The sequence below is a fragment of the Pseudomonas flavocrustae genome (assembly GCF_029872515.1).
Classification (GTDB): domain Bacteria; phylum Pseudomonadota; class Gammaproteobacteria; order Pseudomonadales; family Pseudomonadaceae; genus Chryseomonas; species Chryseomonas aestiva.
Genome location: NZ_JAPDIQ010000014.1, coordinates 56,096 through 111,979 on the forward strand (window position 1 = coordinate 56,096; position 55,884 = coordinate 111,979).

The 55,884-nt window shown below is 66.3% G+C and carries 54 protein-coding genes, 1 other RNA gene, 1 pseudogene and 1 riboswitch (2 of these 57 only partly in view); of the genes and pseudogenes, 24 read left to right on the forward strand and 32 right to left on the reverse strand.

Annotation, left to right across the window (positions count from 1 at the left end; translation table 11 throughout):
* The 13 genes from murC to rsmI form a co-directional block, all read right to left on the reverse strand.
* On the reverse strand, positions 1–68 hold the 5' portion of the coding sequence (murC, locus tag OMP44_RS22820) for a UDP-N-acetylmuramate--L-alanine ligase (RefSeq protein WP_252977276.1). It extends 1,348 nt beyond the left edge of the window; only the first 68 of its 1,416 coding nucleotides appear in the window; its start codon is at positions 66–68; its stop codon lies beyond the left edge, outside the window.
* Between the two features lie 34 nt (positions 69–102).
* Entirely contained in the window at positions 103–1,173 is a 1,071-nt protein-coding gene (gene murG, locus OMP44_RS22825; RefSeq protein WP_280311412.1) for an undecaprenyldiphospho-muramoylpentapeptide beta-N-acetylglucosaminyltransferase, read from the reverse strand.
* Positions 1,163–2,362 carry a putative lipid II flippase FtsW gene (gene ftsW / locus OMP44_RS22830; protein WP_133862632.1) on the reverse strand — a complete coding sequence of 400 codons (1,200 nt, stop codon included), beginning with the start codon at positions 2,360–2,362 and terminating at the stop codon, positions 1,163–1,165. The genes murG and ftsW overlap by 11 nt, the downstream gene beginning before the upstream one ends.
* Entirely contained in the window at positions 2,362–3,705 is a 1,344-nt protein-coding gene (gene murD, locus OMP44_RS22835; RefSeq protein ID WP_280311413.1) for a UDP-N-acetylmuramoyl-L-alanine--D-glutamate ligase, read from the reverse strand. Before murD ends, ftsW begins: the two co-directional genes overlap by 1 nt.
* Positions 3,706–3,710: 5 nt before the next feature.
* Positions 3,711–4,793, reverse strand: a complete 1,083-nt coding sequence (gene mraY / locus OMP44_RS22840) for a phospho-N-acetylmuramoyl-pentapeptide-transferase (RefSeq protein WP_007162057.1) — start codon at positions 4,791–4,793, stop codon at positions 3,711–3,713.
* Complete coding sequence (locus OMP44_RS22845) at positions 4,793–6,160, reverse strand: UDP-N-acetylmuramoyl-tripeptide--D-alanyl-D-alanine ligase (protein WP_280311414.1); 1,368 nt, start codon at positions 6,158–6,160, stop codon at positions 4,793–4,795. The genes mraY and OMP44_RS22845 overlap by 1 nt, the downstream gene beginning before the upstream one ends.
* Positions 6,153–7,622 carry a UDP-N-acetylmuramoyl-L-alanyl-D-glutamate--2,6-diaminopimelate ligase gene (locus OMP44_RS22850; RefSeq protein WP_280311415.1) on the reverse strand — a complete coding sequence of 490 codons (1,470 nt, stop codon included), beginning with the start codon at positions 7,620–7,622 and terminating at the stop codon, positions 6,153–6,155. The genes OMP44_RS22845 and OMP44_RS22850 overlap by 8 nt, the downstream gene beginning before the upstream one ends.
* Positions 7,619–9,304: a peptidoglycan D,D-transpeptidase FtsI family protein gene (locus OMP44_RS22855; RefSeq protein ID WP_405046486.1), complete on the reverse strand. Its 1,686-nt coding sequence runs from the start codon at positions 9,302–9,304 to the stop codon at positions 7,619–7,621. Before OMP44_RS22855 ends, OMP44_RS22850 begins: the two co-directional genes overlap by 4 nt.
* 59 nt (positions 9,305–9,363) lie before the next feature.
* On the reverse strand, positions 9,364–9,657 hold the full coding sequence (gene ftsL / locus OMP44_RS22860; RefSeq protein WP_017640714.1) for a cell division protein FtsL: 294 nt from the start codon (positions 9,655–9,657) through the stop codon (positions 9,364–9,366).
* The gene (gene rsmH, locus OMP44_RS22865) at positions 9,654–10,595 is read right to left on the reverse strand and encodes a 16S rRNA (cytosine(1402)-N(4))-methyltransferase RsmH (RefSeq protein WP_280311417.1); all 942 of its coding nucleotides are present in this window, start codon (positions 10,593–10,595) and stop codon (positions 9,654–9,656) included. Before rsmH ends, ftsL begins: the two co-directional genes overlap by 4 nt.
* A 2-nt stretch (positions 10,596–10,597) precedes the next feature.
* Entirely contained in the window at positions 10,598–11,053 is a 456-nt protein-coding gene (gene mraZ, locus OMP44_RS22870) for a division/cell wall cluster transcriptional repressor MraZ (protein ID WP_007162063.1), read from the reverse strand.
* A gap of 288 nt (positions 11,054–11,341) precedes the next feature.
* An RNA gene (gene rnpB / locus OMP44_RS22875) (RNase P RNA component class A) lies at positions 11,342–11,697 on the reverse strand.
* A 66-nt stretch (positions 11,698–11,763) separates the two neighbouring features.
* Positions 11,764–12,615 carry a 16S rRNA (cytidine(1402)-2'-O)-methyltransferase gene (rsmI, locus tag OMP44_RS22880; protein ID WP_280311418.1) on the reverse strand — a complete coding sequence of 284 codons (852 nt, stop codon included), beginning with the start codon at positions 12,613–12,615 and terminating at the stop codon, positions 11,764–11,766.
* A gap of 123 nt (positions 12,616–12,738) precedes the next feature.
* Between rsmI and OMP44_RS22885 the strand changes: the two genes are divergently transcribed.
* The 4 genes from OMP44_RS22885 to OMP44_RS22900 are packed head-to-tail and all read left to right on the forward strand — an operon-like array spanning position 12,739 to position 16,092.
* Positions 12,739–14,526 carry a penicillin-binding protein activator gene (locus OMP44_RS22885; protein WP_263258848.1) on the forward strand — a complete coding sequence of 596 codons (1,788 nt, stop codon included), beginning with the start codon at positions 12,739–12,741 and terminating at the stop codon, positions 14,524–14,526.
* Entirely contained in the window at positions 14,523–14,882 is a 360-nt protein-coding gene (locus OMP44_RS22890; protein WP_280311419.1) for a YraN family protein, read from the forward strand. Before OMP44_RS22885 ends, OMP44_RS22890 begins: the two co-directional genes overlap by 4 nt.
* 47 nt (positions 14,883–14,929) lie before the next feature.
* The gene (locus tag OMP44_RS22895; protein WP_007162067.1) at positions 14,930–15,523 is read left to right on the forward strand and encodes a phosphoheptose isomerase; all 594 of its coding nucleotides are present in this window, start codon (positions 14,930–14,932) and stop codon (positions 15,521–15,523) included.
* Positions 15,520–16,092, forward strand: coding sequence for a BON domain-containing protein (locus tag OMP44_RS22900; protein ID WP_133862560.1), 573 nt, complete (start codon positions 15,520–15,522; stop codon positions 16,090–16,092). The genes OMP44_RS22895 and OMP44_RS22900 overlap by 4 nt, the downstream gene beginning before the upstream one ends.
* Positions 16,093–16,154: 62 nt before the next feature.
* Here the strand turns inward: OMP44_RS22900 and OMP44_RS22905 are convergent, their stop codons facing one another.
* Positions 16,155–16,391 carry a DUF2171 domain-containing protein gene (locus tag OMP44_RS22905; protein WP_133862561.1) on the reverse strand — a complete coding sequence of 79 codons (237 nt, stop codon included), beginning with the start codon at positions 16,389–16,391 and terminating at the stop codon, positions 16,155–16,157.
* Between the two features lie 148 nt (positions 16,392–16,539).
* On the opposite strand from OMP44_RS22905, the gene OMP44_RS22910 reads away from it, so the two are divergent.
* Positions 16,540–17,193, forward strand: a complete 654-nt coding sequence (locus OMP44_RS22910) for a sulfite oxidase-like oxidoreductase (RefSeq protein ID WP_280311420.1) — start codon at positions 16,540–16,542, stop codon at positions 17,191–17,193.
* Positions 17,194–17,200: 7 nt separating this feature from the next.
* On the opposite strand, the gene OMP44_RS22915 is transcribed toward OMP44_RS22910, so the two are convergent.
* On the reverse strand, positions 17,201–17,605 hold the full coding sequence (locus OMP44_RS22915; protein ID WP_133862563.1) for a hypothetical protein: 405 nt from the start codon (positions 17,603–17,605) through the stop codon (positions 17,201–17,203).
* Positions 17,602–18,822: an N-acetylmuramoyl-L-alanine amidase gene (locus OMP44_RS22920; RefSeq protein ID WP_133862564.1), complete on the reverse strand. Its 1,221-nt coding sequence runs from the start codon at positions 18,820–18,822 to the stop codon at positions 17,602–17,604. The genes OMP44_RS22915 and OMP44_RS22920 overlap by 4 nt, the downstream gene beginning before the upstream one ends.
* Positions 18,823–19,101: 279 nt before the next feature.
* Here OMP44_RS22920 and osmE point away from each other — a divergent pair, with 279 nt between their 5' ends.
* The 11 genes and pseudogenes from osmE (at position 19,102) to OMP44_RS22970 (ending at position 30,953) form a co-directional block, all read left to right on the forward strand.
* A complete protein-coding gene (osmE, locus tag OMP44_RS22925) occupies positions 19,102–19,440 on the forward strand; it encodes an osmotically-inducible lipoprotein OsmE (RefSeq protein WP_133862565.1) in 339 nt (112 codons plus the stop codon).
* Positions 19,441–19,632: 192 nt separating this feature from the next.
* Complete coding sequence (locus tag OMP44_RS22930) at positions 19,633–20,154, forward strand: hypothetical protein (protein WP_132832850.1); 522 nt, start codon at positions 19,633–19,635, stop codon at positions 20,152–20,154.
* 404 nt (positions 20,155–20,558) lie between these two features.
* On the forward strand, positions 20,559–22,394 hold the full coding sequence (ilvD, locus tag OMP44_RS22935; protein WP_133862566.1) for a dihydroxy-acid dehydratase: 1,836 nt from the start codon (positions 20,559–20,561) through the stop codon (positions 22,392–22,394).
* Positions 22,395–22,867: 473 nt separating this feature from the next.
* The gene (locus OMP44_RS22940; RefSeq protein ID WP_133862567.1) at positions 22,868–24,061 is read left to right on the forward strand and encodes a maltoporin; all 1,194 of its coding nucleotides are present in this window, start codon (positions 22,868–22,870) and stop codon (positions 24,059–24,061) included.
* Positions 24,062–24,124: 63 nt separating this feature from the next.
* The gene (locus tag OMP44_RS22945; RefSeq protein WP_007162077.1) at positions 24,125–25,153 is read left to right on the forward strand and encodes a sugar ABC transporter substrate-binding protein; all 1,029 of its coding nucleotides are present in this window, start codon (positions 24,125–24,127) and stop codon (positions 25,151–25,153) included.
* Between the two features lie 106 nt (positions 25,154–25,259).
* The gene (locus tag OMP44_RS22950) at positions 25,260–26,342 is read left to right on the forward strand and encodes an ABC transporter permease (RefSeq protein WP_133862568.1); all 1,083 of its coding nucleotides are present in this window, start codon (positions 25,260–25,262) and stop codon (positions 26,340–26,342) included.
* Positions 26,342–27,109, forward strand: coding sequence for an ATP-binding cassette domain-containing protein (locus OMP44_RS22955; protein WP_042137188.1), 768 nt, complete (start codon positions 26,342–26,344; stop codon positions 27,107–27,109). Before OMP44_RS22950 ends, OMP44_RS22955 begins: the two co-directional genes overlap by 1 nt.
* 963 nt (positions 27,110–28,072) lie before the next feature.
* Positions 28,073–28,303, forward strand: a pseudogene (locus OMP44_RS25220) (HAMP domain-containing protein); the annotation flags it as partial.
* 132 nt (positions 28,304–28,435) lie between these two features.
* A complete protein-coding gene (locus OMP44_RS25190; protein WP_405046303.1) occupies positions 28,436–29,161 on the forward strand; it encodes a methyl-accepting chemotaxis protein in 726 nt (241 codons plus the stop codon).
* Positions 29,162–29,272: 111 nt separating this feature from the next.
* On the forward strand, positions 29,273–30,631 hold the full coding sequence (locus OMP44_RS22965) for a nucleobase:cation symporter-2 family protein (RefSeq protein ID WP_280311421.1): 1,359 nt from the start codon (positions 29,273–29,275) through the stop codon (positions 30,629–30,631).
* Between the two features lie 121 nt (positions 30,632–30,752).
* Positions 30,753–30,953, forward strand: a complete 201-nt coding sequence (locus OMP44_RS22970) for a hypothetical protein (protein ID WP_007162082.1) — start codon at positions 30,753–30,755, stop codon at positions 30,951–30,953.
* On the opposite strand, the gene OMP44_RS22975 is transcribed toward OMP44_RS22970, so the two are convergent.
* Positions 30,950–31,444: a 2-thiouracil desulfurase family protein gene (locus OMP44_RS22975; protein ID WP_133862570.1), complete on the reverse strand. Its 495-nt coding sequence runs from the start codon at positions 31,442–31,444 to the stop codon at positions 30,950–30,952. The two genes, OMP44_RS22970 and OMP44_RS22975, sit on opposite strands and share 4 nt — an antisense overlap.
* Positions 31,445–31,475: 31 nt before the next feature.
* The gene (locus OMP44_RS22980) at positions 31,476–32,108 is read right to left on the reverse strand and encodes a 2OG-Fe(II) oxygenase (protein ID WP_280311422.1); all 633 of its coding nucleotides are present in this window, start codon (positions 32,106–32,108) and stop codon (positions 31,476–31,478) included.
* Positions 32,109–32,286: 178 nt separating this feature from the next.
* On the opposite strand from OMP44_RS22980, the gene OMP44_RS22985 reads away from it, so the two are divergent.
* On the forward strand, positions 32,287–33,024 hold the full coding sequence (locus OMP44_RS22985; protein WP_133862572.1) for a DUF2059 domain-containing protein: 738 nt from the start codon (positions 32,287–32,289) through the stop codon (positions 33,022–33,024).
* 6 nt (positions 33,025–33,030) lie between these two features.
* Here OMP44_RS22985 and bipL read toward each other — a convergent pair whose 3' ends face one another.
* Positions 33,031–33,969 (reverse strand): phospholipase BipL, encoded by a 939-nt coding sequence (gene bipL / locus OMP44_RS22990; protein ID WP_280311423.1) that lies wholly within the window; start codon positions 33,967–33,969, stop codon positions 33,031–33,033.
* A 182-nt stretch (positions 33,970–34,151) separates the two neighbouring features.
* Here bipL and OMP44_RS22995 point away from each other — a divergent pair, with 182 nt between their 5' ends.
* From OMP44_RS22995 to OMP44_RS23010, 4 genes are read left to right on the forward strand one after another with little or no spacing between them, the layout of a single operon-like run.
* Entirely contained in the window at positions 34,152–34,622 is a 471-nt protein-coding gene (locus OMP44_RS22995; RefSeq protein ID WP_133862574.1) for a MarR family transcriptional regulator, read from the forward strand.
* A gap of 3 nt (positions 34,623–34,625) precedes the next feature.
* A complete protein-coding gene (locus tag OMP44_RS23000; protein ID WP_280311424.1) occupies positions 34,626–36,080 on the forward strand; it encodes an efflux transporter outer membrane subunit in 1,455 nt (484 codons plus the stop codon).
* A gap of 16 nt (positions 36,081–36,096) precedes the next feature.
* Positions 36,097–37,308, forward strand: a complete 1,212-nt coding sequence (locus OMP44_RS23005) for an HlyD/EmrA/EmrK family protein (protein ID WP_133862576.1) — start codon at positions 36,097–36,099, stop codon at positions 37,306–37,308.
* Positions 37,309–37,362: 54 nt separating this feature from the next.
* The gene (locus OMP44_RS23010; RefSeq protein WP_133862577.1) at positions 37,363–38,889 is read left to right on the forward strand and encodes a DHA2 family efflux MFS transporter permease subunit; all 1,527 of its coding nucleotides are present in this window, start codon (positions 37,363–37,365) and stop codon (positions 38,887–38,889) included.
* An 8-nt stretch (positions 38,890–38,897) separates the two neighbouring features.
* On the opposite strand, the gene OMP44_RS23015 is transcribed toward OMP44_RS23010, so the two are convergent.
* The 3 genes from OMP44_RS23015 to OMP44_RS23025 are packed head-to-tail and all read right to left on the reverse strand — an operon-like array spanning position 38,898 to position 40,932.
* Positions 38,898–39,272, reverse strand: a complete 375-nt coding sequence (locus tag OMP44_RS23015) for a c-type cytochrome (protein WP_280311425.1) — start codon at positions 39,270–39,272, stop codon at positions 38,898–38,900.
* Positions 39,269–40,081 (reverse strand): bifunctional DNA-formamidopyrimidine glycosylase/DNA-(apurinic or apyrimidinic site) lyase, encoded by an 813-nt coding sequence (mutM, locus tag OMP44_RS23020; protein ID WP_093256224.1) that lies wholly within the window; start codon positions 40,079–40,081, stop codon positions 39,269–39,271. Before mutM ends, OMP44_RS23015 begins: the two co-directional genes overlap by 4 nt.
* Positions 40,082–40,107: 26 nt before the next feature.
* On the reverse strand, positions 40,108–40,932 hold the full coding sequence (locus OMP44_RS23025; RefSeq protein WP_405046487.1) for an HDOD domain-containing protein: 825 nt from the start codon (positions 40,930–40,932) through the stop codon (positions 40,108–40,110).
* A gap of 220 nt (positions 40,933–41,152) precedes the next feature.
* Between OMP44_RS23025 and OMP44_RS23030 the strand changes: the two genes are divergently transcribed.
* Positions 41,153–41,692, forward strand: coding sequence for a type 1 glutamine amidotransferase domain-containing protein (locus tag OMP44_RS23030; protein ID WP_187980192.1), 540 nt, complete (start codon positions 41,153–41,155; stop codon positions 41,690–41,692).
* A 307-nt stretch (positions 41,693–41,999) separates the two neighbouring features.
* Here OMP44_RS23030 and OMP44_RS23035 read toward each other — a convergent pair whose 3' ends face one another.
* The 8 genes from OMP44_RS23035 to OMP44_RS23070 form a co-directional block, all read right to left on the reverse strand.
* A complete protein-coding gene (locus OMP44_RS23035; protein ID WP_280311426.1) occupies positions 42,000–42,590 on the reverse strand; it encodes an LON peptidase substrate-binding domain-containing protein in 591 nt (196 codons plus the stop codon).
* A gap of 88 nt (positions 42,591–42,678) precedes the next feature.
* Complete coding sequence (locus OMP44_RS23040) at positions 42,679–43,377, reverse strand: PqiC family protein (protein ID WP_280311427.1); 699 nt, start codon at positions 43,375–43,377, stop codon at positions 42,679–42,681.
* Positions 43,378–43,471: 94 nt separating this feature from the next.
* Positions 43,472–45,724: a DNA topoisomerase IV subunit A gene (gene parC / locus OMP44_RS23045; protein WP_280311428.1), complete on the reverse strand. Its 2,253-nt coding sequence runs from the start codon at positions 45,722–45,724 to the stop codon at positions 43,472–43,474.
* A gap of 140 nt (positions 45,725–45,864) precedes the next feature.
* Entirely contained in the window at positions 45,865–47,763 is a 1,899-nt protein-coding gene (parE, locus tag OMP44_RS23050; RefSeq protein WP_273861823.1) for a DNA topoisomerase IV subunit B, read from the reverse strand.
* Positions 47,764–47,770: 7 nt separating this feature from the next.
* Entirely contained in the window at positions 47,771–48,379 is a 609-nt protein-coding gene (locus OMP44_RS23055; RefSeq protein ID WP_280311429.1) for a YqiA/YcfP family alpha/beta fold hydrolase, read from the reverse strand.
* 93 nt (positions 48,380–48,472) lie between these two features.
* Positions 48,473–49,279: a 3',5'-cyclic-AMP phosphodiesterase gene (cpdA, locus tag OMP44_RS23060; protein WP_133862586.1), complete on the reverse strand. Its 807-nt coding sequence runs from the start codon at positions 49,277–49,279 to the stop codon at positions 48,473–48,475.
* Positions 49,280–49,419: 140 nt separating this feature from the next.
* Positions 49,420–49,875 carry a DUF1249 domain-containing protein gene (locus OMP44_RS23065; protein WP_132832828.1) on the reverse strand — a complete coding sequence of 152 codons (456 nt, stop codon included), beginning with the start codon at positions 49,873–49,875 and terminating at the stop codon, positions 49,420–49,422.
* Positions 49,866–50,486, reverse strand: coding sequence for an NUDIX domain-containing protein (locus OMP44_RS23070; protein ID WP_133862587.1), 621 nt, complete (start codon positions 50,484–50,486; stop codon positions 49,866–49,868). The genes OMP44_RS23065 and OMP44_RS23070 overlap by 10 nt, the downstream gene beginning before the upstream one ends.
* A gap of 186 nt (positions 50,487–50,672) precedes the next feature.
* Here OMP44_RS23070 and OMP44_RS23075 point away from each other — a divergent pair, with 186 nt between their 5' ends.
* A complete protein-coding gene (locus OMP44_RS23075) occupies positions 50,673–51,422 on the forward strand; it encodes an RsiV family protein (protein WP_133862588.1) in 750 nt (249 codons plus the stop codon).
* Between the two features lie 206 nt (positions 51,423–51,628).
* On the opposite strand, the gene cytX is transcribed toward OMP44_RS23075, so the two are convergent.
* Both cytX and thiC read right to left on the reverse strand, forming a co-directional pair.
* The gene (cytX, locus tag OMP44_RS23080; RefSeq protein ID WP_187980201.1) at positions 51,629–52,891 is read right to left on the reverse strand and encodes a putative hydroxymethylpyrimidine transporter CytX; all 1,263 of its coding nucleotides are present in this window, start codon (positions 52,889–52,891) and stop codon (positions 51,629–51,631) included.
* A gap of 97 nt (positions 52,892–52,988) precedes the next feature.
* Entirely contained in the window at positions 52,989–54,866 is a 1,878-nt protein-coding gene (thiC, locus tag OMP44_RS23085) for a phosphomethylpyrimidine synthase ThiC (RefSeq protein WP_280311430.1), read from the reverse strand.
* Between the two features lie 102 nt (positions 54,867–54,968).
* Positions 54,969–55,095, reverse strand: a riboswitch (TPP riboswitch).
* A 109-nt stretch (positions 55,096–55,204) separates the two neighbouring features.
* Here thiC and OMP44_RS23090 point away from each other — a divergent pair.
* Positions 55,205–55,884 carry the beginning of a TolC family outer membrane protein gene (locus tag OMP44_RS23090; protein ID WP_187980202.1) on the forward strand. 817 nt of this gene lie beyond the right edge of the window, so the window shows 680 of its 1,497 coding nt (coding positions 1–680); the start codon lies at positions 55,205–55,207; the stop codon falls past the right edge of the window.

The following is a 55,884-nucleotide window of genomic DNA, read 5'->3' on the forward strand; positions in this document are numbered from 1 at the left end:
ACCTCGGCGATGCCGCACATGCCGACGCCGCCGATACCGACGAAATGGATGCGCCGGATGCTGCGCATGCGCCGAACTTCGGCCTGGATGGCACTCTGCGACTTAACCACGGGCAACCTCCAGACAGGCGTCGACGACTGCCCGGGTGGCATCGGGTTTGGCCAGGGCACGGCTGCGAGCGGCCATGCCGGCAAGACGTTCGGGATGCATCAGGACCTCGGTAAGCTGCGCGGCGAGATCCGCCGGGCGGGTGGAATGTTGCGGCAGCACCACACCGGCACCGGCGCGCTCCAGAAAGCGCGCATTGCTGGTCTGGTGGTCGTCGATGGCGTGCGGCAGGGGGATCAGCAGCGCCGGCAGACCGGTGGCGGTCAGCTCGGCGACGGTCAGGGCACCGGCCCGGCAGATCACCAGATCGGCCCAGGCATAGGCGGCAGCGATGTCGGCGATGAAGGGCTGGACATCGACCTCCACGGCGACGTTGGCATAGCGCTCGGCGGTCACCTCGGCATGCTGGCGGCCGGCCTGGTGGCGCACATTGGGTCGCAGGCCCGCGGGCAGCTGGGCCAGGGCGTCGGGCAGCAGCTTGTTGAGCGGCTCGGCGCCCAGGCTGCCGCCCAGTACCAGCAGATTGGCGGCACGCTCTTCCAGCGGCGCGCGGGTCACCGGGGCGAAGAGTTCGGCGCGCACCGGATTGCCGGTGGACAGACGCTTGGCGGACGCCGGGAAGGTGTCGGCGAAGCCTTCGCAGACCCGCACGGCCATGGGCACCAGCAGGCGGTTGGCGGTGCCGGCATGGGCATTCTGTTCGTGGATCACCAGCGGAATGTTGCACAGCCTGGCGGCCAGGCCACCGGGACCGGTAACGAAGCCGCCCAAGCCCAGCACGCAGACCGGCTTGAGCCGGCGCATGAGACCCATGGCCTGCATGAGCGCCCCGCTGAGTTGCAGCGGCGCCTTCACCAGGGAGCGCACGCCCTTGCCTCTCAGGCCGGTGACCGGGATGTGGTGCAGGGTGATGCCGGCCTTGGGCACCACATCGTTCTCGATGCCGCGCGGGGTACCCAGCCAGTGCACGGTATAGCCGCGGGCTTCGAATTCACGAGCGCAGGCCAGGGCCGGAAAGACGTGCCCGCCGGTACCGCCGGCCATGATGAGGACGTTAGCGGACATCGGCGAAATCCTCTTCGGTGAATTCCACATCCTCGGTATCCACTAGGGTGCGTCTCTCCCACTCGATGCGCAGCAGCAGGCCCATGCTCACGCAGCAGATCACCAGGGAGCTGCCGCCGTAGCTGAGGAACGGAAGGGTCAGGCCCTTGGTCGGCAGCAGGCCGACGTTCACGCCGATGTTGATCAGGAACTGGCCGATCCAGAGCATCGACAGGCCGTAGGCCACATAGGCCGAAAAGAACTGCTTGGACTGCTCGGCCCAGTGACCGATGAACAGCCCGCGCACGCAGACGAAGAGGAACAGGCCGACGGTGGCCATGGCCCCGATCAGGCCGAGTTCTTCGGCCAGCACGGCGAAGAGGAAGTCGGTATGGGCCTCGGGCAGATAGAACTGCTTCTGGATGCTGTTGCCCAGGCCGAGACCGGTCCAGCCGCCGCGACCGAAGGCGATCAGCGCCTGGGTCAGTTGATAGCCGGAGCCGAACTGGTCGGCCCAGGGATCGGTGAAGGTGATCAGCCGCTGCATCCGGTAGGACTGGGTCTGCACCAGCACGAACACCGCCAGCACGGCCAGGGCGACCATCATCAGGAAGCGGAACAGGCCGACGCCGCCAAGGAACAGCATGGCACCGGCGGCGCCCATCATCACTACGGTGGCACCGAAGTCGGGTTCGCGCAGCAGCAGCATGGCCATCGGCAGGAGCACGATGAAGGGCTTGAAGAAGCCGGCCCAGGTGTGGCGCACCTCATGCTGACGACGAACCAGGTAACCGGCCAGATAGAGCACCACGAAGACCTTGGCAATCTCCGAGGGCTGCACGTTGAAGATGCCGAAGCCGATCCAGCGCAGGGAACCGTTCACCTCGCGGCCGATGCCGGGCACCAGCACCGCCACCAGCAGGAGGAAGGCGATGATCAGCAACGGAAAGCCGAAGCGCTGCCAGGTGGCCATGGGAATCAGCATCACCACGCCGCAGGAGACGAAGCCGATCGCCAGGTAGACCAGGTGGCGGTACATGAAGTACAGCGGATTGCCCGACTGGGCGGCGGCCACCTCGGAGGAAGCCGAAGTCACCATCACCAGGCCGAGGCCGAGCAGCAGCAGGCAACCCGCCAGCAGCGGGAAGTCCAGGTCGATGCCGTGGCGGCTGGCCAGCGGCGAGGGATAGGGGCGCAGTAGGCTGAGGATCATGCCAGAGCTCCCACGGCCTGGGCGAACAGCCGCCCGCGTTCTTCGAAGTTGCGGAACATGTCGAGACTGGCGCAGGCCGGCGACAGCAGCACGGCGTCGCCTGGCTGGGCCAGCCGGCGGCTCTCGGCCACGGCTTCTTCCAGGGTGGTGACACGCGCCTGTTGCACGGTGGCCGGCAGGATCTCGGCGATCCGTGCCGCATCGCGCCCCAGCAGCACCACGGCGCGACAGTGACGCGCGATGGGCTCGCGCAGGGCACTGAAATCGGCGCCCTTGCCGTCGCCACCGGCGATCAGCACCAACTGGCCGGCGATGTCATCACCGAGGCCTTCGACCGCAGCCAGGGCAGCGCCGACGTTTGTCGCCTTGGAATCATTGTAGTAGTTGACGCCCGCGACCTCGCCGACCCACTGGCAGCGATGCTCCAGACCCGGGAAGGCGCGTAGGGCCTCCAGCATGGGTGCCAGCGGCAGACCGGCGGCCTGGCCCAGGGCCAGCGCGGCCAGGGCATTGCTGTGGTTGTGGGTACCGCGGATCTTGAGTTCCTCGACATCCAGCAGGTTGTCGAAGGCCAGCGCTAGATAGCGACGGCCTTCCTCCTCGCGAATGCCGAAGGCACGGAAATCGGACCGTCCCAGGCCGAAGGTCAGGCGCGGCACGTCATCGCCGATCAGCGGCCGCGACAGGGCATCGTCGCGATTGACCACCACCTGGCGGGCGCCACGGAAGATGCGGTGCTTGGCCTGGTGATAGGCCGGCATGCCGGTGTAGCGATCCATGTGGTCTTCGCTGAGGTTGAGCACCGTGGCCACCTCGGCATTGAGTCGCTCACAGGTCTCCAGTTGGAAGCTCGATAGCTCCAGCACATAGAGTTCGACGTCATCGGCCAGCAGGTCCAGCGCCGGGGTACCGAGGTTGCCCCCCACGGCCACCCGCTTGCCGGCGCGCAGCGCCATGTCACCCACCAGGGTGGTGACGGTGCTCTTGGCGTTGGAACCGGTGATGGCGACGATGGGTGCCCGGGCCTGGCGCGCGAACAGCTCGATATCGCCGGACAGCCGCACGCCGCGGGCGGCGGCTTCCTGCAGCGCCGGCGTTTCCAGGGCCAGGCCGGGACTCACATAGAGCTCGGCCGCGCGGGCGAGGAAGTCGACATCCAGCTCGCCGCAGCGCACCTCGACCTGGGGATACTGGGTTCTCAGGGCCTCCAGTTCCGGCGGCTGTTCCCGCGTGTCGGCCACGGCGAAGGGCACGCCCCGGTGCGCGAGAAAGCGCACCAGCGACATGCCACTCTTGCCGAGGCCGACGACGATACGGAACTGGTCGGAAGCGATGAGCACTGCGATTACCTCAGTTTCAGGGTGGCGAGACCGAACAGCACCAGGATCACGGTGATGATCCAGAAGCGCACGATGACCCGCGGTTCGGGCCAGCCCTTCAATTCGAAATGGTGGTGGATCGGCGCCATGCGGAAGACGCGCTTGCCGGTCAGCTTGAAGGAGGCGACCTGGATGACCACCGAGAGGGTCTCCATGACGAAGACGCCACCCATGATGAACAGCACCACTTCCTGGCGGACGATCACGGCGATGGTGCCCAGGGCGGCGCCCAGCGCCAGGGCGCCGACGTCACCCATGAAGACCATGGCCGGATAGGTGTTGAACCAGAGAAAGCCCAGGCCCGCCCCGATCAGGGCGCCGCAGAAGACGATCAGTTCGCCGGAGCCTTCCACATAGGGAATCAGCAGGTAGTCGGCGAATTTCACGTTGCCCGACAGGTAGCAGAAGATGCCGAGGGCGCCGCCGACCATCACGGTGGGCATGATCGCCAGGCCGTCGAGGCCATCGGTGAGGTTGACCGCGTTGCTGGAGCCGACGATGACGAAGTAGGTCAGCACAACGAAGAAAATCCCCAGCGGGATCTCGATGTTCTTCAGCAGGGGCAGGATCAGCGTGGTTTCGATCGGCGCCTTGGCCGTGACATAGAGGAAGATCGCCGCCCCCAGGCCGAATACCGATTGCCAGAAGTACTTCCAGCGACTGGGCAGACCGCGGGAATTCTTCTCGATCACCTTGCGATAGTCGTCGACCCAGCCGATGGCGCCGAACAGGAAGGTCACTGCCAGCACGGTCCAGACGTAACGGTTGTGCAGATCGGCCCACAGCAGGGTGCTGATGCCGATGGTGGTCAGGATCAGGGCGCCGCCCATGGTGGGGGTGCCGGATTTGGACAGGTGCGACTGGGGGCCATCGTTGCGCACGGCCTGGCCGATCTGGCGGATCTGCAGGGTGCGGATCATCCAGGGGCCGAGCCACAACGACAGCAACAGGGCGGTCAGAACGCCCAGAATGCCGCGCAGGCTGAGGTATTGGAAGACGGCGAAGCCCTTGTAGAACTGTTGCAGGAACTCCGCCAACAGCAGCAGCATCAGTGTTTCTCCTCGGTGTTGATAGCGCAGAGCGCGGCGACGACCTTGTCCATCGCGGCGCTGCGGGATCCCTTGATCAGCAGGGTGGTTCCGGCCCGGTCCTCGTCCGCCAGGGCCTCGATCAGTTGTTCGCGATCGGTGAAATGCCGGGCCTCGGCGCCATAGGCGCGGGCAGCATGGGCCATCGAGGGACCGACGCTGTAGAAGGCATCCACCTTGCCGCGGGCGTGCTCGCCCACCTCGCGATGGCCCTGCTCGGTCCACTCGCCCAGCTCGGCGATGTCGCCCAGGACCGCCACCCGGCGGCCCGGCAGGGCAGCCAGCAGGTCGATCCCGGCCTTCACCGACGCGGGGTTGGCGTTGTAGCTGTCGTCGATGACCTGGGCGCCGCGCTGGCTGGCGCGGGTCAGGGTGCGGCCCTGGACCGGTGCCGCGGCGGCGAGACCACGGGCGACGGTGGCCAGCTCCAGCCCCAGGCTGAGCGCTGCGGCCGCAGCGGCCAGGGCATTGCCGACGTTGTGGGAACCCAGCAGCTGCAGGGTGACCGGCGCCTGGCCTTGGGCAGTGTGCAAGAGGAAGCTCGGGCGACCCTGGGCATCCAGGGTCACCTCGCTGGCGCGCACGTCGGCGCGGGCATCCAGGCCGAAGGCGACGACGATGCGACCGGCCGCGCGGCGCTGCCAGGTCTCGAAAGCCACGTCGTCGCGGTTGAGCACCACGGTGCCCGCCTCGCCCACGCCTTCGATGATCTCGCCCTTGGCCTCGACGATACGATCGACACCGCCGAATTCGCCCACATGGGCCTGGCCGGCGTTGGTAATGATAACGACATCCGGGCGTGTCAGGCTCACGGTATAGGCGATGTCACCGACGTGGGAAGCGCCCAGCTCGATGACGCCATAGGCGTGCTCGGCGGCCAGTTGCAGCAGGGTCAGGGGCGCGCCGAGGTCGTTGTTCAGATTGCCCTGGGTGGCCAGGGTGCCGCCCTGCTGACGCAGGATGGCGGCGAGCAGCTCCTTGACCGTGGTCTTGCCACTGGAGCCGGTCACGGCGGCGAGCCTTCCCTGGAACAGATCCCGATTGAAGGCACCGAGGCGACCCAGCGCCAGGCGGGTATCGGCGACCACCAGCTGGGGCAGCTGGACCTCGGGCACGGCCCGCTCCACCAGGGCTGCCGCGGCACCCTGGGCGGCCACGTCGGCCAGATAGGCATGACCATCGAAACGCGGCCCGTTCAGGGCGACGAAGAGCTGCCCGGCCACGGCCTTGCGACTGTCGGTGCCGACGCCGTCGAACAGGGCATCGGCACCCAGCAGATTGCCGGTCAGGGCCTCGGCCACTTCGGTGAGGGTGAAGGTTCTAAGCATGCTGTCGCTCCCAGGCGGTCAGGGCCCGCTCGGCCTGGTCGAGATCGGAAAAGGGATGACGGACACCGGCGATTTCCTGGTAGGGCTCATGGCCCTTGCCGGCCAGCACCACGATGTCCTGGGCGGTCGCCGCGGCCACGGCCTGGGCGATGGCCGCTTCACGCCGGCCGGCGAAGCTCACCTGCTCGGGATGCGCGAAGCCGGCGCGGATGTCGGCAACGATGGCGGCCGGATCCTCGGTACGGGGGTTGTCGTCGGTCACCACCACCTGATCGGCCAGGCGCTCGGCCACCGCGGCCATCTCCGGCCGCTTGCCGCGATCGCGATCGCCACCACAGCCGAACACGCAGACCAGGCGACCCAGGGCACCGACATGGGGCCGCAGGGCGGTGAGCACCTTGTCCAGGGCATCGGGGGTGTGGGCGTAGTCCACCACCACCAGCGGTCGCCCAGCGCCGCCCAGGCGCTGCATGCGTCCGGCCGGGCCCTGCAGCTGCGGGAGGATGGCGAGGATGTCGGCCAGCGCATGACCGAGCCCCAGCAGGGTACCGATGGCGGCCAGCAGGTTGCTCAGGTTGAAGCGCCCGATCAGCTGGCTGCGCAGCTCACCGGTACCCTGGGCGGTGACCAGCTTGGCCCGCACGCCGTGGTCGTCGAACTGGATGGCCTGGCAATGGAGGCTGGCGGCCGGATCGCTCAGGCTGTAGGTCAGGGTCGCGGCCGGACTGGGGCGAGCCGCCAGCTCGCGGCCAAAGGCATCGTCCAGATTGAGGACGCGGGTACCGAGCCCCGGCCAGGCGAACAGCTGGGCCTTGGCTTCGCCATAGGCGGCCATGGTCCCGTGGTAATCGAGGTGATCGCGAGACAGGTTGGTGAAGACCGCGACCTTGAAGGCCAGCGCCGCCACCCGACCCTGGGCCAGGCCATGGGAAGAGACTTCCATGGCGACAGTAGTGGCGCCGTCCTCGGCCAGTTCGGCCAGGGTTGCCTGCAGCTTGAGGGCATCCGGGGTGGTGTGACGGCCTTCGGCGAGGGCGCCATGGAAGCCGCTACCCAGGGTGCCGACGATTCCGCAACGCTGACCGAGCAGGTCGCAGGCCTGGGCGATCAACTGGCTGACACTGGTCTTGCCATTGGTACCGGTGATGCCGACCAGCGCCAGGCGCCGGCTCGGCTCGCCGTGGAAACGACCAGCGATGGCGGACAGCCGCGCGGCCAGGCCCTCGACGGCGACCAGGGGGATGTCCAGGGCCGGCAGTGCGGGAGCGTCCTTCGCTTCATAGGCGATGGCCGCGGCGCCGCGCTCGGCAGCGCTGGCGCTATGGGCACGGCCGTCGCTGTGCAGACCGGGAATGGCCAGGAACAGCGAGCCCGGGCGGACCTCGCGACTGTCCAGTGCCAGACCGCCGATGTCGACGGCAGTGGCAGCTTCAGGCAGGAGGTCGGTCAGCAGGCGGCTCATCGATCACGCTCCCCGACCAGCAGCGGCTTGCCGGCCTGGGCCTGCTGCACCGGCAGCGGCTGGAGGTTATCCGGCTGGATGTTCATCAGGCGCAGGGCGCCGGACATCACGCGGCTGAACACCGGTGCCGAGACCACGCCACCGTAGTAGCCGCCCTTGCTCGGACGATCGATCACCACCACCGCGGCCAGGCGCGGATTGCTGGTGGGGCCGAAGCCGGCGAACAGCGAGCGATAGGAATTCTCGGCATAGCCACGGGTGCCGGTGCTGGTCTTGCGCGCGGTACCGCTCTTGCCAGCGACGTGGTAGCCCGGTACCTGAGCGCGGAAGGCCCCGCCCGGAGCTTCCACGACCTGCTGCAGCATGCCCTGCAGGGTCTTGGCAACGCGTTCTTCCACCGCCTGATCGCTGGCCGGGGCCTTGTCCAGGCGCACCATGGACAGCGGCACCGAGCGGCCGTCGTTGGCCAGCACCGAATAGGCATGGGCCAGTTGCACGGCGGTTACCGCCAGGCCATAGCCATAGGACAGGGTCGCGGTCTCGGCCGGACGCCAGGTGCGATGGTTGGGCAGATTGCCGACCCGCTCGCCGGGAAAGCCCAGACCGGTATCCTGGCCGAGGCCTACGGCGCGCATGGCGTTGTAGATGTTCTCGCCACCGACGTCGAAGGCGATCTTGCTCATGCCGACGTTGCTGGACTTGATGAGGATGCCGGTCAGGTCCAGGGCGCCGTCGCTGTGGGAGACGTCCTTGATGGTGTAGCGACCGATCTGCAGCGAACCGGGATAGACGTTGACCTTGTCGGAGGGCTTCCAGCGACCGCTGGCGAGCGCCGCGGTCATGGAGATCGGCTTCATCACCGAGCCGGGCTCCATGACGTCGATCATCGCCCGGTTGCGCATGGCGGCCGGTTCGAGACTGCGGCGATTGTTGGGGTTGTAGGTGGGCATGTTGACCATCGCCAGGACCTCGCCGGTCTTGACGTCGACGATGGTCAGGCTGCCGGCCTCGGCTTCGAACTGGGTCAGGGCATTGCGCAGTTCGCGCGCGGCGAGATACTGCAGCCGCAGGTCGATGGACAGCGCCAGGGTATTGCCCGGCTTGGCGTTCTTGGCGACCTGGACATCGCGGATCAGCCGACCGCGGCGATCCTTGACCACCTGGCGACGACCCGGCACGCCGGACAGCCACTCGTTGAAGGCCAGTTCGATGCCTTCGCGGCCGTGATCGTCGATATCGGTGAAGCCGACCACATGGGCCGCCACCTCACCCGCCGGATAGAAACGCCGAAATTCCTCGATGTCGTAGACACCGGGAATCTTGTGCGCCTTGACCTGGCTCATCACCGCCTCGCCCTGCTCGGGCGTCAGGCCACGGGCCAGGTAGAGGAATTCCTTGCTGGCGTTCTGCTCGATGCGCTTGGCCAATTCCGCACGTGGCTGGCCGACGGCATCGGCCAGGGTCGCCCAGCGATCCTCGGCGCCCAGCAGTTCCTTGGGATTGATCCACAGGGTGGTGACCGGCGTGCTCACGGCCAGGGGCTCGCCGTTGCGATCGGTGATCAGGCCACGGTGTGCGGGAATGGGGATGGTGCGCACGCTGCGCGCATCGCCCTGCCCCTTCAGAAAGGCCCTGTCGATCACGTGCAGATCGACGATGCGCCAGATGATGGTGCCGACCATGACCAGCAACAGCCCGATAATGAGGCTGAAGCGCCATGGCAGTCGCGCGATCAGGCCTTTCACGGATTGACCATCCGGATTTCGGTCGGATCGGGAATACGCATCTGCAATTGGCCGCTGGCCAGGGCCTCGACCCGACTGTGGGCGGTCCAGGTGCTCTGCTCCAGCAGCAGCCGACCGTATTCGGCCTGAGCCTTGTCGCGGATGGCCATCTCGCCATAGAGGGTGTTGAGCAGCTGGCGATTCCAGTGGGCGCTATAGGCCACGGCTACAGCCGACAACAGTACGCCGGCGAACAGCACCAGCATGACGCTGCTGCCCAGGGGCAGTTTCTTGACGAAGAGCCGGCTCATTTCAGCTTCTCGGCAATGCGCATCACGGCACTGCGGGCGCGGGGATTGGCGGCCAGTTCGGCTTCGCTGGCGTAGACCGGCTTGCCCAGCAGGCGCAGCGAGGGTTCGAAGACCGTGGCGCGGATCGGCAGGTCGCGCGGCAGCTGGTCGGCCTCGCCCTTGGCCAGTCGGCGCATGAATTGTTTGACGATGCGATCTTCCAGCGAGTGAAAGCTGATCACCACCAGCCGGCCACCCACGGCCAGTTGCTCGTAGGCCGCCTGCAGGCCCTGCTCCAGATCGCTCAGTTCGCGATTGATGTAGATGCGCAGCCCCTGGAAGGCGCGGGTAGCAGGATGCTTGCCCTTTTCCCAGGCCGGATTGGCCTCGGTGAGCACCTTGGCCAGGTCACCGGTGCGCTCGAAGGGCTGGACTTCACGGCGCTGCACCACGGCGCGCGCCATGCGCTTGGCGAAACGCTCTTCGCCGAATTCCTTAAATACCTGGGCGATATCGGCCTCGGGCGCCGTGGCGATCCAGGCGGCAGCGCTCTGCCCCCGACTCGGATCCATGCGCATGTCCAGGGGACCGTCCTGCATGAAGCTGAAACCGCGCTCGGGATCGTCGAGCTGGGGCGAGGACACGCCCAGATCCAGCAGCACGCCATCGACCTGGCCGGACCAGCCACGGCTGACGAGTTCATCGCCCAGCTCGGCGAAACTGCGCTGGACGATTTCGAAGCGGGGATCTTCCGCGGCCAGGGCCTGGCCGGCGGCGATCGCCTGGGGATCCTTGTCGAAGCCCAGCAGCCGCCCTTCTCCACCCAGCAGGCGCAGCACGGCCCGGCTGTGTCCGCCGCGACCGAAGGTGCCGTCCAGATAACGGCCGGCAGGCTGGATGGCCAATGCCTGTACGGCCTCGTCCAGGAGAACGGAGACGTGGTGGAAGACTGGGTTCATGGTCACAGGATCAAATCGCGCATTTCATCCGGCATACCGCCGGGTTCCTTAATCGCCAGGAGATCCGCGTCGCACACGGCACTCCAGGCGTCCTCATCCCATAACTGGAACTTGTTGAGCTGACCGACCAGCATCACGCGCCGGTCCAGCTTGGCGTATTCACGCAGGCGCGGCGGAACCAGGAAACGGCCACTGCCGTCGAGTTCCAGATCCACCGCATTGCCGATCAGCAAGCGCTGCAGGCGGCGAGTCTCCTCACGCAGCGAGGGCAACTGCCGCAGCTTGCTTTCGATGATTTCCCATTCCGGGAGTGGATAGACGCAAAGGCAGGGGTCGACGGCATCGATCGTCACGATGAGCTGGCCGGCACAACGCTCCAGCAGCTCGTCACGATACCGGCTTGGCATCGCGGCGCGCCCCTTGGCGTCGAGACTGATGGCGTTCGCTCCCCGGAACAATTTCGCGTCCTCTAATAGGCTGTCCTTGCCATTAAATCCCACTTCGCCCCACTTCGTACCACCGGCCGCCACTATATTGAGGAGGGCCGCTTTCAGTCAAGGTAAGCGAGGGGGTAGCCAGGCCGCGTGGGACGGGGATTTCGAGCAAATTGCACGAGTTCACGGCCAGGACGAACGACATCGATTTCCGACAAACGGAAATGAAGTCAATTGATTGGCTCAATTGATTAAAGTGATGTCTTAAGAAGAGGTCTCAGACCCCGGGCGCAGAGGCCCAGGAGGGAGGGGTGCGAGAGCCGACCTGTAAGCCGGGTTCTGTCGAGGACAGTCATTCCTCTGGGACAACCATCGCTGATTGCCTCTAGCGACCTACCCGAATCCAGCGCGGGCCACGCCTATGGATTCCTATTTGGTCTTGCTCCAGGTGGGGTTTACCTAGCCACGAACTGTTGCCAGCCGTGCGGTGCGCTCTTACCGCACCTTTTCACCCTTACCGGCGCTTGCGCGCTTAGGCGGTTATTTTCTGTGGCACTTTCCGTAGGCTCACGCCTCCCAGGCGTTACCTGGCACCTCGCCCTATGGAGCCCGGACTTTCCTCCCTCGCAACCCTTGCGGATCACGACAGCGACTGCCCGGTCGGCTCTCGCGGCGCAAGGGTATAGAGACTGGGGGCGGATAACAAGGAAAGATGCCCACTAATTCACCCTGATTCAGCCCGGCTCGCCCTTGCGCTCCAGGGCCAGCTGATAGAGCCGGTTCTTGCGCGCGCCGGTGATCTGGGCGGCCAGGGCAGCGGCGCGCTTGATCGGCAGCTCGGCCAGCAGCAGATCGAGGATGCGCAGGGTCTCGGCATCGACCTCCGCGTCCTCCGGCGCCGCCCAGCCACCCACCAGCAGTACGCACTCGCCGCGCTGCTGATCCAGATCCGCGCGAATCCAGGCCAACAGCTCGCCGGCGGGCAGGCCGCGCAGGGTCTCGAAGGTCTTGGTCAATTCGCGCCCGAGGACGATGTGTCGCTCAGGCCCGAAGGTGCTCACCATGTCGGCCACGCAATCCTCGATCCGATGGGGCGCCTCGTAGAAGATGAGTGTGCGCGGGTCTTCGCGCAGCGCCGCCAGGCGTCCCTGCCGGCCTACCGCCTTGGCCGGCAGGAAGCCTTCGAAGCTGAAGCGATCCGAGGGCAGACCGGCCGCCGACAGCGCCGCGACCAGGGCGCAGGCGCCGGGAATCGGCGAGACCCGGAGACCTTGGGCGCGCGCCGCCCGCACTAGGTGAAAGCCCGGATCGGAAATCAGCGGCGTGCCCGCATCAGAGATCAGGGCGACGTCTTCCCCCGCCAGCAGCCGGCTGATGAAGCGGCCACCGGCATCGCGTTCGTTGTGATCGTGACAGGCCGCGAGCGGCGTCTCGATGCCGAAATGACGCAGCAGACGCGCCGAATGACGGGTGTCTTCGGCGGCGATCAGGGCCACTTCGCGCAGGACCTTGAGCGCGCGGGCGGTGATGTCGTCCAGGTTGCCGATGGGCGTGGCAACCACATAAAGAGTACCCGGCGAAATCATGATGAAACCTGACGGACTGGAAATAGCCCAACAGTGTACGCCGCTCTCGCCCTCGGCGTTCGCAGCGCTTGGGTGCTGTGAGACAATCGCCCCCTTTCCAGACTTTTGCTCAGGAACCACAGCATGAAGTTCCGCCTGCGTCCGCTGCTCTGCGCCACCGCCTTCGCCCTGCTCGCCGCCTGCAGCAGCTCGCCCGTCAACAACGCCCTCGGCGACCTGCCCCAGTCCAGCCAGGCGAGCATCGAGCAGCTGCTGAATCAGGCTGGCTCCAGTCAGTCCGAGCAGGCCAATCTGCTGCGCCTGACCGCCGCCGACAAGGCCTATGCCCAGCAGAATTCCCGCGAAGCGCGGCAGATCCTCGGCTCCATCAATATCGAAGGCCTCAAGCCGGCACAGCAGATGTTTGCCCAGACGCTGCTGGCCCAGCTCGACCTGCTCGACAAGCAGCCGGCCCAGGCGCTCAAGCGTTTCGACCACCCGAGCTTCGCCCAACTGGGCGAACTGCCGGCCCAGCAGCAGATCCGCAGCGGCCTGACCAAGGCCGCGGCCCAGGCCGCCAACGGCCAGCCGCTCGCCGCCGCCCAGGAACGCATCTTCCTCGGCCCGCTGCTGGACGGCGACGCCGCCCATGACAACCGCGAGCAGATCTGGCAGCTGGTGACCAGCCTGCCGGACGCGCAGTTGCGCCAGAGCGTGAAGGACGCCGACCTCAATGGCTGGCTGGCGCTCGCCGCCATTACCCGCGGCAACCTGGCGCTGGATCAGCAGCTTGCCGCCATCGAGGAATGGCAGAAGCAGAACCCCGGCCATCCCGCCGCGCGCAATCTGCCCGATGATCTGGAGCGCCTGAAGACCCTGGCGCGGGAACCGCTCAACCGCGTCGCCCTGCTGCTGCCCCTGCAGGGCCAGCTCGCCGGCGTCTCGCGCGCGCTGCAGGACGGTTTCATGGCCGCCCGCTACGAGGCCCTGGCCGCCGGCCAGAGTGCCCCTGCCGTGACCGTCTACGACAGTACCCAGATGGGTTCGCTGGACGCCTTCTACCGCCAGGCCCAGGCCGCCGGCATCCAGCTGGTAGTCGGCCCGCTGGAGAAGAACTTCGTCAAGCAGCTGGGCGATCGCCCGCAACTGCCGATCAATACCCTGGCGCTGAACTATGGCGACAGCCAGGGCGCCCAGCCGCCGCAACTCTTCCAGTTCGGCCTGGCCGCCGAGGACGAAGCCCGCGAAGCCGCGCGCCGGGCCTGGGCCGACGGCAAGCGCAGTGCCGGCGCCATGGTGCCCCAGGGTGACTGGGGTGCCCGCGTGCTGGCCGCCTTCCAGAACGAGTGGCAGCAGTTGGGCGGTCGCCTGGTGGCCGCCGAGCGCATCGGCCAACCGGTCGAGATCGCCAATCGCATCACCAGCCTGTTGCAGATGCGCCAGGGCATGGACTTCATCTTCCTCGCCTCGACCCCGGCCCAGGCCCGCCAGATCAAGCCGATCCTGGTTTACCAGAACGCCCGTGATCTGCCGGTATACGCCACCTCCAACCTCAACAGTGGCGTCAACGAACCCGGCGTGAACCAGGATCTCAACGGCATCCTGTTCTGCGAAACCCCCTGGCTGCTTGACCCGAGCAATCCGCTGCGCGCCAAGATCACCGCCCAGTGGCCGCAGGCCGGCACCAGCATCGGTCGGCTCTATGCCATGGGCGCCGATGCCTACCTGCTGGCGCTGCACCTGCAGCAGCTCAAGGCCCTGCCCAACTCCGAGCTGCCCGGCCTGTCCGGCAACCTGAGCGTGGCGCCCGACCAGCGCGTGGTGCGTCACCTGCCCTGGGCGGAATTCCGCAACGGCGTGGCCCAGCCGCTGCCGGCCAACAATGCACCATTGCCCACCACCAGCGTGCCGGCTTCGCTCAGCACCCCGTGAAGCAGGCGCCGCATCTCCAGCGCGGCAGGCAAGCCGAGGATCGCGCCCTGCAGTTCCTGCAGACGCGCGGCCTGCGGCTGATCGCCCGCAACTGGCGCTGGCAGGGTGGCGAGCTCGATCTGGTCATGCTCGACGGCGATACAGTAGTATTCGTCGAGGTACGCGCCCGCAGGCACACCGCCTGGGGCGGCGCCGCGGAAAGCATAGATGCCCGCAAGCGGCAGCGACTGGTCAACAGCGCCGCCCTCTTTCTGCAATCCGAAGCGCGCTGGGCCAAGCGGCCCTGTCGTTTCGACGTGATCGCGATCGGCCCCGGGGCCGACGCGTCCCCTCAGGCACTCGAATGGATCAAATAGGCCTTCGACGCCTGAGGCCCTCCACAGCACAGGTCAAAGATATCGCGATGGACACCCACGCCCGCATCCAGAAACTCTTCCGGGACAGCATCGAAACCAAGCGTCAGGCCATGGAAGTCCTGATTCCGCATATCGATCTGGCCAGCCAGGTCATGGTTGCGGCCCTGCTCAACGAAGGCAAGATTCTCACCTGCGGCAATGGCGGCTCCGCCGGCGACGCCCAGCACTTCTCTTCGGAGCTGCTGAATCGCTTCGAGCGCGAGCGGCCCAGCCTGCCGGCCCTGGCCTTGACCACCGACACCTCGACGCTGACCTCCATCGCCAACGACTACAGCTACAACGAGGTGTTCTCCAAGCAGATCCGCGCTTTGGGTCAGCCGGGCGACATCCTCCTGGCCATCTCCACCAGCGGCAATTCGGCCAACGTGATCCAGGCGATCCAGGCTGCTCACGACCGCGAGATGACCGTGGTCGCCCTTACCGGCCGAGACGGCGGCGGCATGGCCTCCCTGCTGCTGCCCGAAGACGTCGAGATTCGCGTGCCTGCCAAGGTCACCGCCCGCATCCAGGAAGTGCACCTGCTGGTGATCCACTGCCTGTGCGACCAGATCGATCAGCAACTGTTTGGAAGCGAAGAATGAAGAAGGCTCCCCTGCTCGCCATCCTGGCGCTGTCCTTTGCGGTCGCCGGCTGTAGCAACGTGGTCACCGCCAGCCGCGACAAGCCCATCGACGACAACCGCGGCACCCGTACCCTGGGCAGCACCGTGGATGACGCCCTGATCGAGACCAAGGCCTCGGTCAATATCTCCAAGGCCAACCCCGATCTGGCCAGTTCGCACATCGTGGTGGTGAGCTACAACGGCGTGGTGCTGATCGCCGGCCAGACGCCGCGCGCCGATCTCAAGGCCCAGGCCGAACAGGCCGTGCGCAGCGTGCAGCGGGTCAAGACGGTGCACAACGAACTGCAGGTGACCGGCAACTCCTCGCTGCTGGCACGCAGCAACGACTCCTGGCTGACCACCCGCATCAAGACCCAGATGTTCGCCGATGAAGACATCCCCGGTTCGCGCATCAAGGTGGTCACGGAGAACGGCATTGTCTATCTGCTGGGCCTGGTGACCCAGCAGGAAGGCGCCCATGCCGTGCAACTGATCCAGAGCGTCTCGGGCGTGCAGCGCATCGTCAAGCTGTTCGAATACATCAACTGATCCCTATTCGCCGCCCAATAAAAAGCCCCGCATCAGCGGGGCTTTTTATTGGGCGGCGTGCCTCAGGCAGCCTGCCACTCGCTTTCGGCCTCGTCACGGGTCTTGGACAGGCGTACCTGACTGCCATCCACCGACTGGACCCAGCTCAGCGGAATGTAGTGATGCTTGCCATCGGCATCCTGATCGCGCTTGGTCAGCTTGATGCGATCGGCGCCTTCCATATGGTCGACGGTGCCCACGTGCTGGCCGTCCGAACCGACAACTTCCGCATGCTCTTTGATCTGGGTTGCATCTACCATGGTGGTTCTCCGGCAGGTTAGAAAAAAGGAGGCGCCTCTCTGAGTGCCTGCAGGATAGGAGGCGCAAGACGTCGTCTGGGTTCGGCCCATGCCGACGAAAGGCCATCATGACGGTCAGAAGCCCGCGACCTGTGAAGAGGATCCATCGATGAGCGAAGAGCCGAGCAAGCTGACCCGTTCCAAGGAGCGCTGGGCCCAGGAGGGACGCTTCCTCACCGGCCAGGGTGCGCGTGCGGAAAGCGAGCGTCTGCCACCTGGCCAGCACCGCGTCAGCAACTGGCCGGTCCTGGATCTGGGCATCCGCCCGGAGGTCAGCCGGGAGCGTTGGCAACTGGCGGTGACCGGCGCGGTCCGCAAGACGCTGCGCTGGAACTGGGAGACCTTCGCCGCGCGGGCGACTACCGAGACGGTCAGCGACATGCATTGCGTCACCACCTGGTCACGCTATGACAATCGCTGGATCGGTCTGCCGATAGCAGAATTGCTCGACGAGGTGCAGCCGCGGGACGAGGCGACCCATGTGCTCCTGCACAGCCATGACGGTTACATCACCAATCTGCCGCTGGCCGATTTCGCCGCGCCGGGCGCCATGCTGGTGCACAGCTGGGAAGGCCAGCCGCTGACGGCCGAGCACGGGGGGCCGGTACGGGCCCTGATCCCGCATCTCTATCTGTGGAAAAGCGCCAAGTGGCTCAGGCGCATCGACTTCCGGGTCGGCGACACGCCTGGCTTCTGGGAAATGCGCGGCTATCATGACCGCGGCGATCCCTGGCAGGAGCAGCGCTATTCCGAGGACGCCTGAAGGCGCCTCAGTGCGCCGCCGGGGCCAGTTGCAGCTCTACCGGATCGCCGGGATTGAGGCTGCGGATACGGAATTCGTCGCGGCTGAGGCTGAGGATTTCCGTGGGATAGGTGATGCCTTCCTCGATCATGTTCAGGCCCTTCTCGGTGCGCGTCCAGCGGCCCAGGGAGGGCTGGCTGCTCGGCGACGCCATCACCAGGGTGCCGTCGCTGAGGAAGACGTAGAGCATCCCCGGCTCGATGCTGTTGCTGGTCTTGATCTGCCAGACCTTGTTGACGAAGCCTTCCTGGGCACTGCCCTGCTTGTCGCGCCCGCCCTGACCGTAGCCGATCAGTCCGGCCACGATACAGAGCGCACCTATCACCAGCACCACCACGCGCCAGTAACGACGCGCTTTGTCTTGCAAACTCATGTCACTCCTTGGGTGTTCTTGAGGCTCGCCAGGTAGGTGCCCAGCGGGGGGCGCTCCTGGAAATAGCCATGCAGGCCGGCAAAGATCGAATCGGCCAGCTGCTTCTGGTGGCGACTGTCGAGCAGGCGCCGGCAGTCTCGATCATTGGAAATGAAGCCCGTCTCGACCAGGATCGAGGGGATATCCGGCGATTTGAGCACAGCGAAGCCCGCCTGCTCCACTCGTTTCTGGTGCAGGTTGGTGATGCTCGACAATTGCCCCAGCACCTTGTGGCCCAGGTCCAGGCTCGACGAGATGGTGGCGTTCATCGACATGTCCAGCAGCACACCGGCGAGCATGGGATCGCGCCCCTTGAGAATCTCGTTGGCGCCGATCAGGTCGACGTTGTTCTCGCTGTCGGCCAGGAAGCGCGCTGTGGTGGAAGTCGCGCCACCCTCGGACAGGGCATAGACCGAGGCGCCGTAGGCGGTACGCCGCGGCGCGGCATCGGCATGCACCGAGACGAACATGTCGGCGTTGTAGCTGCGGGCGACCTCGACGCGCTTGCGCAGCGGCACGAAGAAGTCGTCGTTGCGCACCAGCTTGGCCTTGAAGCCCTTCTGCAGGTTGATGCGGCGTGCCAGATTCTGCGCCACGATCAGGGCGATGTCCTTTTCCCGATCGCCCCGGGCGCTCAGCGCACCCGGGTCCTTGCCGCCGTGACCGGCATCGACCACCACCATGATGTCGCGACCCGTGGCCAGGCCCTTGCCGCGCTTGACCTCCAGTGGCGGCTCGGCGTCGGCCGGCTTGCGGGCAGCCACCACCGGCGCTCCGGCGCGCTTGAGATCGAGCACCAGACGATTGGCCGCGCCTTCGCCCGGACCAAGGATGAAGCTTTCCACCTCTACCGGATGGGCCAGCTCCAGCACCACCCGGGTGTCCTGGGCGCCATAGTGAGCGCTGCGCACGGCGCGCACCGGCGATCCCTGCAGGGCGAGGTGATTGAGCACCGCGGGGGCCTGGGTATCGGCGAGATCGAGAATGATGCGATCCGGCGCGACCAGGGTGAAGGTCTTGTAGCGCACCGGTCCGGTGAGATCGAAGACCAGGCGGAGCTTCTCGGCATCCTGCCAGGCCCGGGCACCCTTTAGTTGCTGCCGGGCGGCAAACGCCGGCAACCCGACGGGCAAGGTCATGCCAGCCAGGATCAGATTGAGCAGACGACGGCGATTCATGAGGTCCTCGCGAGAAACGAGAAACGGCTGGGAAGTTACAACATAACGCTAAAGATCGCTTGCCGCCTGGTCTCTGTCAACTGCCATTCGGACAAAATAATCCTTAGAAAACGGGGGCATAGCGTTCGTTTGCAGAATCAGCTTTAGATACAGTCACTTGCCGAGGCCAGCAGCCGGTCCGTCAAAGTGACAAACCGCGAGAAGTGCGACAGAGAGCGAATTTATCGGCGCCGCCATCGTCGAAGTGTCAGGCACTTCCGCCTTTGAAGGGATCACACCATGAACAAGAAGATTGCTGTCGCGACCGCGCTGCTGGCTGGCACCGTGCTGGCGGGCTGCTCCTCGGTGAAGAACACCGCCGACTACACCGTGGGCCGCGTCGAATTTCGCGAGCAACCGCTGGTGAAGCAGGTGGACAAGGGCATGAGCAAGGCTGACGTGCTGCGCCTCGGTGGCACCCCGTCGAGCACCTATACCCGCAAATTCCGTCCCGGCACCTGCAACAACTATGTGCTCAACAAGGATGGCAAGGAGCAGGTCTATTCGATCGGCTTCGATAGCATGAACCGCGTCGACAGCAAGGACTTCGAGACCTGCGAAAGCGCCGATCGCGCCTGAGCCGGGAGCTGACCGGCCGGCCAGGCCGGGTGTCCTGAAGGACGCTGGCGGCGTCTGATGGACAGGATGGGCGAGCGGCAGCACCATGGGCCCTCGCCATTCCCGATCGCTGTGCCAACCTCCTGCACTGTGGATCGACGCAGGCGCGGCCAGCGCCGCCAGGTTCTACCCATCGTTCCAAGGAATTCAGGCATGTCCAGACGTCACCTCATACTCACAGCTGCGGTGCTTTCCCTGACTGGCTGCGGTGGCTATGACTACAGTTGCGATGCGGCCAAGACCGCCGAGCTGGTCCGTCAGCAATACGCCCAGACCATCAACGAGATCTATGCGGACGACATCGCCGCCGGCCAGCCTGCGCTGGAAGCCGGCCAGGTGTCGCTGGTCGACATCAAGACCCAGGAAGAACCCTCGGACAGCGGCGAAGCAGGCTTCTATACCTGCAACGCGACCGTCGAGGCCACCTGGCCCAAGGCCGCCCTCGAGCGCCTGGCTCCAGCTGCCGCCCAGCTGGCCAGTGTCGGCGCCATCCTCGAGAACGGTCACCTGCGCCATGCGCTGAGCTACGAGTCCTCGCTGGAAGGCAGCGACAAGCAGCGCGTCGACATCACCCTGCCCGAAGCCGTGGACCTGAGTCTCAAGACCCTGGCTGGCCAGGAGCCCATGGACGAATATCTGGAAGACGCCCCCGACGGCGAACAGGAAGCGCCCTAGGCCTTGCCTGAAAAGTGCCTGCGCTCGGTCATGCGGTGTTAAAAATCCGCTGGGTCGCCAGTCCGATCGGAATGCTCACTTGCCCTTCGTGAAATCGAGCGCGAGTCCGATCCGCTTCCTCACGGATTTTTGCCTTGCCTGACCATCGCTCGGCGACTTTCAGACAAGTCCTACCTCTTGGACGCCGGCCTGCTGTGCAGTGCTGGCGCCCGGGTGTATGATCCGAATTCCCCTCCGCCAGCATCCTCCGGCGGGTTCGTGAGCCCTGGCAGCCCCTGTGGAGATCCCGCATGGCCTGGCCGCCCTCCGGCCCGGCAACCGTCACTCCGCGTTTGCACCGTGCCTCGTCTGCGCTCACGATGACCAGAACCGTGATCTTGAAAGCTGCCTCGGAGAGACGCTTCATGCCTGACTATCGCTCGAAAACCTCCACCCAGGGCCGCAACATGGCTGGCGCCCGGGCGCTCTGGCGCGCCACCGGGATGAAGGACGAAGACTTCAAGAAGCCCATCATCGCCATCGCCAACTCCTTTACCCAGTTCGTGCCGGGCCATGTCCACCTCAAGGACCTCGGCCAGCTGGTCGCCCGGGAAATCGAGAAGGCCGGCGGCGTGGCCAAGGAATTCAACACCATCGCCGTGGACGACGGCATCGCCATGGGCCACGACGGCATGCTCTATTCGCTGCCGAGTCGCGAGATCATCGCCGACGCCGTGGAATACATGGTCAATGCCCACTGCGCCGATGCCCTGGTGTGCATTTCCAACTGCGACAAGATCACCCCCGGCATGCTGATGGCCGCCCTGCGCCTGAACATCCCGGTGGTGTTCGTCTCCGGTGGCCCCATGGAAGCCGGCAAGACCAAGCTGGCCAGCCATGGCCTGGACCTGGTGGACGCCATGGTCATCGCCGCCGACAGCTCGGCCAGCGACGAGAAGGTCGCCGAATACGAACGCAGCGCCTGCCCCACCTGTGGCAGCTGCTCGGGCATGTTCACCGCCAACTCCATGAACTGCCTGGTCGAGGCCCTCGGCCTGGCCCTGCCCGGCAACGGCTCGACCCTGGCCACCCACGCCGACCGCAAGGAGCTGTTCCTGCAGGCCGGCCGCACCATCGTCGAGCTGTGCCGTCGCTACTACCAGGAAAACGACGAGTCGGCGCTGCCGCGCAACATTGCCTGCCATGCGGCCTTCGAGAACGCCATGACCCTGGACATCGCCATGGGCGGCTCGACCAACACCATCCTGCACCTGCTGGCCGCCGCCCAGGAGGCGGAGGTGGACTTCGATCTGCGCGACATCGATGCCCTGTCGCGCAAGGTGCCGCAGCTGTGCAAGGTGGCGCCGAACATCCAGAAGTACCACATGGAAGACGTGCACCGCGCCGGGGGCATCTTCAGCATCCTCGGCGAACTGGCCCGCGGCGGTCTCCTGCATGCCGATCTGCCCACCGTGCACAGCCGGACCCTGGGCGAAGCCATCGAGCGGTGGGACATCACCCTGACCCAGGACGAGGCGGTGAAGACCTTCTTCCGTGCCGGTCCCGCCGGCATCCCGACCCAGGAAGCCTTCAGCCAGGCGACTCGCTATGACACCCTGGACGACGACCGCGCCGAGGGCTGCATCCGCAGTGTCGCGCATGCCTATTCCCAGGAAGGCGGTCTGGCCGTGCTCTACGGCAACATCGCCCTGGACGGCTGCGTGGTGAAGACCGCCGGCGTGGATGAATCCATCCATGTGTTCGAGGGCAATGCCAAGGTCTTCGAAAGCCAGGACGCGGCGGTGCGCGGCATCCTCGCCGACGAGGTCAAGGCCGGCGACATCGTCATCATCCGCTACGAAGGGCCCAAGGGCGGCCCGGGCATGCAGGAGATGCTCTACCCCACCAGCTACCTGAAGTCCAAGGGCCTGGGCAAGCAGTGCGCCCTGCTCACCGACGGTCGCTTCTCCGGCGGCACCTCGGGCCTGTCCATCGGCCATGCCTCGCCGGAAGCCGCGGCGGGCGGTGCCATCGGCCTGGTGCGGGATGGCGACAAGGTGCTGATCGACATTCCCCAGCGCAGCATCAACCTGCTGGTGAGTGACGAAGAGCTGTCCCACCGCCGCATCGAGCAGGACAAGCTGGGCTGGAAGCCGGCACAACCCCGTGCCCGCCGCGTGACCACCGCGCTCAAGGCCTACGCCCTGCTGGCCACCAGTGCCGACAAGGGCGGCGTGCGCGACAAGGCCCTGCTGGGCTGATTCGCAGGTTCCGAGGGACGGCATCCGCCGTCCCTCGGACGCTCCGCCCCACCTTCCCGCCTGCTTTCTCCGCTCTATTTCGCCCTTCCGCTCGCGTCCTTTCCTCTGCGCTTCGCCTACCGCTCCTTCACTTGGAGCAGCGCTCGCCATGACCCCATTCCAGAGGGGTTCCACAGTTGCTTGGCTTGCTATTTTTGCAGAAGCACAGCCTGTGATTCAGCTCACACCTCGCTGTAATCGACCCGCTAGGCCGTTGAGTGATCAAAGGCTACCCTCCGTCTGCCGCTGAATTGATTCAGCGATAAGTTTGTAGTCAGGTTGGTTTCCAATGGTCACACCTATACCGATCTTCCGCTCGAGCACGGCGGATCAGGTGCTGGCCAGGCACTGAGTTACACAACAACAATAAACAGGGAACATAAATGAATAAGAAAAAGGCTATCCCCTTGGCCAGGGTTTCGGTCGCGTCCTTGATGAGCACCCTGCTCCTGATCCCCGCAGCACACGCCTTCGAAACCACCGGTTATTTCCGCGCCGGCCTGGGAGACTCCTCCGGTTCCAATTCGATGCGCTGCTTCAAGCTGCAGGGCGCCCAGTCCAAGTATCGTCTGGGTAACGAATGCGAACAGTACGGTGAATTCGCCGCCAAGCAGGACTTCCTGACCCTGGACGATGGCTCCGCCGTGGGCGTCTTCGGCATGGCCAGCCTCTACAACCAGTACGATCGCACGCCGACCTTCAATGGTGACAACGGCCAGATTCGCCTGCCCCAGGCCTATGCCTACTGGAACAATGTTGCTGCCCTAAACGGCGGTAACGTCTGGGCCGGTCGCCGCTACTACAAGCGGAACGACATCCACATCTCCGACTTCTTCTACTGGAACCAGAGCGCCACCGGCGGCGGTATCGAGGACGTCAACATCGGCGGCCTGAAATACAGCGTGGCCTTCTCGCGCAAGGACAACCAGAACCAGAAGGACTTCCAGAACCGCTTCGACTTCAACGTCGCCGGCTTCAACACCAATCCGAACGGCTCGCTGGAAATCGGCGTCAGCTACCTGGACAAGCCCACCAACCAGCCCAATGCCAACAGCGGCATCGCGGTGACGCTGCAGCACAAGCAGGCCAACTTCATGGGCTGGGGTGGCGTGAACACCTTTGCCGTGCAGCGCGGCCAGGGCCCGGGCACCGCTCTGGGCAGCACCGGCGATCCGACCCTGAGCAGTTCGGACGTCTCCTACCGCGTGGTGGACTTCTTCGACTGGCAGATCAGCCGCTACTGGGGTGGCCAGGTCGCCGCGGTCTACCAGAAGGACGAACGTCCCAATGGCAACGACCTGCGCTGGACCTCGCTGGGTGGCCGTCTGGTGTACGGCATCAGCGACCAGTTCAAGTTCTCCACCGAGCTGGGTCATGACCAGGTGCAGGCTCCCGGCGGCACCCGCAAGCTGACCAAGCTGACCCTGGCACCGACCTGGTCGCCCAAGGGTCCGGAATTCAAGACCCGTCCCGAATTCCGTCTGTTCTACACCTACGCCGCCTGGAACCGGGCAGCCCAGCAGGCAGCCGATGATTTCGACGCCGGCTCCACGCTGTCGAGCACCGGCAACTTTGGCAACGATCTGCACGGCTCCAACATCGGCTTCCAAGTCGAGCAGTGGTGGTAACAGCTCCACCGCGACCGACGTTCTGCCGGTCGCGTCCCTGTCTCCGAACCTGAGCGCACAACAATGAAAAGAACCGTCTCCCTCGCGTCCTTCGCCGGTTGCCTGTTGGCTGCCGCCCTCGCCAGCGGCACCGCCCAGGCAGCCCCCGTTTCCGCCTGTCTCATCACCAAGACCGATACCAATCCCTTCTTCGTCAAGATGAAGGAAGGCGCCACCGCCAAGGCCAAGGAGCTGGGGGTGACGCTCAAGGCCTACGCCGGCAAGATCGACGGCGACAGCGAAAGCCAGGTGGCCGCCATCGAGACCTGCATCGCCGACGGCGCCAAGGGCATCCTCATCACCGCCTCGGACACCAAGGGCATCGTGCCCAACCTGCAGAAGGCGCGCGAAGCCGGCCTGCTGGTGATCGCCCTAGACACCCCGCTGGACCCGGTGAGCGCCGCCGACATGACCTTCGCCACGGACAACCTGCTGGCTGGCAAGCTGATCGGCCAGTGGGCGCGGGAAACCCTGGGTGACAAGGCCAAGGACGCCCGGGTGGCCTTTCTCGACCTGAACGCCTCCCAGCCCTCGGTGGACGTCCTGCGCGACCAGGGCTTCATGCTCGGCTTCGGCATCGATCCCAAGGACCAGAGCCGTATCGGCGACGAGACCGATCCGCGCATCGTCGGCCACGACGTGACCAACGGCAACGAAGAAGGCGGTCGCGCAGCGATGGAGAATCTGCTGCAGAAGGACCCGACCATCAACGTGGTGCACACCATCAACGAACCGGCCGCCGCGGGTGCCTACGAGGCGCTCAAGGCCGTGGGTCGCGAGAAGGACGTGCTGATCGTCTCCATCGACGGCGGCTGCCCGGGCGTGCACAACGTCGCCGACGGCGTCATCGGCGCCACCTCCCAGCAGTATCCGCTGCAGATGGCGGCACTGGGCATCGAGGCGATCAAGACCTTTGCCGACACCGGCAAGAAGCCGACGCCCACCGAAGGCAAGAGCTTCGTCGACACCGGCGTGAAGCTGGTGACGGACAAGCCGGTCCCCGGCATCCAGTCCATCGACAGCAAGACCGCCCTGCAGAAATGCTGGGGCTGATGACCTCTCGTCTAGGCTAGAGCAGATCGATCGCCCCGCCTGAGCGCCTGCCGCGCCGGCGCGGGCGATCGACTCTCGGCTGCTATCCCGCTCTCAGGAGATTGCCATGAGCGATCCGACCTCGCCCTCCCCGTCCGGCCAGCCCTTCGAACAGGTGCTCAAGCACAGTGCCACGGAGGTCGCCTCCTTCGCCCGTGACGAGCGCAGCCCGCTGGTCAAATTCCGTCACTTCCTGCATTCGCGCCCCTCGGCGGTCTCGTTGCTGGTGCTGCTGCTGTCGCTGTCCATCTTCGGTGCCCTGCTGGGCGGCAAATTCTTTTCCGCCTTCGCCCTCACCCTGATCCTGCAGCAGGTCGCCATCACCGGCATCGTCGGCGCGGCCCAGACCCTGGTAGTGATCACCGCCGGCATCGACCTCTCGGTGGGCGCCATCATGGTGCTGTCCTCGGTGGTCATGGGCCAGTTCACCTTCCGCTACGGCCTGCCGGTGGAGCTGTCGATCCTGTGCGGCCTGGCGGTGGGCACCCTGTGCGGCATGGCCAATGGCTGGCTGATCGCCCGCATCAAGCTGCCGCCCTTCATCGTCACCCTGGGCATGTGGCAGATCGTGCTCGCGGCCAACTTCCTCTATTCGCGCAACGAGACCATCCGCGCCCAGGAAATTGGCGCGACCGCGCCGCTGCTGCAGGTGTTCGGCGACAATTTCCGCCTGGGGGGCGCGGTCTTCACCTATGGCGTGATCGCCCTGGTGGTGCTGGTCGCCCTGCTCTGGTACGTGCTCAACCACACCGCCTGGGGTCGGCACCTCTATGCCGTGGGCGACGATCCCGAGGCCGCGGCGCTGGCCGGGGTCAACGTCCGCCGCATGCTGATCACCGTGTACGGGCTGTCGGGGCTCATCTGCGCCTTCGCCGGCTGGGTGCTGATCGGCCGCATCGGCTCGGTCTCGCCCACCGCTGGCCAATTCGCCAACATCGAGTCCATCACCGCCGTGGTGATCGGCGGCATCTCGCTGTTCGGCGGCCGCGGCTCCATCCTCGGCATGCTGTTCGGCGCCCTGATCGTCGGCGTCTTCGCCCTCGGCCTGCGGCTGCTGGGCACCGATGTGCAATGGACCTATCTGCTGATCGGCACGCTCATCATCGCGGCCGTGGCTATCGACCAATGGATCAGAAAGGCGGCCAGCTGATGACTACCGAACCCCTGCTCATGGCCCGTGGCCTGGTGAAGCGCTACGGCCGCGTCACCGCCCTCGACCATGCCGACTTCGACCTGCTGCCCGGCGAGATCCTCGCCGTGATCGGCGACAACGGCGCCGGCAAGTCCTCGCTGATCAAGGCCATCTCCGGTGCCCTGCGGCCCGATGAAGGCGAGATCCGCTTCGAGGGCCAGCCCGTGCAGTTCGCCTCGCCCATCGCGGCGCGGCGGGCCGGCATCGAGACGGTCTACCAGAATCTGGCACTGTCGCCGGCGCTGTCCATCGCCGACAACCTCTTCCTCGGTCGCGAATTGCGCAAGCCGGGACTGCTGGGCACCCTCTGCCGCACCCTGGACCGCAAGGAAATGGAGCGCATCGCCCGGGAAAAGCTCTCCGAACTGGGCTTGATGACCATCCAGAACATCAACCAGGCGGTGGAGACCCTGTCCGGTGGTCAGCGCCAGGGCGTGGCCGTGGCCCGGGCGGCCGCCTTTGGTTCCAAGGTGATCATCCTCGACGAACCCACGGCGGCGCTGGGGGTGAAGGAGTCGCGCAAGGTGCTGGAGCTGATCCTCGACGTGCGTGCCCGCGGCATCGCCATCGTGCTCATTTCCCACAACATGCCCCATGTGTTCGAGATCGCCGATCGCATCCACATCCATCGCCTGGGTCGCCGGCTGACGGTGATCGATCCGCGCCAGCACTCCATGGCCGACGCCGTGGCGCTGATGACCGGCGCCCAGACGGTGGCCGCCTAGGCACAGGCCAGGCCCAGGGTTTCCCAGCCCACGGCTGAGCGGGAGACCCGGGGCCTGCCTGATCGCCCATGATCCGGCCCGACAGGAAAAACCTGACTGGCCGCTCAAGTTATCTCCGGCAGGCACCGATAAAGTCTGACAAATAACTGTCGGAGTTGCCTCGCCGTGCCTGCCTTGTCGTTGAAACAGAAACTCTCGCTGTCTGCCACCGCGGCCGTCCTGGTCGTGGGGGTGGGTCTGACCGCCATCAACTTCTTCAATACCCGTACGGCGCTGGAAGCCTCCACGGTCGAGCAGCTGAAGACAGTCAGCTTCGTCTTCAACGGCGGGGTGCGCCAGTGGCTGGACGGCAAGGCCGCGGCGCTGGGCGCCCTGGCCGCCGACACCCAGGAGGCGAACCTCCCGGCCGGGCTCAATCAGGTCAAGAACTCCGGCGGCTTCGACAACGTCTTCTATGCCCGGCCTGATGGCAGCCAGGTCAATGCCAATGGCGTCCAGCTGCCGCCGGACAACAACGATCCGCGCAAGTGGCTGTGGTACCAGCAGGCGCAGCAGAATCCCGGCAAGGTGTTCTTTTCCATTCCCACCGTGGCGGCGGCAACCAAGCAGAATGTGCTGTCGCTGGGCTGGGCCCTGCAGTCGGCGGGCAAGACCACGGCGATCCTTGGCGCGGACGTCAGCATCAGCGACATCCTCGACCAGCTCAAGCGCGTGCAACTGCCGGGCGCCGGCAGCGCCGTGCTGGTCAACGGCCAGAACATCGTCCTGGGCCACGAGGACGCCGCCCTGCTGGCCAAGCCGATCACCGAGCTCTTTCCCCAGCTCGACGCGGATACCCTCCAGCGCCTGGCCCAGGCGCCCGGCGAGCGCCATGTCGACACCGTCGCCGGCCAGCGCCTCTATGCCGCGCCCATGAATCACAATGGTGAGACTCTGGTGATGATCGTCGACAGCGGCGTGCTCATGGCGCCGCTGCAACGCCAGCTGTGGATCAGCCTCGCCATCCTGGCCGTGGTGCTGGGTGGCTCGCTGCTGCTCATCAACCTGCTGTGCAGCTATCTGCTCCGGCCCCTGGGTGTGGTCTCGAGCGGCCTGCAGGTGATCGCCGAGGGCCAGGGCGATCTGACCCGCCGCATCGCCGTGCAGAGCACCGATGAGGTCGGCGGTCTGGCCGGCCACTTCAACCAGTTCGTGGCCAGCCTGCACGGCCTGATCGGTGGCGTGCGCCAGCATGCCCAGAGCGTGGACGCCGAATCGCAGAAGGTCCTGCAACGCAGCGCCGCGGCCACCCAGGAGCTGGGTCGCCTGCAGCAGGAGATCACCCTGGTGGCTACGGCCGTTACGGAAATGGCGTCCGCCACCCAGGAGATCGCCCGCAATGCCGAGCAGACCGCCGAGGCCATCCGCCAGTCCTCCGACAGCACCGCCCAGGGCCTGACCCTGGTGCAGACCAGCAAGGAATCCATCAACAGCCTGGCGCGGGAAGTGGACGACGCCACCCGGGTCATTGGCGAACTGGACCATCACTCCCAGGCCATCGCCAAGGTGCTGGACAGCATCCAGAGCATCGCCGAGCAGACCAACCTGCTGGCGCTCAACGCGGCCATCGAAGCAGCCCGCGCCGGTGAGCACGGCCGGGGCTTTGCGGTGGTCGCCGACGAGGTGCGGACGCTGTCGCAGCGAACCCAGGCCTCGACCCGGGAGATCAACGAGACCATCGGCACCCTGCAGCAGATGACCCGCCAGGCGGTGCAGCGCATGGACAGCAGCATGGCCATCGCCGAGCGCAGCGTCGCCGACGTGGAACGCGCCTCCAGCGCCCTGGAAGAGATCGCCCAGAGTGCCGGCGTCATCTCCGAGATGTCCCTGCAGATCGCCACGGCTGCCGAGGAGCAGACCTCGGTCACCGAGGAGATCACCCGCAACGTCATCACCATCAAGGGCCTCGGCGACACCCTGGCCAGCGGCGCCGAGGATTCGGAACGCCAGTCGCGCTCCCTGCAGCATCACGCCGCCGATCTCAATCGCGACGTGGCCCGCTTCATCCTGTAACCCCTCAGGCGCAGCCGCCCCCCGGGCCGGCGGCTGCGTCCCGGCCGAAGACCCTGCGCCACGGGGCGGGCATCCGGTAAGATCGGCGCTTTTTCCGCGACGACTCCGCCCATGTCCCAGCCTTCCCGCTCCGAACTGCTCTATGGTCCCCAGGACCGACCGCGCCCGCTGATCGCCCTGCTCGCGGCCATCCAGCACCTGCTGGCGATCATCGTGCCCATCGTCACCCCCGGTCTGCTGATCTGCCAGGCCCTGGGCGTCTCGCCGCGCGACACCAACCTGATCGTGTCCATGTCGCTGGTGATTTCCGGCATCGCCACCTTCGTCCAGTGTCGCCGCTTCGGGCCCTTCGGCGCAGGCTTGCTGATCGTCCAGGGCACCAGCTTCAACTTCGTCGGTCCGCTGATCGCCGGTGGCGCCCTGATGGTCAAGAGCGGCACCCCGGTGGAAGCCGTGATGGCGGCCATCTTCGGTGTGGTCATGGCCGGTTCCTTCGTCGAGATGGGGGTGTCGCGAGTACTGCCCTTCGTCAAGCGCCTCATCACCCCGCTCGTGACCGGCATCGTGGTGCTGATGATTGGCCTGACGCTGATCAAGGTCGGCCTGATCAGCATGGGCGGCGGCTTCGCGGCACTGGGCAATGGCACCTTCGCCAATGGCGAGAACCTGCTGCTGTCGGGCACCGTACTGGCCACCATCGTGGTGCTCAATCGCCTTCCGTTGCGCGGTCTGCGCAGCAGCGCCATCGTCGTCGCCCTGCTGCTGGGCTACGCCATCGCGGCCTGGCTGGGCCGGCTGAATTTCACCGGCATGCACGAGGCCGCCTGGGTGCAGATCCCCATGCCGCTGCACTTCGGCTTGGGCTTTTCCTGGTCGCTGTTCGTGCCCCTGCTGGTGATCTACCTGGTGACCTCGCTGGAGGCCATCGGCGACATCACCGCCACCAGCAAGGTCTCTCGCGAACCGGTGGAAGGTCCTCTGTGGATGCAGCGGATCAAGGGCGGGGTGCTGATCAACGGCGCCAACTCGCTGCTGGCCGGGCTGTTCAACACCTTTCCCAGTTCGGTGTTCGCCCAGAACAACGGGGTGATCCAGCTGACCGGCATCGCCAGTCGCCATGTCGGTCTGTGGATCGCCGCCATCCTGGTCCTGCTGGGGCTGTTCCCGGCGGTGGCCGGGGTGATCCAGGCAGTGCCCGAGCCGGTGCTCGGCGGCGCGGCCATGGTGATGTTCGGCGCGGTCGCCGCCTCGGGAATCAACATCCTCGCCAGTGTCGAGCTGGACCGACGCGCACTGCTGATCATCGCCGTGTCCCTGGCGCTGGGCCTGGGCATTTCCCAGGTACCGGAATTTCTCGCCCATATGCCGGCCGGCCTGAGAGCGGTGCTGGAATCCGGCGTCGCCACCGGCGGCCTGTGCGCCCTGCTGATGAACTGGTTCCTGCCGGAAACGCCCAAGACCGCCGGCTAGACGCCCTTTTTCATCCGCGGACTGAAGTTCCACGCGGGGGTGCCGATAGCCTGGGCAAGTCACCTGTGGACTCGCCACGGTCGTCGTTTCGACCGTGGGCGACCCACCCAGCAGAGCGCCCATGATCAGCCCGGATGTTCCTGTCGTTAAGGTCCCGCTGCGCGAATATGCCGTCCTGGCGCGTGCCATGGGCGCCACCGTCTTTGCCCAGAACCTCGAAAAGCAGCCTGGCGAACTGGTCGGCTGGCGCTTTCCCAAGGGCTGCTTCGTGCAGAAGGCGCATTTCCAGAGCCTGCTGGGCCGCCAGCCGGAGACCCTCTAGGCGTTGCCTTCCAGCGCCGCGAGCAGGCGCTGCGCCTCTTGCAGTTCGGTCTCGTTGAAGACGGCGACGCCCGCGCGCTTCAGCGCCGCCGCCGTGACGCCCTCGCCCGCCACCCGGGTGCCGCTGAAGCTGCCGTCGTAGTTTTCCACATTGCCGCAGGACGGACTGCGCGCCTTGAGCACCGCCAGGCGGATGCCATGGCGCGCGATCAGTTCGAGCGCGGCCGTGGCCCCGGCGACGAAGGCCCGGGTCACGTCCTCTCCGCTATCGGTCACCACCGGCAGCCGACCGTCCAGCACTGCGCCACCCTGGCCGCCGGGAATTTCCGCCGGCGGACGGGGCGTCGGCAGGCCACCGGCCACTTCCGGACAGAGCGGCACGATGCGGCCCTGGGCCTGCCAGACCGCCAGCAGGTCGAAGGGGCCGTGGGCACCGCCGTCATAGCGCACCCGATGCCCCAGCAGGCAGCGACTCACCAGTATCTTTTCCATGCAGCCTCCCGGTCCGCCGCCAGTCTACGCCCTAGGCCTGCAGCGGATTGTCGCCACGCCGGCGGAACCAGCCGGTCAGCGACAGCCGCTCGCGGGTGGCCGGCAGCACCTCGTGGGGCAACTGGCCGGAGAGAAAGCACACCAGGCTGCCGCCCAGGGGCAGGACATCCTGCTGGCGCCGCTCGTCCAGATAGAGCCGCAGCTCGCCGCCCTGCTCCGGCAACCAGGCATCGTTGAGATAGAGCACCAGGGAGACCATGCGGCGGTCATCGTCGCGGAAGCGATCCAGGTGCCGTGCATAGAAGGCGCCGGGCGGATAGAGGGCGAAGTGGCTCTCGTAGTCTTCCAGCCCCAGGAACAGGGAGCGGTTGAAGGCCTCGCGCAGGGTGTCCATGAGTTGCAAATAACGCTGCACGCCGGGATGGGCATCGTCCGGCTCCAGCCAGGCGATATGGTCGCCTCGTACCCCTTCGCGGATCAGCGGGCTTTCGCCACGACCGATGCCGGCGCGCTCCAGCTCACCGCGGGCGTGGCGCAACCGGCACTCGGCGGCCAGCTCGGCAGTGAGGTCCAGGGGCAGGAAGATGCTCTGCCGCGACCAGCCGTGCTCGGCGAGATCGTCGACGATACGTTGCAGCAGGGGATGCTCGGGGTGCAGAGCCATCGCGGAAACCGTCAGAACCGGGCCAGGCCGGCGGGATGCCGAGTGTAAGAGAAGTCGGCCACGGCTGCGCGCCTGCCTTGACCAGGCGACGAATGCCCGGGATGAGCGCCTCGACAGCCAGCCTGGGGTTGCCGACAATGGCGGACTTTCCGGCTCTGCGCCGCTGCCCGAGGTGTCCATGCGCGTTTTGTTCGCTTCCCTGCTTTTCGCCATCAGCCTGCCCGCCCTGGCCGACGATACGGTCAGTCTCTATCAGGCCGCAGGTTGGCCCGAGCAGCGCGGACACTTCCGTGACGCCCTGCAGGCTGCCCAGCAGCGCTACCAGAACAGCCTGCCGCCGGCGCTCTACCAGAGCCTGGTGGACAACAGCAACAAGCGCTACACCGCCGCGGCCATCGATCAGCGCGCACTGGCCGCCTTGCGCCAGAGCCTGCCGGCCGACGGCCCCGCCCTGCAGTTCTTCCAGTCGCCGGTGGGACGCAAGGTGGTCGCCGCGGAAATCGCCGCCACGCGCAGCGATCAACTGGCCAAGAACGCCAATGGCGTACCCCAGATGCAGGCCAGCCCGGCCCGGCGTGCCCAGGCCAAGCGCCTGGCCACTGCCCTGCCCGTGCGCGAAGCCGGGGCCGAGGTCAGCGTGGCCCTGGCGGGCCTCGCCGCCGACAGCCTGAGTTCGATGCTGCCGGGCCTGCTGGGCCAGCAGCAATCCGGCGGCATGATCGAGCAGCAGCGCCAGCGATTCATCCAGCAGATGAATGCCGGTGACCTGGAAAACACCCTGCTCTATGTCTATCGCCCCCTGAACGACAGCGAACTCGGCCAGTTCGCCGACTTTGCCAGCTCGCCCAATGGCAGCGCCTACTACCGTGCCGCCGTGGCGGCCCTGCGCGCCGGCCTGGGTGGCGGCGGTCAGTAAGACGGCTCAGGCGAGACGGTCGTCCAGCCAGCGGAAATAGCGCTGGCGCAGGGCTTCGGTCTCGTTGACCAGATGGTGCCGCGCCTCTGGCAGGCGCAGCACCTCGGGCCGAGCGAACTTGGCCTCCAGCACTCCCAGGTTGTGCCGCCAGTCGACGGTGAAATCCTGCTCGCCCTGGATCACCAGCAAGCTCCGGTTACTGGCCGGCGCCCTCTCCAGTTGCGGAATCCAGCGCGCCAGGGCGCCAACCCACTGCGCCGGCAACTCGCGTGGCTGCAGACTGTCCCGCTGCAGGAAGTCGAGAAAGGCCGGATCCCCGGAATTCACCGAGAAGCGCCGCGGCAGGGCACGCGCGAAGGGCTTCACCAGGCGATAGGTCCACAGGCCCTGGCGCCAGGCGTGGGGCCTGACCAGGGGCGCCAGCAGGATCGTCTCGCCCAGTTCGGGGGCGGGCTCACCGCGCAGCAGATAGTCCAGCAGAATGGCGCCGCCAGTGCTCTGGCCGAGCAGGTGCCAGGGCCGCGGCAGGTCCAGGCGGCGGGCTTCGGCGACCAGGGCCGTCAGGGCGGTCTGGTATTCGGCGAAGTCGTTGATGCTGGCGCGGGCCCCGCTCGACAGGCCATGCCCGGGCAGGTCGCAGGCCAGCACCGCCCACTGCCGTGACAGGGCCCAGTCCACCACGTGACCATAGAGGCCCATATGGTCGTAGTAGCCGTGCAGCAGCAGCAGGCTGCCCCGCGGCTCGCGCGGCCACCAGCCTTGCACGGCGAGCTGGTAGCCGCCGGCGGTAAGTGCGCCCAGGGCCACCGTCACCTCCGGTCGCGCGAGGCTGTCTGCCAGGCGGTAATGGCGGCGATAGGCCTGGTGGTCGAGATCCGCCGGCAGGTCGCGATGCAAGGGCACCAGGGCCTGGCGGAGGCGGTCTAGATCGAAGGGAGGCGTCATGGCTCGGTTCACGGCGAAGTGGCCCCCATGATCGGCGCCCGGGCCGCCACAGGACAAGGGTTCGCCAAAGGACTTTTCCAATTGTTTCAAAATGCGCAACTCTTCCCTGCGCAAAGGTGTCTGAATATTTCACTGCCTAGGCAGTATTCTGGATCCGCTTCATTGCCTGGGCAGATACTGCAATGTCACATTTCGACCGTAGCAACTTTCCCCTGCGCTATTCCGTAGGCCATCTGATCCACCTGGCGAATCAGTACAAGGATCGCCTGCTGGACAGTCACCTGGTGCCCTACGACATCACTGCTGCCCAGTTCAAGGTGCTGCTGCTGCTCGCCCGCGACCTGACCGACACCCCGGCTGAACTCAGCCGCTGCCTGTCCCTGGACAGCGGCGCCATGACCCGCATGCTCGATCGTCTGGAAGCCAAGGAGCTGCTGCGCCGCGTGCGCAGTCTGAGCGACCGCCGCCAGGTGCGCCTGGAACTGACCGAACAGGGCAAGGCCCTGAGCAGTGAACTCATGCAAATCGGCGTCGACGCCCTCAACGACCTCACCCAGTGCCTGGATCGCCAGGAGCTGGACGACCTTGAACGCCTGCTCCGCCGCCTGCTCAGCCCCTCCGGCCTGTTGCCGGAGACCTCTGGAGACCTCTGACCCATGACCTTTCGCCTGCCATTGACCGCCCTCTGCGCCGCCCTACTGCTGGCCGGCTGCGTGTCGTCCGAGGGGTTGCATACCCAGGGGCGCGCTGTGGATCCGGCGACGCTCAAGGGCGAAGCCACCTTTGCCAACGATCGCCTCTCCCCCGCCCAGTGGCCGAGCGCCGACTGGTGGACCCGGCTGGGCGATCCGCAACTCGATAGCCTGATCCGCGAGGCCTTGCGTGACAGCCCCTCGCTGCAGGAAGCCGATGCGCGCAGCCGCCAGGCCGATGCTGCGGTACTCGCTGCCGATGCCGACCGCTATCCGCAGATCGACGCCAATGGCGGCATCACCCGCTCGCGCCTCGCACGGCCGGACGATCCCGTCGGCCAGGGCGAACGCTACAGCACGCTGCGCCAGTTCGATGTGAGCGGCAGCTACAGCTTCGACCTGTGGGGTGGCCAGCGCGCCGCCTGGGAAGCCGCTCTCGGCCGTGCTCGCGCCGGCGAGGTGGATCGCCAGGCCGCGCGCCTGACCCTGGCGGCCAACGTCAGCCGCGCCTACAACCAACTTGGCCTGGCCTACGCCAACATGGACGTGGCCCAGCAGGACCTGGAGCGTACGCGCGACATGCTCGACCTGGCCCAGCGCCGGGTCAACGCCGGTCTCGACAGCGACTACCAGCTGCAGCAGACCCAGAGCCTGGAAGCCAGCTCGGCCGCGGCCCACACCGCCGCCGAGCAGCAGGTGCGTACGGCCCAGATCCGCCTCGCCGTGCTGCTGGGCAAGGGGCCAGACCGTGGCGCCGAGATTCCACGACCGAAGCTGATTGCTCCCGCCGCGGTAAACCTGCCCGGCCAGTTGCCCGCCGAATTGGCCGGTCGCCGCCCGGACCTGATCGTCGCCCGCTGGCGGGTGGAGGCCGCGAGCAAGGACATCGTCGCCAGCAAGACCAACTTCTATCCCAACCTCAACCTCACGGTGGCGGCCGGCAGCAAGGCCATCCTCGGCGATGCCCTGTTCGGCGGTCCGGCGCGCTTCTTCAACGTCGGTCCGGCGTTGTCGCTGCCGATCTTCGACGGCGGTCGCCGTCGTTCCGATCTCGCCAGCCGGGACGCCGACTACGACCTGGCCGTGGCCCAGTACAACCAGACTCTGGTGCAGGCGCTGGGCGACATCGCCGACGCCATCACCCGCCAGCGTTCGCTGGATCAGCAGATCGTCGAGCAGCAACGGGCCCGCGACATCGCCAAGAGCTCCTTCGACATCGCCATGCAGCGCTATGGCGCCGGCATCGGCAACTACCTCGACGCCCTGACCGTCGAGCAGCAACTGCTGCAGGCCGAGCGCCAGCTGGCCAGCCTCCAGGCCGATCGCGTCGACAGCGGCGTGCTGCTGATGCAGGCCCTGGGTGGCGGCTTCCAACCGTCCAAACTGCCGCCGGCGCCCGCCGCCGCGGCCACACACTGATACCGAGAGCCCGACCATGGCCGATTCCGCCGCAACCCCCAATGACAATGCCCAGGAGCAGAAACCGCAGCGCTCCGGCAAACGCAAAGTCCTCCTGCTGCTCCTGCTGCTGGTGGTGATCCTGGCCGGCGTGGGCGTCTACTGCTACCACCTGTTCTATGGCCGCTTCCATGCCAGCACCGACGACGCCTACGTCAACGGCAACCTGGTGCAGATCACGCCCCAGGTCGTCGGCACCGTGACCCGCATCGCCGTGGACGATGGCGACTTCGTCCGCCAGGGCCAGCCGCTGGTGGAATTCGATCCCAGCGACACCGCCGTGTCCCAGCAGAGCGCCGAGGCCAACCTGGCCAAGACCGTACGCCAGGTGCGCGGTCTGTACAGCAACGTCGACAGCTACAAGGCCCAGGTGGCCGCCCGGCGCGTCGAGGTCGAACGGGCCCGCGCCGACTACGCCCGCCGCCAGCAACTGGCCAAGGGCGGCGCCATCTCCAAGGAAGAACTGGCCCATGCCCGGGACACCCTGGTCGCGGCGCAGAGCTCCCTGACCTCCGCCCAGCAGCAACTGGACACCAACCAGGCACTGGTGGACGACACCGAGATCGCCTCGCACCCGGACGTCAAGGCCGCCGCCGCCCAGCTGCGCCAGGCCTATCTGAACCATGCCCGCAGCACCCTGGTGGCGCCGGTCAGCGGCTATGTCGCCAAGCGCTCGGTGCAGGTCGGCAGTCGCGTGCAGCCCGGCGCGGCGCTGATGGCCGTGGTGCCTCTGGACCAGATCTGGATCGACGCCAACTTCAAGGAAACCCAGCTCGCCGAGATGCGTATCGGCCAGCCGGTGGAAATCCACTCCGACCTCTATGGCGACGACGTACGCTATCGCGGCGTGGTGGAAAGCCTGGGCGTGGGTACCGGCAGCGCCTTCTCGCTGCTGCCGGCGCAGAACGCCACCGGCAACTGGATCAAGATCGTCCAGCGCCTGCCCGTGCGGATCCGCCTGGAAGGCGACAACCTGGACAAGCACCCGCTGCGCATCGGCCTGTCGACCGTGGTCGACGTCGACCTGCACGACCAGGACGGCGCCCGCCTGCCCACCACCACGCCGCAGCAGCCGCGCTACAGCACCGACGTCTACGACCATCAGCTGGCCGATGCCGACCAGCTGATCCAGCAGATCGTCCACAACAACGGTCCGGCGGCGCGTGCCGCGGGCGTCGCCAAGCGCTGACAGCCAAGGAGGCTCCCTGCGAGCCTCCCCGTCCACCCCTTCTGGTAATCCGTCATGAGCGATAACGCCTTTCGCCCGGCGAGCCTGGTCCTCGCCACGGTGGGCCTGTCCCTGGCCACCTTCATGCAGGTGCTCGACACCACCATCGCCAACGTCGCCCTGACCACCATTTCCGGCAACCTCGGGGTGAGTTCGGAACAAGGCACCTGGGTCATCACCGCCTTTGCCGTGAGCAACGCCATCGCCCTGCCGCTGACCGGCTGGATGGCGCGGCGCTTCGGCGAGGTCAAGCTGTTCATGGCCGCCGTGGTGCTCTTCGTCATCACCTCCTTTCTCTGCGGCATCGCCACCTCCATGCCGGAACTGGTGATTTTCCGCGCCATGCAGGGCTTCGTCGCCGGCCCGCTCTATCCCATGGCCCAGACCCTGCTGCTGGCGATCTTTCCGGCGGCCAAGCGCGGCATGGCCCTGGCACTATTGGCCATGGTGACGGTGGTGGCGCCCATCATCGGCCCCATCGCCGGCGGCTGGATCACCGACAACTACAGCTGGCCGTGGATCTTCTTCATCAACATTCCCATCGGCATCTTCGCCACCCTGGTGGTCTGGAGCCAGCTGGGCAAGAAGCCGGAAAAGCTGGTGCACCAGCCCATCGACTATGTCGGGCTGATCCTCCTGGTGCTGGGTGTGGGCGTATTGCAGGTGGTGCTGGACAAGGGCAACGATCTGGACTGGTTCGAATCCAACCTGATCTGCCTGGGCGCGGCCTTTTCCGCCGTGGCCCTCACCGCCTTGGTGATCTGGGAGCTGACCGACAAGCATCCCATCGTCAACCTGCGGCTGTTCCGCTATCGCAACTTCAGCTTCGGCACCCTGGCGCTGGTGCTGGGCTATTCGGGCTTCTTCGGCATCAACCTGCTGCTGCCCCAGTGGCTGCAGACCCAGCTCGGCTACACCCCGGTGTGGGCGGGTCTGGCTGCGGCGCCCATCGGCATCCTGCCGGTGATCCTCTCGCCGCTGGTGGGCAAGTTCGCGCACAAGACCGACCTGCGCCTGCTGGCCGGCGGCTCCTTCCTGGTGATAGGGGCGTCCTGCTTCATGCGCGCCACCTTCAACAACGAGGTGGACTATCGCCACATCGCCGAGGTACAGACCTTCATGGGCCTGGGTGTGGCGCTGTTCTTCATGCCGACCACCAGCATCCTGCTGTCCAGCCTCAAGCCGTCGGAGCTGGCGGATGGTGGCGGTCTGGCGACCTTCCTGCGGGTGCTGGGCGGCAGCTTCGCCTCCTCCCTGACCACCTGGCTGTGGCAGCGCCGCGCCATCCATCACCATGCCCAGCTGACCGAGGACGTCACCGTCTACAGCCCGGCCACCCAGCATTACCTGGACGCCCTCGGCGGGCCGTCGCAGCAGGCCTATGCGCAGCTGGACAAGGTGGTGGAGAGCCAGGCCTACATGCTTTCCACGGTGGACTACTTCACCCTGCTCGGCTGGATCTTCATGGGCCTGTTCCTGATCATCTGGCTGGCCAAGCCGCCCTTCGCGGCCAAGCCGGGGGCCGGTGGCGGCGACCACTAGCCCGGCATTCAGGGAGTGCCGGGCTGGGTCTCCAGGTAGTCGGCGATGTCGCGCAGGTCGTCAGCGCCGCCGATGCCCCAGAATCTCATCTTGGTGCCCGGCACCTTCCGCTCGGGATCGCGCAGAAAGGCCGCCAGGGCCTCGCGATCCCAGGCAAAGCCGGCCTGGCGCATGGCCTCGGAATAGTTATAGCCGGCCAGGCTCCCGGCCTGGCGACCGAAGAGGTCGTTGAGCTGGGGGCCAAAACCGGACTGGGCGCCCGGTCCCACCGAATGGCAATTGTGGCAGCGGCGCAGGAAGAGATTGCGGCCATTGTCGGCATCGGCCCAGGCCAGTTCACCGCCGAGCAATGCCAGCACGGCCAGCCCAGCCAGGCCCTTCATCGCTGGCACTTCCGGCAATAGACGCTGGCGCGCTGGCCCAGGCGGATCTCCTGCAGGCCAGTCCCGCAGACCTTGCAGAATTCGCCCTTGCGCCCGTAGACGAACAGCTCCTGCTTGAAATAGCCCGGCGCCCCATCACCACCGATGAAGTCGCGCAGGGTGGTGCCGCCGCTTTCGATGGAGCGCGCCAGGACCTTCTTGATCTCGACGGCCAGGCGCTCGTAGCGCGCCCGGGAAACGCTGCCAGCGGCCCGGCGGGGATCGATGCCGGCGGCGAACAGCGCCTCGGCGGCGTAGATGTTGCCCACCCCCACCACCACGGCGTTGTCCATGATGAAGGGTTTGACCGCCATGCTGCGCCCGCGCGACAGCTCGAACAGCCGACCGCCGTCGAAGGCCTCGGTCAGCGGTTCGGGCCCCAGCTTGCTCAGCAGCACATGGGCATGGGGATCCTGGGTCCAGAGCAGCGCACCGAAGCGGCGCGGATCGGTGTAGCGCAACGACAGCCCGGATTCCAGCTCGATGTCGACGTGCTCGTGCTTGGCCGGCGGCTGGTCGGCGGGCACCAGGCGCAGGCTGCCGGACATGCCCAGGTGACCGATCAGGGTGCCGCTCTCGGCGCGGATCAGCAGGTACTTGGCCCGTCGCTCGACGGCCTCGATGCGCTGCCCGGAGAGGCGCACATCCAGGTCCTCGGGTACCGGCCAGCGCAGCCGGCCATCGCGGACGATGACCCGGCGCACGCGCTGACCGACGACATGGGGCTCGATGCCCCGGCGAGTGGTTTCGACTTCAGGTAGTTCGGGCATGAGGATCCAGAAGGATTGCGGACGCCTTAGTAATTGATCCGACCGCTGCCCATTTCAAGGATGGTTTCCTTGAGCGACTCGAAGTCGTATTCGGACAGGCCGACGTGATCCAGCACCCGCGGCGCGATGGCCTGCCACTCGTGATCCTCGTCCTGGCCACCCAGGGCGCGATAGCAGCGGCAGATGTGCTCGGCCATCTTCAGCAGCGCCAGCAGATTCTTGATCTGGATGTCGGTGGACGAGTCCTCGTCGAAGACCGACTGGGCGTTGTGGTGATTGGCGATGGCCTGGCCGACGTGTTCCGGCAGGCGCCAGGAGCGGGAGATGAAATAGCCCACCACGGCGTGATTGGTGCTGAAGATGCGGTTCTCCACGTCCACCACCCGCACCTGCTCGTTGACGCTGGCATAGGCCTCTTCCAGCACCGCCATGTAGTTGGGGAAGCGCTTGAGCATCAGCGGGATGCCGCAGTTGTGGAACAGACCCAGGGCATAGGCCTCGTCCGGGGTCGGATAGCCGGTCTTCTTGGCCAGGCTCAGGCAGGTCTCGGCGACGTCCTGGGCGGTGTCCCAGAAGCGGTTGAGGATGACGATGGTCTCGTCGGTGAGCTCGCCCTTGATCGACTGGGCGTTGATCAGGTTGATGACCGACTGGCTGCCCAGCAGATTGACCGCCCGCTGGATCGAGGTGATGCGATTGCTGAGACCGAAGTACGGCGAGTTCACCAGCTTGAGCAGGGCGCCCGAGAGCCCCGGGTCCTGGCCGATCAGGCGGGAGATGACCTTGAGATCGGGGCTGGGCATGAGTTGTTCGAGTTGCAGATCCACCATGATCTGCGGCTGCGGCGGAATGCTGATGCCTTGCAGAGCCTGACGGATCTGCTCCTCGGACAGCTGAGGGGACGCTTGGGACATGGGGACTACTCTGCGATGGATGTCGCAAATCTACTCCGCACCGCTCGGCTATGCCATCGGGCGCGACGAAGGAACTTCAGAGGGGTAAAGCGAGACGGATTTAGGAGCGCTGGCAAAAGGCTAGCCCGACCGAATTCCAATCGAGGTATCCGCAACCATGGCTACATCCCTGAACGGCAAGAAAATCGCCATCCTGGTCACCGACGGCTTCGAGCAGGCCGAACTCACCGGCCCCAAGCAGGCCCTGGAACAGGCGGGCGCCCAAACCCACATCATCTCCGCCGAGAACGGTGAGGTGCGCGGCTGGGACGGCACCGAGCCGGCCGACAGCTTTCCGGTGGACCTCACCTTCGCCGCAGCCAATGCCGGCGACTATGACGCCGTGCTGCTGCCCGGCGGCGTGGTCAACGCCGACACCATCCGCATCGACGAGCAGGCCCAGCAGCTGACCAAGCAGATCGCCGACGCCGGCAAGCCGGTCGCCGTCATCTGCCACGGTGCCTGGCTGCTGATCTCCGCCGGCCTCGTGCAGGGCAAGACCCTGACCAGTTGGCCCTCGCTGACCGACGACCTCAGGAACGCTGGCGCCACCTGGCAGGACCAGGAAGTCATCGTCGACGGTCAACTGGTGAGCAGCCGCAAGCCAGACGACATTCCGGCCTTCAATCGCGAGTTTATCAAGCTGCTGGCAGGCTGAGTCATCAAGACTGGCACTTTGATCTCATAAGACTGAACTTATGGCAAAGTGCCAGAGTCTTATCGAGTGCCCCCAAAGCACTTTTAGCCCGCCCTGCCCGGCGGGCTTTCTTTTGCCCGGCGTTTGGCTGGAGCCTTTTCAGAATCTTGCGAGCTAGAGCCAAACAAGGCTCGGGCGGCCCCACAAAAACGCCTGAGGCAGCGGATCGGACCCGCGCTTGGTGTTTACACAGGCTAGACGACGGGGCCGGCCTTCCAGGATGCTTGCAATGCCGTCTGGCCGACACGCAGCCGATTATGAACAGGCTTCAGGCCTGGAAATCACCTTGCAGATCCACCAGATGGCGCTCGATGTCGGCCAGGCGCTGGCCCTGGTCGCTCATGCCCAGCCAATCCAGCTTGAGGTGCGCCTCGAACGGCAGCAGATAGGCCAGCTGGTAGCCCAGGGCCTGGCGGTCGACAACCTCGCCGCCCATGTCCAGGCTGGCCACCATTGGATGCTGGGCCAGGGCCGCCAGTAGCGCCATCAGGTCGGCGTCGCCATCGCGTAGCGGCTGGGGATCGGTTTCCGGGAGCCACTCCACCTCACCCACCACCAGGTGATCGGGTTGCTCTTCCTGGCTCAGCAGGCGAAAGCGCCGTCCGCCTTCGATGCGGATACCCAGCAGGCCGTTGCTCTGCTGCTGCCAGTCGCGGATCAGCGCCTCGCAACCGTAGGCACCCAGGCGATTCGGCGCGCCACCGGTCTCGCGGCCTTCGAGGATGGTCACCACGCCAAAGCTGCTGCCCTGCTTGAGGCAGCGACCGAGCATGTCCAGATAGCGGGCTTCGAACAGCTGCAGATCAAGGCGGCAGCCGGGGAACAGGGTGGTATTGAGCGGAAACAGGGGCAGCGTCATGAAACCTCCGGGGCTTGAGGGTCCTGCTGGATAGAGCATCGAGCGCCGCCGAAGGCTCCCGCGCGGCGACGCGCGGGGCCTGGTCGGGTCAGAAGCGATAGACCTCGGCGCCGGTGCGGATGGGCACCACGGCCGGCAGCGTCGGCCGAGCCTGGGCCTCTTCGACAAGTTTCTTCGGCTCCTTGCGCGCCATCTCGGTCTCGCGGCGGCCGCGCTGGGCGACCTTGGTGAGATCTGTGGCCAGCCGCACCGACAGTTGTTGCAGCAATTCGCCCTGGGCCCGCACCTGGGCCGCGCGATCGCCCGCGTGCCGGGTCTGCAGGTGGATCACCTCGGTATCCAGCAGCCGGCCCTGGCCGTCGCGCAACTGCCAGCTGGCATCGAGGGTGGCAGGCGCCTGGTCACCGGCATCGAGCCGGGTCACCACCAGCTCCACCCGGTACTGCGGATCGAAGCCTGCGGGTTGCTCCCCCACCACCACCCGACCGCTATTAAGGCGGCCGGCGAGTTGGCGCTGCAGCAATTGACGCACGTTGGCGTCCAGCGGTCCGGCCCAGTGGTCGCGGGTGGTCTTGAGACTGCCGTCGGCCTGGCGCTCCAGCAGCACGTCGCGCTGCAGGTAGTCGGCCAGTTGCAGGCTTTCGATCCACACCGCAAGGCCGCGCTCACTGCTCGCCGGCGCACGCGCATTGCCGCCATCGAGCTGGTAGTAGTGGCTGGGGTCGAGGCTGGCACAGCCACCCAGGCCGGCCAGCAGGCCAACGAGCGCCAGCCTGACAAGACACATCCGTTTCATCGAGGCTCTCTCTCGACGGGCAGCGAGGCCCGGCGAGTCCTGGTCGAAAAAATCCGGGCTATGCTAGCGGCTGACCGCGGGCGGCTCAAGTTTCCACCTGCAGCGAGTCTACCCGCTGGAAGCCCCGTGGCAGCTTGTTGCCCCGCCGGCCGCGCTCGGCACGATAGTGCTCCAGGTCGCTGCCCTTGAGGGTATAGGGGCGTTTGCCGGCCTGCAGCGTGAGGGAAGCGCCGGCCGGCACCACGGCCAGATCGACCACGTATTCCTCGCGCTTGGCGACCCGTTCGCCGGGAATGGAGATCAGCTTGTTGCCCTTGCCCTTGGCCAGCTGCGGCAGCTCGGTGATGGCGAACACCAGCAATCGTCCCTCGTTGGTGACCACCGCGAGGGAGGTGTCTTCCAGGGAGGCGACCGGCTTGGGCGGCAGCACCTTGGCCCCATTGGGCAGACTGATCAGCGCCTTGCCGGCCTTGTTCTTGGCCTGCAGGTCCTCGCCCCTGACCACGAAACCATAGCCGGCGTCCGAGGCCAGGACATAGAGGCTGCTGTCGTCCGGCAGCAGCAGACACTCGAAGCTGGCGCCCGGCGGCGGCGTCAGGCGTCCGGTCAGGGGTTCGCCCTGGCCACGCGCCGACGGCAGTGAATGGGCGGCGACGGAATAGCTGCGGCCGCTGGAGTCGATGAAGACGGCGAACTGATTGGAGCGGCCCAGGGCCGCTGCCTTGAAGCCGTCGCCGGCCTTGTAGGACAGCCCGGTCGGATCGACGTCATGGCCTTTGGCCTGACGCACCCAGCCCTTCTCGGAAAGCACCACGGTCACCGGCTCGGTGGGCATGAGCTCGGTTTCGGACAGCGCCTTGGCCTCGGCCCGGGCGACGATGGGCGAGCGGCGGGCGTCGCCATAGGTCTCGGCATCCTTGATCAGTTCGTCACGGACCAGGTTGCGCAGCTTCTTGTCACTGCCCAGCAGGGTCTGCAGGCGCTTCTGTTCCTTGAGCAGTTCGGCCTGTTCGCCGCGGATCTTCATCTCTTCCAGGCGCGCCAGCTGGCGCAGGCGGGTTTCGAGGATGTAGTCGGCCTGGTCCTCGGAGAGTTCGAAGCGGGCCATCAGCGCCTGCCGGGGATGCTCTTCGGTGCGGATGATGTGGATGACTTCATCCAGATTGAGGAAGGCGACCAGCAGGCCATCCAGCAGATGCAGGCGACGCTCGACCTTGTCCAGACGGAACTGCAGGCGGCGGCGCACTGTGCCGATGCGGTAGATCAGCCACTCCTGGAGGATCTGCCGGAGGTCCTTGACCTGGGGCTTGCCATCGAGGCCGATGACGTTGAGGTTGACCCGGTAGCTGGACTCCAGATCGGTGGTGGCGAACAGGTGCTGCATCAGTTCGTCGGCATCGATGCGGTTGGAGCGCGGCACGATGACGATGCGGGTCGGATTCTCGTGGTCCGACTCGTCGCGCAGGTCGGCCACCATGGGCAGCTTCTTGGCCTGCATCTGGGCGGCGATCTGCTCCAGCACCTTGGAACCTGAGACCTGGTGCGGCAGCGCGGTGATGACCACGTCGCCGTCTTCGCGGCGGTAGACGGCGCGCATGCGCACCGAGCCGCGACCAGTCTCGTAGATTTTGCGCAGATCGGCGCGGGGCGTGATGATCTCGGCTTCGGTGGGGAAGTCCGGGCCCGGCACGTGTTCGAGCAGTTCGGGAATCCCGGCGATGGGATCGTCCAGCAGGCGTATGCAGGCGGCCGCCACCTCGCGCAGGTTGTGCGGCGGGATGTCGGTGGCCATGCCCACGGCGATGCCGGTGGTGCCATTGAGCAGCAGGTTGGGCAGCCGCGCCGGCAGCACCGCCGGCTCGTTCAGGGTACCGTCGAAGTTGGGCACCCAGTCCACGGTGCCCTGCCCCAGTTCGTTGAGCAGCACCTCGGAATAGCGCGACAGGCGTGCCTCGGTGTAGCGCATGGCGGCGAAGGACTTGGGATCGTCCGGCGCACCCCAGTTGCCCTGGCCATCCACCAGCGGATAGCGATAGGAGAACGGCTGCGCCATGAGCACCATGGCTTCGTAGCAGGCCGAGTCGCCATGGGGGTGGTACTTACCAAGCACGTCACCCACGGTACGGGCGGATTTCTTGTGCTTGGCGTCTGCATCCAGCCCCAGTTCGCTCATGGCGTAGATGATGCGGCGCTGGACCGGCTTGAGGCCGTCGCCGATGTGCGGCAGGGCGCGATCCATGATGACGTACATGGAGTAGTCCAGATACGCCTTCTCGGTGAAGTCGGCCATCGATCGGCGTTCGACGCCATCCAGGCTCAGGTCGAGGGGTGCACTCATGGGGGTCCTTTGGTGTTACGTCGTTGATCGGGGGGCCCGGTCCATTGCGGTCATGGACCGCTCCTACAGGTGCTCGATACACCTGTAGGAGCGGTCGCTGCGGCGAACCGCCATGGCCGCGATAGGCGCAGCCAACATATTTAGAGCAGCACTTCGGCGCGATCGCCCTTGGATTCCAGCCAGCTCTTGCGGTCGCCGGATCTCTTCTTGGCCAGCAGCATGTCCATCATCTCGAGGGTGGCGGGCACGTCGTCGAGGGTCAGCTGCACCAGGCGCCGCGTGTTGGGGTCCATGGTGGTCTCGCGCAGCTGCAGCGGATTCATCTCGCCCAGGCCCTTGAAGCGGGTCACCTGGGGCTTGCCGCGCTTCTTCTCCGCCGCCAGGCGATCGAGGATGCCATCCCGCTCGGCGGGATCGAGCGCATAGTGCACCTCCTTGCCGAGGTCGATGCGGTACAGCGGCGGCATGGCCACATAGACGTGGCCGGCATCCACCAGCGGCCGGAAGTGCTGCACGAACAGCGCGCACAGCAAGGTGGCGATGTGCAGACCGTCGGAGTCGGCGTCGGCGAGGATGCAGATCTTGCCGTATCTGAGGCCGCTCAGGTCGGCGCTGCCCGGGTCGATACCGATGGCCACGGCGATGTCGTGTACCTCCTGACTGCCCAGCACCTCGCTGCCATCCACTTCCCAGGTATTCAGGATCTTGCCGCGCAGCGGCATGATGGCCTGGAATTCCTTGCTGCGCGCCTGCTTGGCGCTGCCGCCCGCAGAGTCGCCCTCCACCAGGAACAACTCGGATCTCATCGGATCCTGACCGGCGCAATCGGCCAGCTTGCCGGGCAGCGCCGGGCCCTGGGTGATCTTCTTGCGCTCGACCTTCTTGCCCGCCTTGAGGCGGCGGCCGGCATTGTTGATCGCCAGTTCGGCGATCTGCTGACCCAGCTCCGGATGGGCGTTGAGCCAGAGGCTGAAGGCGTCCTTGACCACCCCGGAAACGAAGGCCGCGGCCTCGCGGGAGGACAGGCGCTCCTTGGTCTGGCCGGAGAATTGCGGCTCCTGCATCTTCATCGAGAGGACAAAGGCGATGCGCTCCCAGACGTCTTCCGGGGCCAGCTTGAGGCCGCGCGGCAGGAGGTTGCGGAATTCGCAGAATTCGCGGATGGCGTCCAGCAGGCCCTGGCGCAGGCCGTTCACATGGGTGCCGCCCTGGGCGGTGGGAATCAGGTTGACGTAACTTTCCTGCACCGACTCGCCGCCTTCGGGCAGCCAGAACAGCGCCCAGTCCACCGCTTCCCGGGCCGAGGCCAGGGTGCCGTGGAAGGGTGCCTCGGGCAGCCGCAGGGCGTCGCCCACGGTGTCGATCAGATAGGATCTCAGCCCGTCTTCGTAATGCCATTCGCTGCGCTCGCCACTGGCTTCGTCGAGGAAGCTCACCGCCAGGCCCGGGCAGAGCACCGCCTTGGCCTTGAGCACGTGCTTCAGGCGGCTGATGGAAAACTTGGGCGCATCGAAGTACTTGGGGTCCGGCCAGAAGTGCACGCTGGTGCCGGTATTGCGCTTGCCAACGCTGCCGACCACGGCCAGTTCGCTGGCCTTGAAGCCATCGGCGAAGGCCATGCCGTATTCGTTGCCCTCGCGCTTGACGCGCACCTCGACCCGGGTCGACAGGGCGTTCACTACCGAGATGCCCACGCCGTGCAGACCGCCGGAGAACTGGTAGTTCTTGTTGGAGAACTTGCCACCGGCGTGCAGCTTGGTAAGGATCAGCTCGACGCCGGAGACGCCCTCTTCCGGATGGATGTCCACCGGCATGCCGCGGCCGTCATCGATGACTTCGAGGGAGTTGTCGGCGTGCAGGATCACCTGCACCTGGCGCGCATGACCGGCCAGGGCCTCGTCCACGCTGTTGTCGATGACTTCCTGGGCCAGGTGGTTGGGCCGCGAGGTGTCGGTGTACATGCCAGGGCGCTTGCGCACCGGATCGAGTCCGGAGAGGACTTCGATGGCGTCGGCGTTATAGGCGTTCTGCGTGGCCATGGGGTCTCTATTCGAAGGTGTTGAAATCCAGCTCGCGCCAGAGCGCCGGGTCGAAGCCGGCCAGCTCCAGCAGCAGCGGCAGCTGGCGATGGAAGCCCTGGAAGCCGTGGTCGCCACCCTGCTCGATGCGCAGGGTACAGCCGCCGTAGTAACGTTCGGCGTCGCGGTAGTCGAGGGTCTCGTCGCCGGTCTGCAGCCAGACGTGGAAACGCTCGGGATCCGCCGGCGCCGCGACTTCCAGCGCACGCATGGCCTCGACGTGGGCCTCGGTAAGGGTCCAGCTCTCGCCGGTATGGTGATTGCGCTGGGGGCCCAGGTAGTGCTCCATGAAGCGCCAGGGCCGGACCGCCGGATTGATCAGTACGGCCTTGAGCCCATGGCGCTCGGCCAGGACGGTGGCATAGTAGCCGCCCAGGGAGCTGCCGACCAGCAAGGGGGCGTCAAGCTCGGCCAGCTCGCGCTCCAGCAAAGCGAAGGCAGCGTCGGCATCATTGGGCAGCGCCGGCGCGCGCAGGCGGTCCACCAGGCCGAGGCGGGTCATGCAGGCAGTGAGCTGCCGCGCCTTCAGGGACGCGGGTGAGCTGTTGAAACCATGGATATAGAGGATCGACGGCATCGGGCCGCTCCTACTGGATAAAAAAACAGGTAAAGAGTAACCCGTTTCGACCCTCGCGACCAAGACAGCCGACCGGCGTCAGCCCGGGCAGCCCTAGTAGCCCGCGGCGCTGTGATCCACGGTGAAGGCATGCTGTTGCAGACGCGAGACACCAGTCTCCAGATTGCCGTCGGGCAACAGGCGCAACCAGCGATAGCCCGGGGCCTGATCGCCCGCCTTGAAGTCCTGGCTGCCCGGCTCGAATTGCAGGCCGGTGGACGGCGAGGCCAGCAGGCGTACGCCGTTGCGCAGCTGATCGAACTCCTGGTGGATGTGCCCCCAGAGCACCACCTTGACCTGGGGATGGCGATCCAGCACGGCAAACAGCTCGTCCGCCCGGTGCAGGCCCAGGGGCTCCATCCAGCCACACCCCACGGGTACCGGATGATGGTGCAGGCAGATCAGTGCCGGACGCTCGGGCGCGGCACTCAGGGCCTCGTCTAGGGTCACCAGCTGCGCCTGCTCCAGCTCGCCGAAGACGCAGCCGCGCACGGTGCTGTCGAGCAGAATCAAGCGCCAGGCGCCCAGGTCGGTGACGGTTTCCAGGAAATCGCGATTGCCACAGGCCTTGGCCATGGGCACGTTCTCGTCATGATTGCCAGCCAGCCAGCGCATGGGCGCAGCCAGGGGTTCGGTCAGCTCGCAGAAGCGTTGATAGGACGCCACGGAGCCGTCCTGGGAGAGATCACCGCTGGCCAGCAGCAGATCGATGCGTGGCTGCTCCCGGACCACCTGGGCCACCACCTGTTGCAGGCTGGCTGCCGTATCGATACCCAACAACCGACCGTTGGCGCGCGCGAACAGATGACTATCGGTCAATTGGACGACGAGGGGAGCGTTGACACTATCCGGCAAACTCACCAAAGCCTCCTAGGGCATAAGGGGACAACGAGCGCAGGCAGGGTGCAGAAAAGTTCCCGGGAACTTGCGTGCATGCTTCACATTTTCGCAGCTTGCACCGCGCGAGGGAAGCTACGGCTGTCAGCGTTGCGCCCCAGTGCTCATCGCTGCAGGATAGGTTCAGCTTCGTGGCCACAGGCCAGGCAGTGACTCAGCCACTCACCGAGAAACAGATTGAGCTGACTCTTTTCGTCAGGCTGATACATGGCCTGATTGGGATAGGGATAGCGTCCGAGCAGGTGCCGGGAGGCCCCGGCCGACACCACTTCCGCCATCCGCGCATCGTGATAGACGCGCACTTCCAGTTCGGGCACCGGCAACCAGGGCAGCCCCAGTTCCTGACGCACCCGCAAGACCGTCGTATAGGGACAGGCCTCGGTGACTTCCAAGGCGAGCACGCCCAGTGGGCGCTCGCCTTGCGACAACATGACGCGGCGCGACACCACGGCTTCGCGCATCTTGGGCAGAAGCCGCATCAGCCGCACGTAGTTGGCCTCGCACGTGGCCTGCAGGCCCGGCAGGTCAACTCGATAGCGATCTCGCAGTTTCAGCCCCATAACCCCCGTACCTCGGCGCGATTGAGCGCCAACCATTGCAGGGCGATGATAGCCGCTGCGTTATTGATTCGACCGTCGCGAACCCCGGCCAGTGCCTCGTCCAGCGACCAGACATGGACGCGAATGTCCTCGCCCTCCTCTTCCAGGCCATGGACGCCACCGGCATCCGCGGTGCTGCAGCGACCCAGGTAGAGATAGACCTGTTCGTCGCTGCCGCCAGGCGAGGGGAAGTAGGTGGAGATGGGCCAGAGCGATTGCAAGGTCAGCCCGGCTTCTTCCTCGGCTTCCCGATGAGCGACCGCCTCGACGGCCTCGCCCTGCTTGTCCACCAAGCCCGCCACCGGCTCAAGCAGCCATGGATGAGCGGTCTTTTCCATGACGCCGACGCGAAACTGCTCGATAAGCACCACCTCGTCGCGCGCGGCGTCGTAGGGCAGCACGCAGACCGCATCGGGACGCACGAAGACCTCGCGTTCCAGTTCCGGCCCCAGGGCACCGGAGAACTGGCGGTGGCGCAGCCGGAAGCGGGCCATGCGGTAGAAGCCCTGGAAGCAGATCTCGCGGCTCAGGATTTCAACGGCGGGCGCCTGGGATTCGTTGGCTTCGGTCATGGGCGCTCCAGCGCTGAATGAAGGTGATCAGCTCATCCTAGCGTGCCCCCCGCGCTCGTGCAGCCCCTGGCGCGCCAAGTCGCGAAAGGGACAACAAGCCGGGAAACCTCCGGCCGCCCCTGGCAAACTTATCGAGCCAGACGGGTTCGAAAGCCGTCATTCTCTGTTTCCATGACAAGGAATCCCATGCGTATCCGCCCACTCCTCCTGCTCGCCGGCCTGCTGCTCGGTGGTTGCCAAAGCGTCTTCGGCCCCAACCTCGACAAACCCCTCACGCCTCGCCATCAGGCCTGGGAGCACCGCCCGGCCGGTTGCCAGGGCGAAGACTGCCCGCTGATCAACATCGACTACGTGGAATTCGGCGACCCGGCGCTGGACGCCCTGGTGCAGCGGCACCTGCTGGGCCTGGCCCGCGCCGAGCCGGGTGCGCCCATCCCGGCTTCGCTGGAGAGCTACGAGCGGGACTTCCTCGCCAAGGCGCAGCCACGCTGGAGCAGCTATCTGCAGGCCAAGGTGCGTGAACAGCATGACGGCCTGGTGATCATCGAGTTCTCCAGCTACCTGGCCAATGGCGGTGCCCATGGTCTGGCCGGCCGTGACTTCGTCACCTGGGATCGCCATCTCGACCGGCAGATCACCCTGGGCGACATGCTGGTGCCGGGGCAGGAAGCCGAGTTCTGGCGGCTGGCGCAGCTGTCGCGCGAGGCCTGGATGGTCAGCAACAACGTCGGCGATGCCGACTTCCGCCAGCAGTGGCCCTTCCTCAAGACCAACAACGTGGCCCTGGACTTCGGCGCCCTGACGCTTAAGTACGACATCGGCAGCATCGCCCCCTACGCCATGGGCCATCCGGAGCTGAAGATCCCTTATCCCAAGCTCAATGGCATCCTCAAGGGCGAGTATTTCCCGGGGCGGGGCAAGGCGCGGCAGCCGTAGGACCTGGTCAACCGAAATCATCTGCTGCAAGCGGGTTTGATCGCGGCCATGGGCCGCTCCTACAGCGGACTCAATCTTCTGTAGGAGCGGCCGCATCACCGGATCCATGGCCGCGATACCCCCACCCCAACCCTCCCCCGCACGCGGGAGAGGGGGCAGTTAGGCGTAGGTTGGGTTGAGCGCAGCGAAGCCCAACAGGCCGGCCCCTAAACCCGCTTCAATCCGAGCAGCGCCTGCGCGGCGCCAGCCACCACGATGGCTGGCAGGGTCGCGCCCCAGGCGGGGAGCAGGGTCGGCAGCAGGTGGTAGACGGCCACGCCCAGGGCCCAGGCGATCAGGGATTCCAGGCGCAACGCCCGTACCCGCTGCGGAGCCTTGCGGCGGCGCAGCAGGAAGTGATCCACCAGCACCACGCCGAACAGCGGGGCGAACACCGAGCCGATCAGCAGCAGGAAGTGTTCGTACTGGGCCAGGGGCACCAGCAGCGCCAGCAGGGTGCAGAGGATGCCGATAGCCAGGGTCAGCTGCCAGATCTTCACCTGGGCCAGGAAACCCGTCGCCACCGCCGCCGAGTGATAGGCGGCAAAGGCGTTTTCCGATTCGTCCAGCAGGATCAGCAGCAGCGGCAGGCCCAGGCCGGCCACGGCCAGGGCGCGCAGCAGGGCGTCGGCTTCACCGCCGCTGGCGAAAGCCAGGGTGTAGGCGAAGCCCAGGCCCATCAGCCAGAGGTTGCCACAGAAATAGCCCAGCATGACGCCGCGCCCGGCGCTACGCCCGGTGCGGGCGAAGCGGGTGTAGTCGGCGATCACCGGTAGCCACGACAGCGGCATGGCCACCACCAGGTCGAAGCCCAGGGCCTGGGTCAGGGAGCCGTCGCCCGAACGCTGCCAGAGCGCGGCCAAGTCGGCGCGCAGGAAGAGGTCCAGGGTCAGCCAGGTGCAGGCCCCGAGCAGCAGCCAGATGCCCCAGCGGCTGAGGAAACGGCGCACGAAGGTTAGGGGACCGGCCACCGCCAGGGCCGTGGCCAGGGCGCCGAAGACCAGGGTCCAGAGCACCGGCGAGGCCCAGCTCTGCAGGCCCCAGCTGCCCAGCAGCACACTGGCAGCCTCGCGCATCACCACCAGTTCGAAGGCGCCCCAGCCGATCAGCTGGGTGATGTTGAGCACCGCCGGCAACAGCGCGCCGCGCTGGCCGAGGCTCTGGCCCAGGGCGCTCATGCCGGCCAGGCCGGTATCGCTGCCCACCAGGCCGGCGGCCGCCAGCAGCAGCACCCCGACCCCGGTGCCGAGCACCAGCACCAGCAGGCCATCGGCCAGGCCGAGGCCGGGTGCCAGCAACGCGCCGGCCTGGGCCACCATGAGACCGATGCCCAGGGAGAACCAGAGGGTGAAGAGATCGCGCCCGCCAAGGATGCGGCGGTCCGCCGGAACGGGGATGGTGGGGGTATAGAGGCCGGGGGCCTGGGCCATGATGGGTCTCGTGAGCAAGGGGTTGAGGACGCCCGACGTCGTGGGGTGACGCCGGGCATTGTTGGGCTTCGCTGCGCTCAGCGCCAACCTACGGTCGTCAGACCTGCTTGTAGATCACCCCGCCTTCGTCCTTGAAGCGCGCCGCCTGTTCCTGGAAGCCGGCCTCGATGGCCTTCTGCTCGTCGGTCAGGCCGTTTTCCTTGGCGTAGTCGCGGACTTCCTGGGTGATCTTCATGGAGCAGAACTTGGGCCCGCACATGGAGCAGAAGTGCGCCACCTTGGCCGAGTCCTTGGGCAGGGTCTCGTCGTGGAAGGCGCGCGCCGTGTCCGGGTCCAGGCCCAGGTTGAACTGGTCTTCCCAGCGGAATTCGAAGCGCGCCTTGGACAGGGCGTTGTCGCGGATCTGGGCGCCAGGGTGCCCCTTGGCCAGATCGGCGGCATGGGCGGCGATCTTGTAGGTGATGATGCCGGTCTTGACGTCGTCCTTGTTGGGCAGGCCGAGGTGCTCCTTGGGCGTCACGTAGCAGAGCATGGCGCAGCCGAACCAGCCGATCATGGCGGCGCCGATGCCGCTGGTGATGTGGTCGTAGCCGGGGGCGATATCGGTGGTCAGCGGACCGAGGGTGTAGAACGGCGCCTCGTCGCAGCACTCCAGCTGCTTGTCCATGTTTTCCTTGATCAGCTGCATGGGCACATGGCCCGGACCTTCGATCATGGTCTGGACGTCATGCTTCCAGGCGATCTTGGTCAGCTCGCCAAGGGTTTCCAGCTCGCCGAACTGAGCGGCGTCGTTGGCATCGGCGATGGAGCCCGGGCGCAGGCCGTCACCCAGGGAAAAGCTCATGTCGTAGGCCTGCATGATCTCGCAGATGTCTTCGAAGTGGGTATAGAGGAAGTTTTCCTTGTGATGCGCCAGGCACCACTTGGCCATGATGGAGCCGCCGCGGGAGACGATGCCGGTGACGCGCTTGGCGGTCAGGGGCACGTAGTGCAGACGCACCCCGGCATGGATGGTGAAGTAGTCCACGCCCTGCTCCGCCTGCTCGATGAGCGTGTCGCGGAACAGCTCCCAGGTCAGTTCTTCGGCGACACCATCGACCTTTTCCAGGGCCTGGTAGATGGGCACGGTGCCGATGGGGACCGGCGAATTGCGGATGATCCACTCGCGGGTCTCGTGGATGTGCTTGCCGGTGGACAGGTCCATCACGGTGTCGGCGCCCCAGCGGATGCCCCAGGTCAGCTTCTCGACCTCTTCCTCGATGGAAGAGCCCAGGGCGCTGTTGCCGATGTTGCCGTTGATCTTCACCAGGAAGTTGCGGCCGATGATCATCGGCTCCAGCTCCAGGTGGTTGATGTTGGCCGGGATGATGGCGCGGCCGCGGGCCACCTCGTCGCGGACGAACTCGGGGGTGATCTCCTGGGGAATGCTGGCGCCGAAACTCTGGCCGCGGTGCTGATTGCCGAGCAGGCCGGCGGCGCGGGCTTCCTGCAGCTTCATGTTCTCGCGGATGGCGATGTATTCCATCTCCGGGGTGACGATGCCCTGGCGGGCATAGTGCATCTGGGAAACGTTGCGCCCGGCCTTGGCCCGGCGCGGCTGGCGCGCCAGGTCGAATCTCAGGGCGGCCAGGCTCGGATCGGCGAGGCGCGCCTGGCCGAACTCGGAAGACAGCCCGGCCAGCAGCTCGGTGTCGCCGCGCTCTTCGATCCAGCGCGAACGCACGTCCGGCAGGCCCTTGCGCAGGTCGATACGGGCGGCCGGGTCGGTATAGGGACCGGAGGTGTCGTAGACGCACACCGGGGCGTTCTTTTCACCGCCGAACGCGGTGGGAGTATCGGCGAGGGAGATTTCCCGCACCGGCACGCGAATGTCGGGACGCGAACCGGTCAGATAGACCTTGCGCGAATTGGGCAACGGCTGGGTGGACTGACGGTCGACGCGGGTGAAGTCGGTGACGTTGTTCTGCTTGTTCATCGAGGCTCTCCTGGTGGGCGCGTTGCCGAGGGAAGAACCTGGACGAAGGGTGGGCACGCAGGAAGAGGCAAGCCCGGACGGATGGCGACCACGGATGGAGACGGCGGACGCCCTCTTGTTCCCTACGCAGGTTGACGCACCGCCATGCGGCGCGCCTAGCCTGATCAGGTTCAACGGGATCCGGGACTACCCGATCTCAGCGCCTCGTAGCGCACCCCGACAAGAACGTGGCCAGTGTAAACCCAGAGCGGCAGAAACTTCGACCGCTATTTCCTCTCCTATGGCGGATTCGGACGAAGCCACTACACTGGCGCGGTCCCTCAAGGAAGGCTCCAAGAATGCGAAGATTCCTGCTGCTCGCGGCGCTCTGCAGCACGGCCGGGCTGGCCCAGGCCCAGGTCGCCGGCAATGGCCTGCTCGACGTCTACCGCGAAGCGCTGGACAACAATGCCGACCTCGCCGCCGAACGCGCCGGGCTTGGCGCCCAGCGCGAGGCGGTGCCCCAGGCGCGCGCCGGCCTGCTGCCGCAGATCGGGCTCGGTGCCCAGTTCAACGACACCCATACCAGCCTGCAGCTCAAGGACAATCCGGCGCTGGGCGTCCAGGGTGGCCGCTACAGCAGCGATCGCAGCAGCCAGCTGATCCAGGCGACCCTCAGCCAGCCACTGTTCCGCGCCGATCGCTGGTTCCAGCTCAAGGCGGCCAAGGCCGCCACCGAGCAGGCCGAGCTGCAGTTTTCCGCCGCCCAGCAGCAGCTCATCCTGCAGACCGCCGAGGGCTATTTCAGCGCCCTGCGCGCCCAGGACGCCCTGGCCACTGCTCGCGCCGAGGAAAAGGCGCTGTACCGTCAGCTGGACCAGTCCCGCGAGCGTTACAAGGTCGGCCTGACCGACGACACCGACGTGCTCCAGGCCCAGGCCAGCTTCGACAACGCCCAGGCCAACCGCTCCCAGAGCGAGCAGCAGGTGGCCGACGCCTTCCAGGCCCTGACCCGGCTGACCGATCGCGACTATGGCAG

Bases quoted from the DNA above. Each gene is read 5' to 3' on its own strand.
- murG (WP_280311412.1), bottom strand. From the start codon at position 1,173: ATGTCCGCTAACGTCCTCATCATGGCCGGCGGTACCGGCGGGCACGTC.
- mraY (WP_007162057.1), bottom strand. From the start codon at position 4,793: ATGCTGCTGCTGTTGGCGGAGTTCCTGCAACAGTTCTACAAGGGCTTC.
- OMP44_RS22845 (WP_280311414.1), bottom strand. From the start codon at position 6,160: ATGCTTAGAACCTTCACCCTCACCGAAGTGGCCGAGGCCCTGACCGGC.
- OMP44_RS22850 (WP_280311415.1), bottom strand. From the start codon at position 7,622: ATGAGCCGCCTGCTGACCGACCTCCTGCCTGAAGCTGCCACTGCCGTC.
- OMP44_RS22855 (WP_405046486.1), bottom strand. From the start codon at position 9,304: ATGGTCGGCACCATCATCTGGCGCATCGTCGATCTGCACGTGATCGAC.
- ftsL (WP_017640714.1), bottom strand. From the start codon at position 9,657: ATGAGCCGGCTCTTCGTCAAGAAACTGCCCCTGGGCAGCAGCGTCATG.
- rsmH (WP_280311417.1), bottom strand. From the start codon at position 10,595: ATGAACCCAGTCTTCCACCACGTCTCCGTTCTCCTGGACGAGGCCGTA.
- rsmI (WP_280311418.1), bottom strand. From the start codon at position 12,615: ATGATTTCGCCGGGTACTCTTTATGTGGTTGCCACGCCCATCGGCAAC.
- OMP44_RS22885 (WP_263258848.1), top strand. From the start codon at position 12,739: ATGAAGTTCCGCCTGCGTCCGCTGCTCTGCGCCACCGCCTTCGCCCTG.
- OMP44_RS22895 (WP_007162067.1), top strand. From the start codon at position 14,930: ATGGACACCCACGCCCGCATCCAGAAACTCTTCCGGGACAGCATCGAA.
- OMP44_RS22900 (WP_133862560.1), top strand. From the start codon at position 15,520: ATGAAGAAGGCTCCCCTGCTCGCCATCCTGGCGCTGTCCTTTGCGGTC.
- OMP44_RS22905 (WP_133862561.1), bottom strand. From the start codon at position 16,391: ATGGTAGATGCAACCCAGATCAAAGAGCATGCGGAAGTTGTCGGTTCG.
- OMP44_RS22910 (WP_280311420.1), top strand. From the start codon at position 16,540: ATGAGCGAAGAGCCGAGCAAGCTGACCCGTTCCAAGGAGCGCTGGGCC.
- OMP44_RS22915 (WP_133862563.1), bottom strand. From the start codon at position 17,605: ATGAGTTTGCAAGACAAAGCGCGTCGTTACTGGCGCGTGGTGGTGCTG.
- OMP44_RS22920 (WP_133862564.1), bottom strand. From the start codon at position 18,822: ATGAATCGCCGTCGTCTGCTCAATCTGATCCTGGCTGGCATGACCTTG.
- osmE (WP_133862565.1), top strand. From the start codon at position 19,102: ATGAACAAGAAGATTGCTGTCGCGACCGCGCTGCTGGCTGGCACCGTG.
- OMP44_RS22930 (WP_132832850.1), top strand. From the start codon at position 19,633: ATGTCCAGACGTCACCTCATACTCACAGCTGCGGTGCTTTCCCTGACT.
- ilvD (WP_133862566.1), top strand. From the start codon at position 20,559: ATGCCTGACTATCGCTCGAAAACCTCCACCCAGGGCCGCAACATGGCT.
- OMP44_RS22940 (WP_133862567.1), top strand. From the start codon at position 22,868: ATGAGCACCCTGCTCCTGATCCCCGCAGCACACGCCTTCGAAACCACC.
- OMP44_RS22945 (WP_007162077.1), top strand. From the start codon at position 24,125: ATGAAAAGAACCGTCTCCCTCGCGTCCTTCGCCGGTTGCCTGTTGGCT.
- OMP44_RS22950 (WP_133862568.1), top strand. From the start codon at position 25,260: ATGAGCGATCCGACCTCGCCCTCCCCGTCCGGCCAGCCCTTCGAACAG.
- OMP44_RS22955 (WP_042137188.1), top strand. From the start codon at position 26,342: ATGACTACCGAACCCCTGCTCATGGCCCGTGGCCTGGTGAAGCGCTAC.
- OMP44_RS22965 (WP_280311421.1), top strand. From the start codon at position 29,273: ATGTCCCAGCCTTCCCGCTCCGAACTGCTCTATGGTCCCCAGGACCGA.
- OMP44_RS22970 (WP_007162082.1), top strand. From the start codon at position 30,753: ATGATCAGCCCGGATGTTCCTGTCGTTAAGGTCCCGCTGCGCGAATAT.
- OMP44_RS22975 (WP_133862570.1), bottom strand. From the start codon at position 31,444: ATGGAAAAGATACTGGTGAGTCGCTGCCTGCTGGGGCATCGGGTGCGC.
- OMP44_RS22980 (WP_280311422.1), bottom strand. From the start codon at position 32,108: ATGGCTCTGCACCCCGAGCATCCCCTGCTGCAACGTATCGTCGACGAT.
- OMP44_RS22985 (WP_133862572.1), top strand. From the start codon at position 32,287: ATGCGCGTTTTGTTCGCTTCCCTGCTTTTCGCCATCAGCCTGCCCGCC.
- bipL (WP_280311423.1), bottom strand. From the start codon at position 33,969: ATGACGCCTCCCTTCGATCTAGACCGCCTCCGCCAGGCCCTGGTGCCC.
- OMP44_RS22995 (WP_133862574.1), top strand. From the start codon at position 34,152: ATGTCACATTTCGACCGTAGCAACTTTCCCCTGCGCTATTCCGTAGGC.
- OMP44_RS23000 (WP_280311424.1), top strand. From the start codon at position 34,626: ATGACCTTTCGCCTGCCATTGACCGCCCTCTGCGCCGCCCTACTGCTG.
- OMP44_RS23005 (WP_133862576.1), top strand. From the start codon at position 36,097: ATGGCCGATTCCGCCGCAACCCCCAATGACAATGCCCAGGAGCAGAAA.
- OMP44_RS23010 (WP_133862577.1), top strand. From the start codon at position 37,363: ATGAGCGATAACGCCTTTCGCCCGGCGAGCCTGGTCCTCGCCACGGTG.
- OMP44_RS23015 (WP_280311425.1), bottom strand. From the start codon at position 39,272: ATGAAGGGCCTGGCTGGGCTGGCCGTGCTGGCATTGCTCGGCGGTGAA.
- mutM (WP_093256224.1), bottom strand. From the start codon at position 40,081: ATGCCCGAACTACCTGAAGTCGAAACCACTCGCCGGGGCATCGAGCCC.
- OMP44_RS23030 (WP_187980192.1), top strand. From the start codon at position 41,153: ATGGCTACATCCCTGAACGGCAAGAAAATCGCCATCCTGGTCACCGAC.
- OMP44_RS23035 (WP_280311426.1), bottom strand. From the start codon at position 42,590: ATGACGCTGCCCCTGTTTCCGCTCAATACCACCCTGTTCCCCGGCTGC.
- OMP44_RS23040 (WP_280311427.1), bottom strand. From the start codon at position 43,377: ATGTGTCTTGTCAGGCTGGCGCTCGTTGGCCTGCTGGCCGGCCTGGGT.
- parC (WP_280311428.1), bottom strand. From the start codon at position 45,724: ATGAGTGCACCCCTCGACCTGAGCCTGGATGGCGTCGAACGCCGATCG.
- parE (WP_273861823.1), bottom strand. From the start codon at position 47,763: ATGGCCACGCAGAACGCCTATAACGCCGACGCCATCGAAGTCCTCTCC.
- OMP44_RS23055 (WP_280311429.1), bottom strand. From the start codon at position 48,379: ATGCCGTCGATCCTCTATATCCATGGTTTCAACAGCTCACCCGCGTCC.
- OMP44_RS23065 (WP_132832828.1), bottom strand. From the start codon at position 49,875: ATGGGGCTGAAACTGCGAGATCGCTATCGAGTTGACCTGCCGGGCCTG.
- OMP44_RS23070 (WP_133862587.1), bottom strand. From the start codon at position 50,486: ATGACCGAAGCCAACGAATCCCAGGCGCCCGCCGTTGAAATCCTGAGC.
- OMP44_RS23075 (WP_133862588.1), top strand. From the start codon at position 50,673: ATGCGTATCCGCCCACTCCTCCTGCTCGCCGGCCTGCTGCTCGGTGGT.
- cytX (WP_187980201.1), bottom strand. From the start codon at position 52,891: ATGGCCCAGGCCCCCGGCCTCTATACCCCCACCATCCCCGTTCCGGCG.
- thiC (WP_280311430.1), bottom strand. From the start codon at position 54,866: ATGAACAAGCAGAACAACGTCACCGACTTCACCCGCGTCGACCGTCAG.